Annotated in this window: 60 protein-coding genes (1 of these 60 running past the window's edge); 20 read left to right on the top strand and 40 right to left on the bottom strand. The window is 51.1% G+C overall.

The window, feature by feature from the left end:
- The 5 genes from P1U47_RS10910 to P1U47_RS10890 form a co-directional block, all read left to right on the top strand.
- Positions 1-700 carry the 3' portion of an iron-containing alcohol dehydrogenase gene (locus P1U47_RS10910; RefSeq protein ID WP_301028912.1) on the top strand. The gene continues 452 nt to the left of window position 1, outside the view, so the window shows 700 of its 1,152 coding nt (coding positions 453-1,152); the start codon falls outside the window, past its left edge; its stop codon occupies positions 698-700.
- Positions 697-1,146, top strand: a complete 450-nt coding sequence (locus P1U47_RS10905; RefSeq protein ID WP_301028910.1) for a thioesterase family protein — start codon at positions 697-699, stop codon at positions 1,144-1,146. The genes P1U47_RS10910 and P1U47_RS10905 overlap by 4 nt, the downstream gene beginning before the upstream one ends.
- A 66-nt stretch (positions 1,147-1,212) precedes the next feature.
- Positions 1,213-2,070: an acyl-CoA thioesterase II gene (locus P1U47_RS10900; RefSeq protein ID WP_301028909.1), complete on the top strand. Its 858-nt coding sequence runs from the start codon at positions 1,213-1,215 to the stop codon at positions 2,068-2,070.
- Positions 2,071-2,363: 293 nt separating this feature from the next.
- Positions 2,364-2,807, top strand: a complete 444-nt coding sequence (locus P1U47_RS10895; RefSeq protein ID WP_301028908.1) for a hypothetical protein — start codon at positions 2,364-2,366, stop codon at positions 2,805-2,807.
- Between the two features lie 142 nt (positions 2,808-2,949).
- Positions 2,950-4,104, top strand: coding sequence for a hypothetical protein (locus P1U47_RS10890; RefSeq protein ID WP_301028907.1), 1,155 nt, complete (start codon positions 2,950-2,952; stop codon positions 4,102-4,104).
- 22 nt (positions 4,105-4,126) lie between these two features.
- On the opposite strand, the gene P1U47_RS10885 is transcribed toward P1U47_RS10890, so the two are convergent.
- Positions 4,127-5,755: an acyl-CoA synthetase gene (locus tag P1U47_RS10885; RefSeq protein WP_301028905.1), complete on the bottom strand. Its 1,629-nt coding sequence runs from the start codon at positions 5,753-5,755 to the stop codon at positions 4,127-4,129.
- Between the two features lie 225 nt (positions 5,756-5,980).
- On the opposite strand from P1U47_RS10885, the gene P1U47_RS10880 reads away from it, so the two are divergent.
- Positions 5,981-6,391, top strand: coding sequence for a YbaN family protein (locus tag P1U47_RS10880; protein WP_301028904.1), 411 nt, complete (start codon positions 5,981-5,983; stop codon positions 6,389-6,391).
- A gap of 28 nt (positions 6,392-6,419) precedes the next feature.
- Here the strand turns inward: P1U47_RS10880 and P1U47_RS10875 are convergent, their stop codons facing one another.
- The 38 genes from P1U47_RS10875 to rpsB all read right to left on the bottom strand — a co-directional run bounded on the left by P1U47_RS10875 (position 6,420) and on the right by rpsB (position 43,749).
- Positions 6,420-6,806, bottom strand: coding sequence for a tautomerase family protein (locus P1U47_RS10875; RefSeq protein ID WP_301028903.1), 387 nt, complete (start codon positions 6,804-6,806; stop codon positions 6,420-6,422).
- Positions 6,807-6,901: 95 nt separating this feature from the next.
- Positions 6,902-7,318: a group III truncated hemoglobin gene (locus P1U47_RS10870; protein ID WP_301028902.1), complete on the bottom strand. Its 417-nt coding sequence runs from the start codon at positions 7,316-7,318 to the stop codon at positions 6,902-6,904.
- Between the two features lie 75 nt (positions 7,319-7,393).
- Positions 7,394-8,803 (bottom strand): ribosome biogenesis GTPase Der, encoded by a 1,410-nt coding sequence (der, locus tag P1U47_RS10865; RefSeq protein WP_301028901.1) that lies wholly within the window; start codon positions 8,801-8,803, stop codon positions 7,394-7,396.
- Positions 8,804-8,854: 51 nt separating this feature from the next.
- Positions 8,855-10,006, bottom strand: coding sequence for an outer membrane protein assembly factor BamB (gene bamB / locus P1U47_RS10860; RefSeq protein WP_301028900.1), 1,152 nt, complete (start codon positions 10,004-10,006; stop codon positions 8,855-8,857).
- Positions 10,006-10,683, bottom strand: coding sequence for a tetratricopeptide repeat protein (locus tag P1U47_RS10855; RefSeq protein ID WP_301028899.1), 678 nt, complete (start codon positions 10,681-10,683; stop codon positions 10,006-10,008). The genes bamB and P1U47_RS10855 overlap by 1 nt, the downstream gene beginning before the upstream one ends.
- Positions 10,684-10,764: 81 nt before the next feature.
- Entirely contained in the window at positions 10,765-12,042 is a 1,278-nt protein-coding gene (gene hisS / locus P1U47_RS10850; RefSeq protein ID WP_301028898.1) for a histidine--tRNA ligase, read from the bottom strand.
- A gap of 53 nt (positions 12,043-12,095) precedes the next feature.
- On the bottom strand, positions 12,096-13,208 hold the full coding sequence (gene ispG, locus P1U47_RS10845) for a flavodoxin-dependent (E)-4-hydroxy-3-methylbut-2-enyl-diphosphate synthase (RefSeq protein ID WP_301028897.1): 1,113 nt from the start codon (positions 13,206-13,208) through the stop codon (positions 12,096-12,098).
- Positions 13,205-13,996, bottom strand: a complete 792-nt coding sequence (locus P1U47_RS10840; RefSeq protein ID WP_301028895.1) for a RodZ domain-containing protein — start codon at positions 13,994-13,996, stop codon at positions 13,205-13,207. The genes ispG and P1U47_RS10840 overlap by 4 nt, the downstream gene beginning before the upstream one ends.
- Positions 13,997-14,005: 9 nt before the next feature.
- On the bottom strand, positions 14,006-14,806 hold the full coding sequence (gene pilW / locus P1U47_RS10835) for a type IV pilus biogenesis/stability protein PilW (RefSeq protein ID WP_301028894.1): 801 nt from the start codon (positions 14,804-14,806) through the stop codon (positions 14,006-14,008).
- Positions 14,807-14,828: 22 nt separating this feature from the next.
- Positions 14,829-15,995 (bottom strand): 23S rRNA (adenine(2503)-C(2))-methyltransferase RlmN, encoded by a 1,167-nt coding sequence (gene rlmN / locus P1U47_RS10830; protein ID WP_301028893.1) that lies wholly within the window; start codon positions 15,993-15,995, stop codon positions 14,829-14,831.
- Positions 15,996-16,025: 30 nt separating this feature from the next.
- Positions 16,026-16,454, bottom strand: coding sequence for a nucleoside-diphosphate kinase (gene ndk / locus P1U47_RS10825; protein ID WP_301028891.1), 429 nt, complete (start codon positions 16,452-16,454; stop codon positions 16,026-16,028).
- A gap of 187 nt (positions 16,455-16,641) precedes the next feature.
- Complete coding sequence (gene iscX / locus P1U47_RS10820; protein ID WP_008248906.1) at positions 16,642-16,842, bottom strand: Fe-S cluster assembly protein IscX; 201 nt, start codon at positions 16,840-16,842, stop codon at positions 16,642-16,644.
- A 36-nt stretch (positions 16,843-16,878) separates the two neighbouring features.
- On the bottom strand, positions 16,879-17,217 hold the full coding sequence (fdx, locus tag P1U47_RS10815; RefSeq protein ID WP_301028889.1) for an ISC system 2Fe-2S type ferredoxin: 339 nt from the start codon (positions 17,215-17,217) through the stop codon (positions 16,879-16,881).
- Positions 17,218-17,227: 10 nt separating this feature from the next.
- On the bottom strand, positions 17,228-19,087 hold the full coding sequence (gene hscA, locus P1U47_RS10810) for a Fe-S protein assembly chaperone HscA (RefSeq protein ID WP_301028887.1): 1,860 nt from the start codon (positions 19,085-19,087) through the stop codon (positions 17,228-17,230).
- Between the two features lie 39 nt (positions 19,088-19,126).
- Complete coding sequence (gene hscB, locus P1U47_RS10805; RefSeq protein WP_301028885.1) at positions 19,127-19,666, bottom strand: Fe-S protein assembly co-chaperone HscB; 540 nt, start codon at positions 19,664-19,666, stop codon at positions 19,127-19,129.
- 25 nt (positions 19,667-19,691) lie between these two features.
- A complete protein-coding gene (gene iscA / locus P1U47_RS10800; protein WP_008248901.1) occupies positions 19,692-20,015 on the bottom strand; it encodes an iron-sulfur cluster assembly protein IscA in 324 nt (107 codons plus the stop codon).
- 35 nt (positions 20,016-20,050) lie between these two features.
- On the bottom strand, positions 20,051-20,437 hold the full coding sequence (gene iscU / locus P1U47_RS10795; protein ID WP_008248899.1) for a Fe-S cluster assembly scaffold IscU: 387 nt from the start codon (positions 20,435-20,437) through the stop codon (positions 20,051-20,053).
- A 26-nt stretch (positions 20,438-20,463) separates the two neighbouring features.
- Positions 20,464-21,678, bottom strand: coding sequence for an IscS subfamily cysteine desulfurase (locus P1U47_RS10790; RefSeq protein ID WP_301028883.1), 1,215 nt, complete (start codon positions 21,676-21,678; stop codon positions 20,464-20,466).
- 49 nt (positions 21,679-21,727) lie between these two features.
- Positions 21,728-22,204: a Fe-S cluster assembly transcription factor gene (locus P1U47_RS10785; RefSeq protein ID WP_301028882.1), complete on the bottom strand. Its 477-nt coding sequence runs from the start codon at positions 22,202-22,204 to the stop codon at positions 21,728-21,730.
- A 111-nt stretch (positions 22,205-22,315) separates the two neighbouring features.
- Positions 22,316-23,158, bottom strand: a complete 843-nt coding sequence (gene trmJ, locus P1U47_RS10780) for a tRNA (cytosine(32)/uridine(32)-2'-O)-methyltransferase TrmJ (RefSeq protein WP_301028881.1) — start codon at positions 23,156-23,158, stop codon at positions 22,316-22,318.
- 47 nt (positions 23,159-23,205) lie between these two features.
- The gene (gene tilS / locus P1U47_RS10775; RefSeq protein WP_301028880.1) at positions 23,206-24,543 is read right to left on the bottom strand and encodes a tRNA lysidine(34) synthetase TilS; all 1,338 of its coding nucleotides are present in this window, start codon (positions 24,541-24,543) and stop codon (positions 23,206-23,208) included.
- Between the two features lie 37 nt (positions 24,544-24,580).
- On the bottom strand, positions 24,581-25,531 hold the full coding sequence (locus tag P1U47_RS10770) for an acetyl-CoA carboxylase carboxyltransferase subunit alpha (RefSeq protein ID WP_301028879.1): 951 nt from the start codon (positions 25,529-25,531) through the stop codon (positions 24,581-24,583).
- 82 nt (positions 25,532-25,613) lie between these two features.
- Positions 25,614-29,093 carry a DNA polymerase III subunit alpha gene (gene dnaE, locus P1U47_RS10765; protein WP_301029026.1) on the bottom strand — a complete coding sequence of 1,160 codons (3,480 nt, stop codon included), beginning with the start codon at positions 29,091-29,093 and terminating at the stop codon, positions 25,614-25,616.
- On the bottom strand, positions 29,093-29,704 hold the full coding sequence (rnhB, locus tag P1U47_RS10760; RefSeq protein ID WP_301028878.1) for a ribonuclease HII: 612 nt from the start codon (positions 29,702-29,704) through the stop codon (positions 29,093-29,095). The genes dnaE and rnhB overlap by 1 nt, the downstream gene beginning before the upstream one ends.
- Positions 29,697-30,848 (bottom strand): lipid-A-disaccharide synthase, encoded by a 1,152-nt coding sequence (gene lpxB, locus P1U47_RS10755; RefSeq protein ID WP_301028876.1) that lies wholly within the window; start codon positions 30,846-30,848, stop codon positions 29,697-29,699. The genes rnhB and lpxB overlap by 8 nt, the downstream gene beginning before the upstream one ends.
- A gap of 34 nt (positions 30,849-30,882) precedes the next feature.
- Positions 30,883-31,680: an acyl-ACP--UDP-N-acetylglucosamine O-acyltransferase gene (lpxA, locus tag P1U47_RS10750; RefSeq protein ID WP_301028875.1), complete on the bottom strand. Its 798-nt coding sequence runs from the start codon at positions 31,678-31,680 to the stop codon at positions 30,883-30,885.
- A gap of 2 nt (positions 31,681-31,682) precedes the next feature.
- The gene (fabZ, locus tag P1U47_RS10745) at positions 31,683-32,126 is read right to left on the bottom strand and encodes a 3-hydroxyacyl-ACP dehydratase FabZ (RefSeq protein WP_301028874.1); all 444 of its coding nucleotides are present in this window, start codon (positions 32,124-32,126) and stop codon (positions 31,683-31,685) included.
- 3 nt (positions 32,127-32,129) lie between these two features.
- A complete protein-coding gene (gene lpxD / locus P1U47_RS10740; protein ID WP_301028873.1) occupies positions 32,130-33,173 on the bottom strand; it encodes a UDP-3-O-(3-hydroxymyristoyl)glucosamine N-acyltransferase in 1,044 nt (347 codons plus the stop codon).
- Positions 33,173-33,682, bottom strand: coding sequence for an OmpH family outer membrane protein (locus P1U47_RS10735; protein WP_301028872.1), 510 nt, complete (start codon positions 33,680-33,682; stop codon positions 33,173-33,175). Before P1U47_RS10735 ends, lpxD begins: the two co-directional genes overlap by 1 nt.
- 31 nt (positions 33,683-33,713) lie before the next feature.
- Positions 33,714-36,302, bottom strand: a complete 2,589-nt coding sequence (bamA, locus tag P1U47_RS10730; protein ID WP_301028870.1) for an outer membrane protein assembly factor BamA — start codon at positions 36,300-36,302, stop codon at positions 33,714-33,716.
- Between the two features lie 90 nt (positions 36,303-36,392).
- The gene (gene rseP / locus P1U47_RS10725; protein WP_301028869.1) at positions 36,393-37,751 is read right to left on the bottom strand and encodes an RIP metalloprotease RseP; all 1,359 of its coding nucleotides are present in this window, start codon (positions 37,749-37,751) and stop codon (positions 36,393-36,395) included.
- Positions 37,752-37,821: 70 nt separating this feature from the next.
- A complete protein-coding gene (gene ispC, locus P1U47_RS10720) occupies positions 37,822-39,000 on the bottom strand; it encodes a 1-deoxy-D-xylulose-5-phosphate reductoisomerase (protein ID WP_301028868.1) in 1,179 nt (392 codons plus the stop codon).
- On the bottom strand, positions 39,000-39,836 hold the full coding sequence (locus P1U47_RS10715; RefSeq protein WP_301028867.1) for a phosphatidate cytidylyltransferase: 837 nt from the start codon (positions 39,834-39,836) through the stop codon (positions 39,000-39,002). The genes ispC and P1U47_RS10715 overlap by 1 nt, the downstream gene beginning before the upstream one ends.
- Before the next feature lie 12 nt (positions 39,837-39,848).
- The gene (uppS, locus tag P1U47_RS10710) at positions 39,849-40,607 is read right to left on the bottom strand and encodes a polyprenyl diphosphate synthase (RefSeq protein ID WP_301028866.1); all 759 of its coding nucleotides are present in this window, start codon (positions 40,605-40,607) and stop codon (positions 39,849-39,851) included.
- 18 nt (positions 40,608-40,625) lie between these two features.
- A complete protein-coding gene (gene frr, locus P1U47_RS10705) occupies positions 40,626-41,183 on the bottom strand; it encodes a ribosome recycling factor (RefSeq protein WP_301028864.1) in 558 nt (185 codons plus the stop codon).
- Entirely contained in the window at positions 41,180-41,932 is a 753-nt protein-coding gene (gene pyrH / locus P1U47_RS10700) for a UMP kinase (RefSeq protein ID WP_301028862.1), read from the bottom strand. Before pyrH ends, frr begins: the two co-directional genes overlap by 4 nt.
- A 90-nt stretch (positions 41,933-42,022) precedes the next feature.
- Positions 42,023-42,886 (bottom strand): translation elongation factor Ts, encoded by an 864-nt coding sequence (tsf, locus tag P1U47_RS10695; RefSeq protein WP_301028861.1) that lies wholly within the window; start codon positions 42,884-42,886, stop codon positions 42,023-42,025.
- A gap of 113 nt (positions 42,887-42,999) precedes the next feature.
- On the bottom strand, positions 43,000-43,749 hold the full coding sequence (gene rpsB / locus P1U47_RS10690) for a 30S ribosomal protein S2 (RefSeq protein WP_301028860.1): 750 nt from the start codon (positions 43,747-43,749) through the stop codon (positions 43,000-43,002).
- Positions 43,750-44,033: 284 nt separating this feature from the next.
- On the opposite strand from rpsB, the gene map reads away from it, so the two are divergent.
- The 13 genes from map (at position 44,034) to P1U47_RS10625 (ending at position 55,530) form a co-directional block, all read left to right on the top strand.
- Positions 44,034-44,831 carry a type I methionyl aminopeptidase gene (map, locus tag P1U47_RS10685; RefSeq protein WP_301028859.1) on the top strand — a complete coding sequence of 266 codons (798 nt, stop codon included), beginning with the start codon at positions 44,034-44,036 and terminating at the stop codon, positions 44,829-44,831.
- Positions 44,828-47,497, top strand: coding sequence for a [protein-PII] uridylyltransferase (locus P1U47_RS10680; RefSeq protein WP_301028858.1), 2,670 nt, complete (start codon positions 44,828-44,830; stop codon positions 47,495-47,497). Before map ends, P1U47_RS10680 begins: the two co-directional genes overlap by 4 nt.
- On the top strand, positions 47,494-48,699 hold the full coding sequence (gene dapC, locus P1U47_RS10675) for a succinyldiaminopimelate transaminase (RefSeq protein ID WP_301028857.1): 1,206 nt from the start codon (positions 47,494-47,496) through the stop codon (positions 48,697-48,699). The genes P1U47_RS10680 and dapC overlap by 4 nt, the downstream gene beginning before the upstream one ends.
- Complete coding sequence (nth, locus tag P1U47_RS10670) at positions 48,693-49,346, top strand: endonuclease III (protein WP_301028855.1); 654 nt, start codon at positions 48,693-48,695, stop codon at positions 49,344-49,346. The genes dapC and nth overlap by 7 nt, the downstream gene beginning before the upstream one ends.
- Before the next feature lie 85 nt (positions 49,347-49,431).
- Positions 49,432-49,791, top strand: a complete 360-nt coding sequence (locus P1U47_RS10665; protein WP_301028854.1) for an ArsC family reductase — start codon at positions 49,432-49,434, stop codon at positions 49,789-49,791.
- A 21-nt stretch (positions 49,792-49,812) separates the two neighbouring features.
- Positions 49,813-50,850 carry a 2,3,4,5-tetrahydropyridine-2,6-dicarboxylate N-succinyltransferase gene (gene dapD, locus P1U47_RS10660; protein ID WP_301028853.1) on the top strand — a complete coding sequence of 346 codons (1,038 nt, stop codon included), beginning with the start codon at positions 49,813-49,815 and terminating at the stop codon, positions 50,848-50,850.
- Positions 50,851-51,020: 170 nt separating this feature from the next.
- Positions 51,021-51,206: a PLD nuclease N-terminal domain-containing protein gene (locus tag P1U47_RS10655; protein WP_301028851.1), complete on the top strand. Its 186-nt coding sequence runs from the start codon at positions 51,021-51,023 to the stop codon at positions 51,204-51,206.
- Between the two features lie 38 nt (positions 51,207-51,244).
- Positions 51,245-52,309: an AI-2E family transporter gene (locus P1U47_RS10650; RefSeq protein WP_301028849.1), complete on the top strand. Its 1,065-nt coding sequence runs from the start codon at positions 51,245-51,247 to the stop codon at positions 52,307-52,309.
- Positions 52,302-53,318, top strand: coding sequence for an amidoligase family protein (locus P1U47_RS10645; RefSeq protein WP_301028848.1), 1,017 nt, complete (start codon positions 52,302-52,304; stop codon positions 53,316-53,318). The genes P1U47_RS10650 and P1U47_RS10645 overlap by 8 nt, the downstream gene beginning before the upstream one ends.
- Complete coding sequence (locus P1U47_RS10640; protein WP_301028847.1) at positions 53,315-53,980, top strand: gamma-glutamyl-gamma-aminobutyrate hydrolase family protein; 666 nt, start codon at positions 53,315-53,317, stop codon at positions 53,978-53,980. The genes P1U47_RS10645 and P1U47_RS10640 overlap by 4 nt, the downstream gene beginning before the upstream one ends.
- Entirely contained in the window at positions 53,977-54,402 is a 426-nt protein-coding gene (locus P1U47_RS10635) for a YqaA family protein (RefSeq protein ID WP_301028845.1), read from the top strand. Before P1U47_RS10640 ends, P1U47_RS10635 begins: the two co-directional genes overlap by 4 nt.
- Before the next feature lie 49 nt (positions 54,403-54,451).
- Complete coding sequence (locus P1U47_RS10630) at positions 54,452-54,988, top strand: YaeQ family protein (RefSeq protein WP_301028844.1); 537 nt, start codon at positions 54,452-54,454, stop codon at positions 54,986-54,988.
- A gap of 113 nt (positions 54,989-55,101) precedes the next feature.
- Positions 55,102-55,530, top strand: coding sequence for a DUF1499 domain-containing protein (locus tag P1U47_RS10625; protein ID WP_301028843.1), 429 nt, complete (start codon positions 55,102-55,104; stop codon positions 55,528-55,530).
- Here P1U47_RS10625 and P1U47_RS10620 read toward each other — a convergent pair.
- Positions 55,527-56,537, bottom strand: a complete 1,011-nt coding sequence (locus tag P1U47_RS10620; RefSeq protein WP_301028841.1) for an AraC family transcriptional regulator — start codon at positions 56,535-56,537, stop codon at positions 55,527-55,529. The genes P1U47_RS10625 and P1U47_RS10620 overlap by 4 nt on opposite strands.
- A 171-nt stretch (positions 56,538-56,708) precedes the next feature.
- Here P1U47_RS10620 and P1U47_RS10615 point away from each other — a divergent pair, with 171 nt between their 5' ends.
- Entirely contained in the window at positions 56,709-57,251 is a 543-nt protein-coding gene (locus P1U47_RS10615) for a sterol desaturase family protein (protein ID WP_301028839.1), read from the top strand.
- The last annotated feature ends 39 nt before the right edge of the window (positions 57,252-57,290 follow it).

Genomic DNA, 57,290 nt, shown 5'->3' with positions numbered 1-57,290 from the left:
TGTTACTACCGGTGAAAATGAAAAAAAAGGCGTGGTGTCGCCAATTCTCCTTCCCGATATCGCGCTGCTCGATGCCCGCTTAACGCTTGGGCTGCCGGTAGCCGTTACCGCTGCCACTGGCATTGACGCAATGGTGCACGCCATTGAGTCCTATACCAGCAAACGCCTAAAAAACCCAATATCTGACGCCCTTGCCAAAGATGCCCTACGCTTGCTGTCGGCCAATATTCACACCGCCTGCGAACACCCCAATAATATTCAGGCAAGGGAAAATATGTTGCTGGGGGCCTGCTTGGCAGGTATGGCATTTGCCAATGCCCCCGTTGGCGGCGTCCACGCCTTGGCGTATCCCGTGGGCGCACGCTTTCATGTTCCCCACGGCTTATCAAATTCATTAATGCTAGGACCGGTGTTGCGCTTTAATATGAGTGAAGCCGAAGCCCTCTATGCCGAACTTGCTCAAGTTGTGTATCCGGCAGCCAGCGGCACCAGTTTTCGCTGCGCCACCATGCTCATTGAGTTTTTGCAAAATCTGCCCGCAGAGCTGGGTATTGCCACCCGTCTTAGGGACGTTGGTATTAGTAAGCGCAACATTCCAGCTTTGGCGGAAGACGCCATGAAACAAAGCCGTTTACTAATTAACAACCCCCGCGAAATTCAATTAAACGACGCAATAGCGCTGTATAAGGAGGCCTTGTGAGTGATAAACCCGCACTTCCCAGTCGAGAGGACTACCCACATTTTTGCGAAATCCAAACCCGCTGGCACGACAACGATGTGTATCAGCACGTAAACAATGTTATTTATTATTCCTTTTTTGACACCGCGGTAAATCAGCACTTGATTGCCAGCGGCGCACTCGATATTGCGACTAGTCCCGCTATTGGCTTAGTCATTGAAACCCAGTGCCAATATTTCTCCTCGGTGAGTTTTCCCGACAAAGTAAGTGTGGGCCTAAAAGTCGTTCACTTAGGCAATAGCAGTGTGCGCTATGAAACCGCTTTGTTTCGTAACGACGACATAAATGCCGCCGCCAAAGGCCACTTTGTACATGTGTATGTTGACCGCCAAAGTAATCGCCCAGTACCAATCCCAGAGCTGATCCGCAACGTACTAAAAGCACTTATGCCAAGCACTTCAACCTGAGCGAAAACTACTTTATGAAAGCGCATTCACTGGTATGCTGGCAGGGTAATTTACGGAGCTATTTTTATGTCTGATCCTTTACAGCAACTAATCGCCCTGCTCACCTTAGAGAAGATTGACGAGAATCTATATCGGGGCCAGTCCGAAGCCACCGACTGGGGCAGAGTCTACGGCGGCCAAGTCATTGCCCAAGCGTTGTCGGCCGCCGCCCAGCAGGTTGACCCCGACCGCCACATTCATTCATTTCACTCTTACTTTCTGCGACCAGGAAACCCCGACTACCCCATTATTTTTGAGGTGGAGAGCAATCTAGACGCCGGCACTATCTCTAACCGCCGAGTAAAAGCAGTGCAGCGCGGCCAGCCCATATTTTATATGACCTGCTCCTTCCAGTTGAATATCGACGGCTTTGATCACCAATGCGCTATGCCGGAAGTGCCGCCACCAGACAATTTACCCAAGGAGTTAGAATTATCCGCAGAGGCAATCCGCCTGGCGCCCGAAGAGTGGCTGCCAAAATTTAATGCGGTGCGCGCCATCGATTTTCGTGCCGCAAACCATAAAGACCCAGACCAAGTTAGCACCAACAAACGCATGTGGATGCGGCCCAATGGGCCACTGCCCGCCAATCCCTGCATCCATAATTACTTGCTAGCCTACGCCTCGGACTTTTTCTTTTTATCTACCGCAAGCCAACCGCACAACATTCTATTTATGACCGAAGACATGCGTATGGCCACCATTGACCACAGCATGTGGTTTCATCGACCCTTCAACTTTAACGATTGGCTGCTCTACGATATGGAAAGCCCCAGCGCCTCTAACGGACGGGGATTTGTACTCGGAAAAATTTATGATCGCGCTGGCCGCTTAGTCGCCAGCAGCACTCAAGAAGGCATTATGCGGAAAAAACGCGGCGCTTAAGCCGCTCCCTCCCCGCCTATTTCCCTCAAGCCAAAACCTAAAAAGCCGCTGTCCACCGACAACCTCTACGGTGCTTGCAGGGTTTACAACGCGAGACCGACAGATCACATCAGCGCAGCAGGCGGCACTAACGCTAAGGTATAGCAGCTGCGCTTATCCCAGCTTTTTTACGCATAGCTAATTTTACCGACCAGTTAACCGCGAAGGCAGTAAATATCATAAATTTCTTAAGCAATACTTAATAATAGCGGTGTAGCCTGCAGGTATTGCGGTAATAACAAAAAGGGCTAGCTATGCTTCTGCCTCGCCAAACTCCGGCACTCATTCTACTAACTGCTTTTGGTTTAAGTGTAAGCACGCTCACTATTGCCCAAACTAGCAATAATTTCACAACAGAAATCGACTGTTTAACCGACAAAGATAATCAAAATAACGCCCACAGTAAGTCGCAAAATTCAGCCGCACCACCCACCGAAAATCAACAAATAGATTCTATAAACATTGTGGTTAAACCTATATTTGACGAAAACAACCCAAAAGAAAGCAATTGGCTGTTTCGTCTGGCTAACCGACTGCATATTCCGACAAGAAAAAAAGTTATTCGCGACGATTTACTTTTCAAGGTCGGCAGCCCCATAGATCAAAACCTGCTAAACAGCAGCGAGCGTTCACTTAATACCCGCCGCTATCTCAATCAAGCCAAAGTAGAACAAGCAAGCAAGCATACCCTGTTCTAACAAAGCGGCAGTCAATGTCGAGGTCCGCGATGTTTGGACTTTAAAACCCAAAATCAGCTTCTCTCGCTCTGGCGGTAATAGCAATTCTAGCTACGGTTTTGAAGACAGTAATTTCCTCGGCACCGGCAAAGCGGTGTCGATTATGCATTTTAGCAATGAGCAGCGCTCCGGCAGTGTTATTGATTACCACGACCCCAATACCGGCGCCTACAATAGTCAACTGCGGCTGCGCTATTCAGACAATGACGACGGCATCGAAAAGCGTATCACCCTTAACAGGCCCTTTTTAGATTTAAGCACCAAGTGGACTGGTGAGATTAATCACGACGATACCACCCTGTCTGAATCGAGTTATGTGGGCGGTGAAAAGATTGCCAGCTATGGCCACCGTAAAATTGTTAACGCGGTAAATTATGGTCGCCGGCTTGACGATTTCTCGGTAGACGGCGAATACGCGCGCCGCTTAATTTTTGGGGTTAGCAAGGAGGAAGACCAATTCACAGCAAGTGTGGATACGCTAACAACAAGTACCTTACCAGAAGACCGATCAGACGATAGCGTGTGGATTGAATACCAAAAAATTCACGACGGTTATATAAAAACCAGCAATGTGCGGCAAATAAATCGCGCAGAATATTTTAATCTCGGCAATCAATTTCGAGCGCGCTTTGGCTATGTAAAATCAAGTATTAACGACGACGGATATATAATTCAGGCCGAAAACAACGTCGGCACGATAATTAATGACCACCACATGATTTTACACAATATTGCGTTTAATGGCCGCTACACCGATACCGGCCTGGTTAATAGCGTCTTAGAGAGCGAGGTGTCTTGGTATTGGAAAAACCTGAGCAACGGTCAATTTCTAACCCAATTATCGGGCATGAAAGGTTACAAGCTCTATCAAGACAGCAATATTGTACTCGATGGCGACACCGGCCTGCGCGGCTACCCCAGCCACTACCAAACCGGTGACCGCAAAATTCTGTTCACCATGGAGCAACACTTTTTTGGGCAGCGAGAATGGTTCTCGCTATTTCACGCTGGCGCTGCGGTGTTTTTTGATGCTGGGCGCGCGTGGGGTGATACCAACGACCCAGCCATAGCAACGACAGCAGGAAATAGCGGTTGGCTTAAAGACGTGGGCATTGGCTTACGCTTCTCGCCCACCAGAACCGGCAATAAAGAGGAAGGCGCCCACGGCGTGCTGCACATGGACTTAGTTAAACCGCTAGATCGCAGCGACGATATATCTAATTATCAATGGCGGCTTACTACCGAAAAACGCTTTTAGTCGCATTAAAGGCCGCGCCAAATCAGCCCACCGCACCCTTACCGCTTTCGGCATAAGCTCTCGCCAAATTGTAGTCTGGCTTGCCGCTCGGTGCGCGGGGCAGCTCCTGTATAAGGTGTATTTCGCGGGGAATTTTATAGCCGGCAATATGCTTTCGGCAATGTTCCTGAATAGTGCTTAAGTCGAGGTTTATACCATGTCGCGGCTGAATTACAGCGCTAACTCGGCTACCAAAGCGTTCGTCGCCAAGGCCAACGACGAGGGCGTCATAAACACCCGCATGGGCTTTTAATGCACCTTCTACTTCCTCGGGAAAAATCTTTTCACCGCCGCTATTAATGCAATTGCTGCCTCGGCCCAAAACGGTAATTGAGCCGTCTGCTTCAAGTTTTGCAGCATCGCCAGTGAGCAAGTAGCGCTTGCCATCAAGTTCAACAAAGGTCTCGGCGGTTTTCACTGGGTCCTTGTAATAGCCTGCCGAGGTATACCCAATGCGGGCAAAGATGCCAGTTTCGCCTAGTTCGGCGCGACGCGGCGCACTTTCCTCAACAATAATAACGTCCATATAATCGCTGCGACTAACATTACCCAAACCCGCTGCGGTTTTCTTACTGCCATTATCCATACCCATTTGACCGCTTTCGGAGGAGCCAAAACTATTGGTAAGAAATACATTGGGAAAATACGCTTTGAACGCCGCTTGTTTAACATCCGAGAAAATTGCACCACCGGAACCGATGCTAAACACGGCGGACAAATCCCAGCGATCTGGATTCTCGGCTAAGGCTTCTAATAGCGGAATAGCCATGGCATCGCCGACGATCTGTAGGGCATTCACCTTCTCGTCGGCCACTATTTGCCACACCGCAGCGCCGTCGAAGGAGCGATTAGGATTCAGAATTAAAGCATTGCCCGCCAACAACTGAATACACGCATACCACCATGACGCGCCATGTATCAATGGCGCTAGCGCGATCCCCCGCATTGGCCACTCGGTAATTCTACTCGCAATATCCTCTGGCTTTTCACATGGCCCCAGGGGCGAGAAGTGACCGCCACCACCCATCGCAGCAAAAAAAATACCTTCATGCGGCCACATAACGCCCTTAGGCATACCGGTGGTGCCACCCGTGTAAATAACAAAATAGTCATCGCCGGAGCGCTCACTAAAATTGCGGTCGCTACGTTGACCAGCTTTAGCCGCTTTATAATTCACTGACCCAGTCATCGCTAATGCAGCGCCGCTGTGGTCGTCTACAGACACTAGGGTTTTAAGCGTTTTGGCGTCCTCGCGCACATCAGCAATTGCGGGGATAAATTCTCGATGATGAATGCAAGCCACCATGTCGGCATTATCAAAAATATAGAGTAGCTCTGCTTTTACATAGCGGTAATTAACATTGATTGGCACCGCCCGAATTTTAAAGCAGGCTAGCATGGCTTCTAGGTATTCATTACCGTTGTACATATAGAGGCCAACGTGATCACCCGCCTTCACCCCTTGCCCAGCCAAATAGTGTGCCAGTTGATTGGCACCGGCATCGAGTTCGGCAAAACTGAGGCGACTATCGCCGCACACTAGCGCTTCCCTCGCAGGCACCGTATCGACAACTGTTTCGAACAAATCAGCTAGGTTAAAATGCGTAGCCATTAGCTATTTCCATATTATTTACCAGACAAAAAGTAGCGTACATTGGCAATTTTGCGCAACAAGTATTGCCGCCTGACGCTGTAAAGTTAACACAAATGAATGCGTCAATCGTTGATATGACTAAATCTCAACATTTGGCTTTGCCTAAGCCCTAGGCTTTACTCTAGAGTAAGAGCAAACCACGGATCAATACGCCGCTACCAGCGCGAGGGCTTGACTCACCGCATGAAAACACCCTACCTACACCCCAATCCAATCATTCGCTATGCCTTATTCGGCCTTGGCTGGATTTCCTTTGTGCTTGGCATGATCGGTTTATTACTTCCAGTGGTACCCACCTCCCCATTTTTATTGCTCAGCGCAGCTTGTTTTCTACGCAGCTCTCCGCGCTTTTACACTTGGTTAACCGAGCACCGCTGGTGGGGCAGGTATATTCGCTACTTCCTTAACGGCGAGGGTATTCCCCGACGTATCAAAGTGCTTATTCTCAGCCTTTTGTGGATTATGATTTTAAGCAGCGCTTTACTCATTGTGAAAATTGTCTGGCTATCGGCAACAATGATTATTATTGCCGGATTGGTCTCGGTCTATATTATTCGCCAACCAGAGCCAACCAAGACCTCAACATCAGAGTGAGCGTTAAAATAACGCCCACCTAGCACACTCAAATATTCACTGAATAGCTCAAGTCAGTAACTTCGTCGCCAGTCATTCCACGGAAACCCCAACAATGGGCCGGCTGCTCTTTTATGGTGATTTCAATGTCGACAGGGGAAATAAATAGCTCTGCTTTAATTCGTTCAAACAGGTGCTTGATTAAGGCTTTTTTAGTCGCTGTTGTGCGGCCAGCCATCATATTAATTTCAATGACGGTATAGGCCTCTGAACGATCTGACGGATAATAAAAATTATCGAGCTCTAAAGGAATAAAACGATGCGCTCGCTTGCCGTCGGGCATACCCAGAACCGCGACCAAACACTCGTGGATTACATCAGACAGTTTAGCCTTTATCGGATTAAGTTGTTCCTTAATGCCGTAGATTACAATCATAATTATTCCTTCAATTAGCCTGTTACAGCACCACCGCATCCTTGCGATGTCGAATGAAATACTAACCCAGCGCGGCACAAGAAACTAGCAGCGCCTTAATCCTTAGCAGATGACTCCCCAGTTACATTATGGACCAATGCCTTGGCCATATTTGCAGCAATACGGGCTGCCACAACTTTAGCGCGCTCTGTCTTCTCACCGCAAAAATACTCGTCGGCGGTTGCAGTAAAGTACGTCAGCCAAAGCTCAAAATCACTGGCAAGCAGGTTTTGCTTATTATGTAATTGCCGATGAATATTCATGGTGTGACGGTGGTAAGCGTCGTCGCCTAATAGCAATTTTTGCCAATAAGCTTGAATTCGAGGGAAATGCTCGCGAATATCGATATTGGCAATATCGACAAAAATAGGCGCCAAGCGCTTATCTGCAAGCAGACGCGCATAAAAGGCCTCAACAAACGTCGCAATATGCGCGGGGCTGTCAAGGTCGGGCTTATTTGGTGAATTAGTCATAATAGAATTGGATGTAAACAAGGGTTTGAGGCCCGCGCCTCAAACCCGCTTTTAACAGGAAAATCGCTAGGCGACTTATTTTTTCTTCTTGCTGGATTTTTTCGCGGTAAACTTCTTCAAGCGTTGTTTGTGTTCAACCTGGCGCTTGGTCAGCACATTTTTTTTGCCTTCGAAGGGGTTTTCCGAGGTTTTATACTCAATTTTGATCGGCGTACCCATCATTTTTAACTCATGACGGAATACTTTCTCTAAATAGCGGGTGTAGCTGCCAGGGACTTTGTCAGTCTGATTACCGTGAATAACGATAATGGGCGGGTTCTGGCCGCCTGGATGGGCATAGCGCAATTTAATACGGCGACCATTGATCATTGGCGGTGAGTGGCCGTGCACCGCACCTTCCAATATCGTGGTAAGCATACGCGTCTGTAATTGCCGAGTTGCCGACTCATAGGCCTTCTCTACTGACTCGTAAAGATGCCCAACACCGGTGCCGTGCAGCGCGGAGATAAAGTGAATCTCGGCAAAATCAATAAACTGCAAACGCCGATCCAGCTCACTTTTTATATGATTTTTCTGGTCTGCGGTGAGGCCGTCCCACTTATTGATGGCAACCACCACTGCGCGACCAGAATCGACCACCTGGCCAAGCAAATGCAAATCCTGATCGACGATACTCTCACGACCATCCATCACTAGGATGACAACATTGGCGTCTTCAATCGCCTTTAGGGTTTTAACAATAGAGAATTTTTCTACCGCTTCCGAGATATGTTTGCGCTTGCGAATACCGGCGGTATCAATCAGGGTGTAATCTTCACCTTCGCGCTGGTAGTTAATATATACACTGTCGCGGGTGGTGCCAGGCTGATCATAAACCACCACCCGATCTTCACCGAGCATGCGGTTAACCAAGGTTGATTTACCCACATTCGGCCGGCCAACCACGGCAATTTTTTTACCGGTTGCCAGCGCCGCCTGCTTGTCTTCCGCCTCTTGGGGAAACTTGGCCAGCACGTCGTCCATCAAGGCGCGCACGCCTTTGCCTTGGGTCGCTGTTAGAGGGTAGATATGCTCCGCGCCGGTTTTGTAAAACTCTGCTTTGGCCACTTCGGCATCAACGCCGTCGACTTTATTGGCCACAAAGAACACAGGCTTGGAGCAGCTGCGCAGATGCTTTATTAAGCCTTCATCGGCGGGCATTAAACCAGCGCGAGAATCCAGCATGAGCAATACCGCATCGGCCTCATCAATAGCCTGCATCGACTGCTGCGCCATTGGCCCATTGATGCCCTCTTCATCGCCATTGATACCGCCGGTATCAATAACAATATAGCGGCGGCTGCCGTGGCTCGCCTCACCGTATTTACGGTCACGAGTGAGACCGGGAAAATTAGCCACCAATGCATCGCGGCTTTTTGTGAGCCGGTTAAACAGAGTTGATTTGCCAACATTGGGTCGGCCTACCAAGGCGATTACTGGAACCATAATATTTTACAACTCTGCTCGGCACACAGCCGGTATAAAACGTATCAAAAATTAACGGTCTTGCAGTTTATAAGCGACGAGTTCGCCGCTATTTCCGTAGACATACAATAATTTACCATCGGCAATCATAGGTGCGCGCAGGCCGTCACTATCAACGCGGGTACGCGCCAATAAATGACCATCAACCTGGGCTAACATATGTAAATAGCCTTCAAAATCACCTACCCCAATCGCGCCGTCAAAGGCGACTGGTTCGGTCAATTCACGACGGGCCAAAACCGTCTGTGTCCAGCGTGCACCTTGGCCGTTGCCATCGAGTGCATTAACGCTGCCATCGGCATCGACTACATAGATATTGCCCAACGCACTTGCCGCGCCTACATAGCTCGAGGTTTCTTTAACCCACAACGGACGACCACTGCCAATATCAATGCCCATAACCTGACCTTGATAGCCGGTGGCCACCACGGTTTGACCATCTTCTAATACCAATAGTCGGCCATCAACATCAACCAAGCGTTCTATCTCAGTACTACCTTGGGGCACGGAAATTCGCTGTTCCCAGCGCACAGCACCATTTTCAATATCAAAAGCGACAACACGGCCATTGGCAAAGCCAACCATGACTACGCCGCGAACGATTAGGGGGGTACTCGTACCGCGCAATGTTAAGCGCGGCACCTGCGCTGCGTAGCTCCACAACAATTTACCGTCGGCCACACTAAAACCGTGTACTTCGCCGCTATAGGTTTGAGCAACAACGACCTCACCATCACTCTGTGGTGCGCTTAGCACTTCGCTGTTAACGGGAGTTGTCCAAATAATTTTACCGGTCAGACGGTCTAGGGCGACTACTTCGCCATCTGAAGTGCCAAGGAACAACATGGTACCCGACACGCCAACGCCACCGGAAATACGCAAATCGTGGGATTTTTTCCAGATTTTCTTACCGGTGTTTTTATTTAGCGCCGCCACTTTACCGTTAGATGAAGCGATAAAAATTTCATCGCCGTCTATCACTGGCGCTATGCGGTGAAACGCTTCCGCCTGGCCGTCACCCAAGGAATAGGACCAGGATTCTTTCAGCTTTTTTTCCGCTTGAAAATCGGTGAGTTCGGCAGGATCGCGACTCGTTGGATCAGAGGCACAGGCGACAACCATTAGCGTAGCCAGTACGAGACTGAGCTTGCGTAGTAAAGCCATTATTTAGCCCCTTCTGCAGTATTAGTGGCAATATTTAAATCGTTGATTTTTAACTCGAGCAAGGCGTTATTGCTGGGTATTTCTTGCGCTTGGCTCAGGCGTTTAGCGTCTTGATACGCGCTCAAAGCACCGGCTTTATCGTCTTGAGCAAATAAAATATCGCCCCGCAATTCCGCCGCTTGCGCCGCGTAGCCGCTATCAGCTAGCTCACCTAACAATACCAGTGCAGCAGCGTTGTCTTGCAATGCAAAATGCACCTGCGCCAAGCGCACTTGAGCTTGTGCTTTTAGCGCAGCATCTGGGCGTTGAGCCAGAACCCACTCTAGCTCGCTAGCCGCAGCCTCGTAATTACCTTCTTGTACTGCGTATTTCGCTTTATACAAGCCAGCGAATTGGCCGTAGCTCGAACTGCTGTATTGATCTTTCAGGGTGTCAGCCAAATGCTGCGCGGTGCCACGGCTGGTGCCGTCGCGTTGCACAGCGGCGTCTGCCAGCATTAAATTATCAAAGATACTCGACGCTTGAGCGGCTTGGTCTTTAACATGCCCCTGCCAACCCTTCCAGCCAAAAACAATCGCCAATGCTAGGGCAATACCAAAAGCCGTCGACTTGCCGTTTTCCTGCCACCATCTTTTAATGGCTTCGACTTGTTCTTCTTCTGTGCGAAACGTTTCCACTTAACTTCCTCTCCGACGTAGGCAGTGCCTTAAAAATAGATTCTTAAAAAATAATATGTAAAAAATTATCTTAAAAAGGTATTAAAAAAAATGTTTGCCAATGTAGTCAGGCAAATCGGCCAAGGCCACTAACTGTTGTTCACTCTGCGCGCCGCGCAGTGATTTAACTGCTGCTTGGCCCTTAGTCAATTCATCTTCGCCAAGTACAATCGCGACTGCAGCGCCGCTTTTGTCGGCCTTTTTAAACTGACTTTTAAAGCTGCCGCCGCCACAATTTATCAGCACCCTTGCACTGGGCAAGGCGGTACGTAATTGTTCAGCAATCGTCAGCGCTGCAATTTCAGCGCCCTCGCCCACAGATACAATAAATACATCGGCCAAAGCCGGCATTTCGGGCACAACAGCTAAGGTTTCTAGCAATAAGCACAACCGCTCGATACCCATGGCAAAGCCCACTGCGGGGGTTGCCTTGCCACCAAGTTGTTCAACCAAACCGTCGTAGCGACCACCGGCACACACGGTACCTTGAGCGCCGAGTTTATCGGTAGTCCATTCAAACACTGTAAGACCGTAATAATCCAGCCCGCGCACTAACTGCGGGTTGAGCTTATAGGGAATACCGGCGGCGTCAAGACGCGCGCACAAACCCTGAAAATGATTGCGCGATACATCGTCGAGGTAATCTGCCAGCACCGGCGCAGCCAGTAATATTTCTCTGGTTTTGGGGTCTTTGGTGTCGAGAATACGCAGCGGATTCGTACCCAGCCGACGTAGGCTGTCGTCGTCTAATTCGTCTTTAAAGCCGGCCAAATAGTCGACTAAGGCCTGGCGATAATTGGCGCGGGACTCGGCGTTACCAATACTGTTTAGCTCTAAGGTCAGGGCCTCAGTAATACCAAGCTCTCGCCACAAGCGCGCACTGAGCAATATCAATTCAGCGTCGATATCTGGCCCAGTCATACCAAAGGTTTCTACACCAACTTGGTGAAATTGACGCAGACGACCTTTTTGGGGGCGCTCGTGCCGAAACATGGGGCCGGTATACCACAGGCGTTGAATCTGATTATGCAACAAACCATTCTGGTCGCAGGCCCGCACACAGCTGGCCGTACCCTCTGGACGCAGGGTTAGACTGTCGCCATTACGATCTTCGAAGGTGTACATTTCCTTTTCAACAATATCGGTTACTTCGCCAATAGAGCGTTTGAATAACTCGGTGTGCTCAACAATGGGGAAACGAATTTCACTATAGGCATAGCGACTGAGCACATCGCGAATGCGGCCTTCCAGATACTGCCACAACGGCGTTTCTGTGGGCAGAATATCGTTCATGCCCCTAATTGATTGTATACGTGCCAAAACTGATTCCTGTTTGCCGCTGCCGCAGCACTGCTAAATAAATGCGAAAAGCCTTAGCTGCGTGCTATTAGGTCTTTTTCCTGTTCTGCTTTAACGGCAATCTTTTCGCGAATTAATTTCTCGAGATGATCTACCAAGCCTTCGTTCTTTACTTTGTGATCGGGCTTGCCCGCCACATACACCAAATTATTGGGCGTGCCACCGGTCAGGCCGATTTCGGCCTCTTTAGCCTCGCCGGGACCATTGACGATACAGCCAATCACCGCCACATCGAGGGGAATGGTCACGTCGTCAAGACGTGCTTCCAGCTCATTCATGGTGCTAATAACATCAAAATTCTGGCGCGAGCAGCTTGGGCAGGCAATAAAGTTGATGCCCTTGGTGCGCAGCTTGAGGCTCTTTAGAATCTCATAGCCAACTTTCACTTCTTCTACTGGGTCGGCGGCTAATGACACGCGAATAGTGTCGCCAATGCCGTCCATTAGCAGCAGACCTAAGCCCACCGCCGATTTAACCGTGCCACCACGCAGGCCGCCCGCCTCGGTAATTCCCAAGTGCAGAGGCTGGTCAATTTGGGTGGCAATCTGGCGGTATGCGGCAACGGCCATAAACACGTCAGAGGCTTTTACGCTGAGCTTAAAATTTTGGAAATCCAATTTATCGAGAATATCGATATGGCGCATGGCGGATTCTACCAAGGCCTCAGGGGTTGGCTCGCCGTATTTGCGCTGTAGTTCTTTTTCTAAAGAACCGGCATTCACCCCGATACGAATCGGAATATTGTGGTATTTGGCGGCGTCGATAACCGCGCGCACGCGATCTTCGCGGCCGATATTACCTGGATTAATACGCAGGCAATCTACGCCGTACTCCGCAACCTTAATCGCGATTTTATGGTCAAAATGAATATCGGCGACCAGTGGCACCGACACTTGCTTGCGTATTTCGCGAAACGCTTCCGCCGCTTCCATACTGGGCACAGAAACCCGCACAATATCAGCACACGCCGCTTCTAAGCGTTTAATTTGAGCTACAGTGGCAGCAACATCACAGGTTTCGGTATTGGTCATGCTCTGCACAGAAATTGGCGCATCACCACCCACAGCAACTTTACCGATATATATCTGCCGAGAAACCCGACGCTTTATCGGCGAGGCCATTTTCATAATTCACCTACCTGTATACGCACTGCGTTGCTATTTACCAAAGCACTCAACTCTACTTTCCTACCATTGTAACGGCTGACGACTGCCGGCCAATACGCCATACTAATCGTTACTGGGCCCGGTACCTCAAAGTCCAGTTTTACACCTTTTTCTTGCACGCCGCTTATTACCATTTGGTCTTGAGCGTCGCGTAATTCCAACCATACCGACTCGTTAAATTCAAACTCCAACGCCGCTAATGCGCCACCGCCATCGATTGCCTTAGTCGGCGCGTCTACTTTGTGTACACCACTCTCTCCGCCCAGTAATACTTCACCCAAAGTGGGTTCGCTACGAATTAAACTCAGCGGTACCATGCGCTCGGCCAACACCGTAACCGATAATTCTGGTTCTGGGGTCCCGCCATAAATCCACACGGTGAGACACCAAATAAATAAGGACAGCAATAAGGCCGAAATCAATCCAGCATGTCCCGGCGCTTTCGCTTGCCCTTGAAGTCGAGCGGGCTTCTGTTCTTTGCTGTCTTCTTCGCGCCGACAAATTCGATCGCAATCTTTCAACAGTGGTACTTCGTCCAAGCCCATGTAGCGGGCATAGCTTTTAATATAACCACGCGCAAAGAGTGGCGAGTTAAACCGTGAGTAGTCATTATTCTCAAGCGCTTCAACATAGCTATTGAGTAAATTCAGCGCCTCAGCGGTTTCAAGCACGGTTTTACCCGCACTAATACGCGCATCGTACAGAACTGAACCCGGCGGTCCCGGGTAGTATTGCTCATTTCCCGGCATGATTAATCCTTAACGACCTTGCTCTATGTAGGCTTTATACAGTAAATACTCTTCGGATTTAGGGTATAAATTCTTAAGCGCCAACGCAAAGCTTGCGTGGGTATTCTTGTCATCAAATTTATCGGCTAAGCGAATTCCTAGCCACAAAGCACTTGCAGATTGATTGGGATTTTTACTGCGAAAGGCGTCGTAATAACGCTGGGCCTCAGCAAAACGATCCATACGAAAGTACACTTCAGCCAGTGACATTAACACATTGGCATCATCGCCTTGCATTAGAAATGCGCGCTTAAAGGCCTCTTCTGCTTTAGGCAGCTCATTTAATTGCATATAGCAGCGACCAAGATTTACAAAGGCCTCTACTCGCTTCTCGTACAGCAACTCCTGCACCACCACTTCAAGCTGACTCGCCGCCTCGGCGTAGCGACCACGCGCGTAAAGAAACGCCGCGTAATTATTTCTGACCCGCGACACCTTTGGCGCCGTCGCAATTGAACGCTGATAATATTTCTCAGCCATTTCCAGTTCACCGGTATTTTGAAATACCAGCGCCAATGCTTCTAAGGTTTCGGGGTTGTTCTTGTCTTTTTCTTCTACGTACTGCAAATGGCGCTTGGCCTGAGTCCAGTTACCTTGAGAAATATAGTTGCGCGCCAATTGCAGTGAAGTGTCAAAGGCCTTTTTCTCATCTTTTTTCGATGCAAAGCCGTCACTGGTCGTGGTAACGCAAGCTTGTAATGCGGTCACCGTCAACACGGCAAGCAAAACCTGAGCGCTTAGGGTGATGCCTTTTATTCTTAACAACGACATGCAATACGCTCCCTTATAAAATTTAAACTAGGCGAATAGGCTGCGCTAGTTCGAGTTCGGCCTTTTGGCGATGACGCTCACTGCGTTTGGTACGATCCTGAACCTGACCCGCCAATTGCCCACATGCGGCATCAATATCATCACCGCGCGGGGTGCGCACGGTCGTCACGTAGCCCGCCTCGGTCATTACCAACCAAAAGCGATTTACTGCATTATTGCTTGGCCGCTTATAGTTAGACAGCGAAAATGGATTAAAGGGAATTAAATTGACTTTGCAGGGCAAGTCCCGCAACACCTCAGCCAGTTCTTTGGCGTGCTCTACGCTGTCGTTAACCCCAGAGATCAAAGTGTATTCGATAGTGACAACACGGTGGGTGTCTTCTTGCTTGTCTATATAGCGCTTGCTGGCCGCGAGTAATTCCGCAATTGGGTATTTTTTGTTGATGGGTACTAACTGGCTGCGCAATTCATCGTTTGGCGCATGCAGTGAAATCGCCAGAGATACCGTGGATACATCGCCCAACTTGTCGAGCATGGGCACAACCCCAGAGGTACTCAGGGTAACGCGGCGTTTCGACAAGCCGTAGCCAAAATCATCTAGCATTAGGCTCATGGCCTCCACCACATTGTCGAAATTCAACAGTGGCTCGCCCATGCCCATCATGACCACATTGGTCACAATACGTTTATTGCCGTTATTAAAACCGTCGTAGGACTTAATCGCCAACCATACCTGACCAATAATTTCCGAGGCGGTAAGGTCGCGCATAAAGCCCTGTTTGCCCGTTGCGCAAAAACTGCAATCGAGGCTGCAACCCACCTGCGAAGACACGCATAGCGTGCCGCGCTGACCGTCGGGGATTAATACTGTCTCAACGAGGTTATTGCCACCCACCTCAACCGCCCATTTGCGGGTGCCGTCGATGGAGTCAAGCTGTTTTACTACGGTCGGAGGACGAATCTCGGCAAGCTCCTGGAGCTTGGCCCGCAAGGGTTTGCCGAGATTGGTCATGTCATCAAAATTGTCGATCCCCGAGTGGTGTATCCACTTGAGGATCTGCTGGGCACGAAATGGCTTTTCACCAATAGAGCTGAGGTAAGCCTCCATATTCTTGCGCGACATACCGAGCAAATTCACTCGGGGCTGCGCTACAAGTTCGGTGGTTTCGGTTTGAATTTCTGTTGCCATGATCGTGCCCTGCAATGAGTGTGGACGTGCTTAAACGCGGTCGCACAGCTCACTGGTAGCGAAAAAGAATGCAATTTCACGGGCGGCAGATTCTTCTGAATCTGAACCGTGTACCGCGTTGGCATCGATTGATTCAGCGAAATCAGCGCGAATAGTGCCGGCTGCGGCTTCTTTGGGGTTGGTTGCGCCCATTAGATCGCGGTTTTTAAGTACCGCGCCTTCGCCTTCTAAAACCTGCACAGTCACAGGACCAGAGGTCATGAAGTCAATCAGTGCGGGAAAGAAAGGACGCCCTTTGTGCTCAGCGTAAAAACCTTCAGCTTGCTCGCGGCTCAAACGCAGCATTTTAGCAGCAACAATGCTTAAACCGGCTTTTTCAAAACGGCTGTAAATTTCACCAATAACGTTTTTGCTAACAGCATCTGGCTTGGCAATGGAAAGGGTGCGTTGAACGCCCATCGGTCTTTCTCCAAAAAAGTAGAACAATAACAACGGGTAAAATTTACCCAGCGCGAAAAATCGTCGAATTATACGCGTATTAGCATCAAATAGGTACGCGAGTGAGGCTCAGACAGCAGGATATAGCATGGGTTTCGGCGCAGAATGGTTTTTCTGCCGGAATTAGCCTGTACTGCTCGCCGGCGTTTTAGTCTTGCTCGTCAAGCCACGCGGTTTGAATCGCCTCAAGCACCTTCTCACCGCTGCGTTTTGGGTCGTCGTCGAAATCGTCCAATTCAATCACCCACTGCCGCAAATCAACGAAATTAACGTACGTTGGATCCACATCGGGGAATTTCTCTGCCAATTCAATCCCAATATCCAGCACATCTGTCCACTTCAGCCCCATACCCAGCCTCTCTTTAAGCCTATGCCCTGCGGGCCATTAATGTTGTTCAGACACCATATTAATAGTGTAGCGGGGAATTTCGACCACCAAGTCGCGATCGCTAACCACCGCCTGACAGCTAAGGCGCGAATCAGGCTCTAAGCCCCAAGCCTTATCGAGCATATCTTCTTCAAGCTCGTCGGCCTCATTCAGCGAATCTATGCCTTCGCGAACAATCACGTGACAGGTGGTGCAAGCACAGGATTTTTCGCAGGCGTGTTCAATATTAATACCATTGGCGAGCATAATGTCGCAGATGGTTTCACCGCTGGCGGCCTCAATCACGTCGCCCTCTGGGCACAGTGCTTCGTTTGGCAATATTATGATGCGTGGCATCGTGGCTTCCTTACAATTCGTCTACTTGCCGGCCGGCGAGTGCTTGGTTAATACTGGCATCCATGCGCCGCTCGGCAAACAGCTCACTGGCCTTGCCGACAATTTCAATATGCTTGGCAATACTGGCCACACTGCCCTGCTCACGCTCGTGATGCAGCACTTCCATTTTCGCCAATAAATCTTGCTGCTCGGTCTCGCTAAGCATGGCCTCGCCATCTTGCAACAAGGCCGACGATAGCGCCTGCAATAAGGCTTCAGCCTCTATTTGCTGCTCGCGCAGGGCACGGGCGTCTTTGTCGGTCGCGGCGGCCTCCCAAGAAGATTTGAGCATGTCAGCAATATCGGTGTCATTCAAACCGTAGGCCGGTTTAACCGCAATATGACTCTCGACCCCCGTGCTCTCTTCGGTGGCAAATACCTGCAACAAACCGTCGGCATCAACCTGAAACTTTACTTTAATACGCGCTGCGCCCGCGACCATCGGCGGAATACCCTGCAATTCAAAGCGCGCCAGTGAACGGCAATCTTCAACCAACTCGCGCTCGCCTTGCACCACATGAATGGCCATGGCGGTTTGACCATCTTTAAAGGTGGTAAATTCCTGCGCCATCGCCACGGGAATGGTGGTATTGCGGTGAATCACCTTCTCGGTCAGGCCGCCCATGGTCTCGATACCCAAAGACAGCGGGATCACATCGAGCAGCAGCATTTCGTCGCCGCTACGATTACCCACTAACTGATCGGCTTGCAGGGCCGCGCCCAAGGCAACAACCCGATCCGGATCGAGATCGACTAAGGGCTCGCGACCAAACCACTGCGCCACTCGCTCACGCACACGGGGCACCCGCGTGGAGCCGCCAACCATCACCACATTAGCGATGTCTTCGCTGCGCAACTTAGCATCGCGCAAGGCGCGTTTGCAGGCACGAATCGCGGTGTCGATCAAAGGATCAACCAAGGCGTTAAACTGCTCGCGACTCAGGCTTTGGCTCAAATCGCCTAACACCAATTCAACCGCATCAGTGTCGCTTAAGGCTTCTTTAGCCTTGCGCGCCGCTGTCAGTAAGCTGCGCTGCTGGAACATATCGAGGTCTTGCAAACCCGTCGCCGCCACAAACCAATCGGCAATGGCGTGATCGAAATCATCGCCGCCCAAGGCCGAGTCACCGCCGGTAGATAGCACCGCGAACACCCCTTTGGTGAGCTGCAATACCGAAATGTCAAAAGTGCCACCGCCCAAATCAAAAACCGCAATGGCCATTTCATCTTGCTGATCTAGGCCGTAGGCCACCGCCGCCGCTGTTGGCTCATTAAGTAAGCGCAGCACATGAATACCGGCAATTTTGGCCGCATCTTTGGTGGCTTGGCGCTGGGCGTCATCAAAATAAGCCGGCACGGTAATAACCGCGCCCGTTAATTCACCACCCAAGCTTGCTTCCGCGCGCAGCGCAAGGTTTTTCAAAATTTCAGCCGACACCTGCACCGGCGATATATCGCCAGCGCGGGTGCGGATTTTGACCATATCTTGGCCTTGATCCAATAGTTCGTAAGGCAGCATTTTTGCCCCTGCCGCCGCAGCACAATCCGCGAAAGAGCGGCCCATAAAGCGCTTTACCGACAACAAGGTATTGCGGGGATCAGTACTAGCTCCAGCTAAAGCTGAGGCGCCAACCACCGTTACACCAGTCTCGGGGTAATACACCGCCGATGGCAGCAAATGTTCGCCATCAAGGTCTGCCAAGGTGCCAGCGTTGCCATTGCGCACACTAGCAACCAGCGAGTTGGTGGTGCCCAGATCAATACCCACCGCCAGCTTGCGCTGATGCGGCTCGGGGGTTTGTCCAGGTTCTGAAATTTGCATCAAGGCCATAAGGGGTTTCTGAACTCCCGGCGATTTTCACGCCTTTAATCAGTAGTCGAGCAATTCGCTCTCTTTAAGCTCGGCTTCACTGCGCAGTTTTTCTAAAAACTGGAGCTTGGCGTAGGCCGCCAAAGCCAAATCGAATTGCTGTTGATTATACGATTGCGAAAACGCGCTTTTTTGGCTATTTGCCGCCCCATCAAGATCACGATAAAACACATCAAGAGCCTGCTCAGGGTCCTTGGCATCCTGCAATTCCGACAACTCTTCACGCAACTGCATTTGCTGCATCAAAAATTCGGGATCTTGAAAGGTGGTCGAGGACATATCGCTATTCACCCCCGCCAATTTCAGTAAATAGGCAGCTCGCCGCGTTGGCGACACCAAGGTTTCGTAAGCTTCATTGATAAACGAGGACTGCTGAACCGCCAAACGCAGTTCGCGCTCAGAGCCATTGGCAAAACGATCGGGATGCGCCTCGCGCTGCAGCGCGCGATAGCTGCTCGTCAGGGCAGAAACCTCAATTTCATAAGCCTGAGGCACGCCCAACAGCGCAAAGTAATTTTCTTGGGGGTTAAATACAGACATAAGTTTTGGCCAGCCGGCAGTGCCGCTAGACGGTGAAACTCTCACCGCAGCCACACTCAGCCGACACATTGGGGTTGTTAAATTTCAGGCCTTCATTGAGACCTTCCTTAACAAAGTCCAACTCGGTGCCGTCTAAATAAACCATGCTTTTAGGGTCGATATACACCGCAGCGCCATCTTTTTCAAAGACCTGATCTTCGGCTTGGGGTTCGTCGACAAACTCCAACACATAGGCCATACCGGAGCAGCCAGAAGTCCGCACACCAATGCGAATTCCCAAACCTCGGCCACGGCCAAGCATTTGCTTTTTAATGTGACTAGCTGCTGCGCTGCTTACTGAAACTGGCATGCACTCTCCCCTACTATCTAATGCGAGTTATCGACTCAGGATACGGTGCGTTTTTGACGGTAGTCAGCAACCGCGGCCTTGATCGCATCTTCGGCCAACACTGAACAGTGAATTTTCACTGGTGGCAGTGCCAATTCTTGAGCGATTTCGGTGTTTTTAATCTGCGCAGCTTCGTCAAGGGTCTTACCCTTAACCCACTCGGTTAACAAAGAGCTAGACGCAATCGCTGATCCGCAACCATAGGTTTTAAACTTGGCATCTTCAATAATACCCTGCTCATTCACCTTGATCTGCAGACGCATTACGTCACCGCAGGCCGGCGCACCGACCATGCCGGTGCCAATTTCGTCAGCGCTATCGTCAAATTTACCGACATTGCGCGGATTCTCGTAGTGATCGAGTACTTTTTCGCTATATGCCATAATATCGTCCTCTCAATCGGAGCAGCTTAGTGAGCTGCCCATACAATACTGTCTAAATCGACGCCGTCTTGATACATATCCCACAAGGGCGACAATTCCCGTAATTTTTCAACTGCTGCGCGTACCTGTTTAATCGCGTAGTCAACTTCTTCTGCCGTAGTAAAGCGGCCAAAAGAAAAACGCAGTGAGCTGTGCGCCAACTCGTCATTTAAGCCCAACGCCCGCAGTACATAAGACGGCTCTAAGCTCGCCGAGGTACAGGCTGAGCCCGATGACACCGCCAAATCTTTCAGCGACATAATCAGCGACTCGCCTTCAACAAAGGCCAAGCTCACATTCAAATTACCTGGCAAACGCTGCTCAAAGTCACCGTTTACAAAAACCTGTTCCATGTCTTTGAGGCCGTCCCAAAACTGGTTGCGCAGCGCCAAAGCATGCTCGGCGTCTTGGGCCATTTCTAAACGGCCAAGTTCACAGGCCGCGCCCATGCCCACAATTTGGTGGGTTGGCAGCGTACCCGAACGCATACCGCGCTCGTGACCACCACCGTGCATTTGGGCCTCTAAACGAATACGGGGTTTGCGGCTTACATACAGCGCGCCAATGCCTTTGGGGCCGTACATTTTATGAGCTGACATTGAGAGCAGATCGATCTTCATAGTCGCCATATCGATGACTATTTTGCCAGCGGTTTGCGCCGCATCAACATGAAACACCACGCCTTTTGCACGACATACTTCGCCAATCGCGGCAACATCGTTAATGGTGCCAATTTCATTATTGGCGTGCATTATGCTGACCAAAACTGTGTCGTCGCGCAGCGCAGCCGAAATCGCATCAGCGGTAATTAAACCTTTTTCAGTTGGGTCTAAATAGGTAACTTCAAAACCTTCGCGCTCTAATTGGCGACAGGTATCAAGCACCGCTTTATGCTCGATTTTAGAGGTAATAATGTGCTTACCTTTTTTGCTGTAGAAATGCGCAGCGCCCTTAATAGCCAGGTTATTTGACTCGGTCGCGCCGGAGGTCCAAACAATCTCGCGGGGGTCGGCATTAAGCAGGTCTGCCACTTGGCGACGGGCATTCTCGACCGCTTCTTCCGCTTTCCAGCCAAACATATGTGAGCGTGACGCCGGATTACCAAAGGTACCCGTCGTGGTTAAACAAGCCATCATCTTTTCGGCCACACGGGGGTCGACCGGCGTAGTGGCAGAATAATCTAAGTAAATTGGCAATTGCATACACTTCTCCAAAACCTTGATGCGGCTACCAGCGGCACCAAGCGAATGACTAATCTACCGCAGTCAGAATGATTGACTGCGCACTGCGCGCCTTTTGTATTTGACGCGCCGAAACTGATTGCACATCGCGCCGCTCAACTAAGCTGGCGAGACTAATGTCACTTAAAAAATGGTGGATCTGATCACTTAAATCAGTCCACAAATTATGGGTTAAGCAGGTGTGACCATCCTGGCAGTCACTACTGCCAGCGCAGCCAGTGGCATCTACCCGCTCGTCTACCGCATCAATAATATCGGCGACAAATATTTCTTCACTGGGGCGACTCAGGCGATAACCTCCACCCGGCCCACGACTACTGGAAACCAGTTCTTTGCGGCGCAACTTGGCAAATAACTGCTCCAGATAAGACAGCGAAATATCCTGCCGACTAGACACATCTGCCAAGCTGATGGGGCCGCGGTCGCCGTACAGCGCCAAATCCAGCATTGCTGTTACGGCATAACGTCCTTTTGTCGTCAATCGCATAGCCATACCCGTTTAATCTACGATGCAATTATGCAATAACCAAGCAAATTGGTCAACTATATAACCAAGGGATTTAGTAGGACTTAACTCGGCGGGAAGCGGTGATTATAATCACTCTGCCCCGTCAGCACCACTATTTGGCCCAGCAGCACTATTTACATTGGCCTCGGTATCTACTTTGGCTTTGCGCACCCAATATTGGGTCGAGGTGAGAATACCCCGCAAAATATTCACCTCCATCTCGTCCAGCCGAGTCCGTTGATAGAGACGACGCAGGCGGGTCATTAATTTTTTGGGCGCCTCTGGACGCAAAAAATTAATATCGCGCAGGGTTTCCTCAAGATGAACCAAATAGCGCTCTAAATCCTGAGCACCGGCAACCGGCACATCCCAGTCGGCCATATCATTATTATTAAGCTCGCCGCTAAGGTGCTGCATACGAACTTCGTAGGCCAAAACCTGCACCGCCATGGCGATATTCAAGGAGCTGTATTCTGGGTTAGCGGGAATATGAACGTGTAAATTACAGCGCTGCAGCTCTTCGTTGGTTAAACCGCGATCTTCACGACCAAACACCAGCGCAATTTTGTGGCCAGCGGCCGCCTCGGCATAGCCCCGCGTCATGCAATGCCGCGGATCCAGCAGCGGCCAAGGCACAGTGCGCTCCCGGGCACTGGTGCCAATCACTAACTGACAATCGGCAATGGCTTCGTCTAAAGTCGCGCATACCACCGCCGAATTCAGCACGTCGTCGGCACTGGCGGCTCGCCAAGTCGCCTCATCGTGGGGGTATTTTTTCGGCTCAACTAAATAAAGCTGACTCAGGCACATATTCTTCATAGCGCGAGCAACCGCGCCGATATTACCTGGGTGAGAGGTATTTACGAGAACAATGCGGATATTGTCTAAGGGACTGCCTAGAGAGTTTGCTGGAGATTGTTCGACTGTAGTCATGGCTGGCACTCTTTTTACGAGCTGCACATTCTAGCAGACCTAAGCTTTTAGGTCAGCGCCTCCGGCGCCCAGTGTATAGCCCAGCCCACTTCACCCGCCGCCGCGCTAAATCCCTCGCATATAGCGAGATCGGCAACCGCCGCCAATTCGTCGCCGCAATAGATTAGCGGCAGCACCTCGCGTTGCCACGGCGGCAGCCGCCACTCTTGCAGAAGTTTTTTAAGCGGTCGGTGATGGGCGTGACCGGCCAAACGACAGCGCTCACCGCCGCGGCGAAACCTGATCGACACCGACCCCGTCGGTACAAAACTACCACCTTGGATTGCAAACAATCGCCCCACACCAGGAATAAGCAGCTCTTCCGCAAGATCCCACGTTAACTCACTTGGCAACAGGACTGGGGCCTCGGTCACGGCTAACTCGCAAAACAAGCGCTGATCATAAGCCCGCAACAAAACACCTGCAGCAAGCCGAAATTGGGGCTGACGATCGTCACCAGCATGAAGAAATTGCCATGCAATAGTCTCAAGCTGCGCCGACGACAGCGCCAAATTACTGCGGTTTATAATGAATTGGCGCAGTACCGCACGCTGGCGAATTTCCGACAGTAGCGCCAATGCCCGCAAATTGAGCGAACCATCCTCGGCGCACATACTCACTAGATCCTGGCTAATATAGCTGTGTAATAATTGCGCTGCTTCGGTTTGTAAAGCAGCGGCGCGACCAAAGCTCTGGCGGTAATCCGGCCAGTGTTGTGCAAACAGCGGCAGCACTCGCTGGCGCAAAAAATTGCGACGGTAGTGCGTATCGAGGTTACTGGGATCGTCAAGCCACGTTAACTGCTGCGCCGCAGCATAGGCCTCCAGCTCAGTACGCGGTGTCGTTAACAATGGGCGATATAACTCGCCCGCGCCCAACCTGCGACTTACCGGCATTGCCGCCAGCCCCGTTACGCCAGCACCGCGCAGCAAGCGCAGCAACAGCGTCTCGGCCTGATCATCGAGATGATGAGCCAAAAGCAGTAAATCGTCACCGCTTAAAACAGCCTCGAATTCTCGGTAGCGGGCGTCCCGCGCCAAATCTTCCACGCCGCGACGACGGCCTTCAATATTCACAACTTTCAAGGTAAACGGAATATGGTAAACGGCGCACTGCTGCTCACATTGCGCTGCCCACGCCGCCGAAGCCGCCTGCAATTGGTGATTAATGTGAATAGCGCGAATTTCTGGAAAGGGGGTATTGCTGGAGCGCGCACGCTCGCGCAAACGCCAAACTAAATGCAGTAAAACTTGAGAATCTAGGCCACCGCTAAAGGCCAGCCACCAAACCCGCCGACTCAAATACGGCGCCAGTGATTTTGCGATGAGAGGTAGCAGCTCCGCCATTGCCGACTCCGCCCCCCTCACCATAAAAGTACCTTAATCAGCTGGTGCCGTAAGACATCAGGCGATCATAGCGGATTTCTAACAGCTCTTTTTCAGGCAGGGCTTGTAAGCGCTTGATCTGCGCCACGAGATGCTCGCGCACGCGCTCGGCACTGCTGTCGATATCGCGGTGGGCGCCACCTTGGGGCTCGGGGATCGTGGCATCAACAATACCCAGCTCTTCAAGAATGGTTGAGGTTAAACCCATTGCCTCGGCGGCATCGGGCGCAAACTCGGTGCTTTTCCAAATAATATTGGCGCAGCCTTCTGGCGAAATAACGAAGTAGGTTGAGTATTGCAGCATGGCAATGTGATCGCCAACACCAATACCCAAGGCCCCGCCAGAGCTACCTTCGCCAATTACGATACACACAATTGGGGTTTTCAGACGTGACATTACTGCCAAGTTCTGGGCGATAGCCTCACTGATGCCGCGCTCTTCACTGTCTATTCCAGGGTAGGCCCCAGGGGTGTCAATCAAGGTCACAATTGGCAGCTTATAACGCTCGGCCAATTCCATTAGGCGCAGAGCCTTGCGATAGCCCTCTGGCTTGGGCATACCAAAATTACGTTTTACCTTCTCGGTAACGCCGCGGCCTTTTTCTTGGCCAATGACCATTACCGGCATACCGTTGATTTTACCGATACCGCCAACAATCGCTGGATCGTCGCCAAAATGACGGTCGCCGTGCAGCTCGTCAAAATCGGTAAAAATCCGGCGAATATAATCCAGCGCATAGGGGCGCATTGGGTGTCGGGCAATTTTCACGACATTCCACGGCGTCAAATTAGAAAAAATCTTCTCAGTCAGTTTGCTGCTTTTTTCCCGAAGTTTAGTGATTTCTTCACTAATATTCAGGTCATTATCGCTGCCGACCAGCTGTAGCTCTTCAATCTTGGCTTCCAGCTCTGCAATAGGTTGTTCAAAATCAAGGTAGTTGGGATTCATTGTTCTCTTTATTCACTTGTCGTTGTTAGTGAGGCCTACATCACTAGCAGATGAATAGACCTATTCATGGAGCGATTATACGTTAATCATAATTGATGACCACGTTATTTGCGCCACACTCTTCGCTTAATCGCAGTAATAATTCATCATTTGGCAGAATCCGCCAATTGTCACCAAGACGAATCTGACCCCGCCCTTCCGCGCGCTGATAATTAATCACCACCGGACAACGGCCGCCCTTAGCGATAGATATGGCGCCTTTCAAGCGCGCTATCGCCTCATCGTCAACGTGCTCCGCCGACACCGATACCTGCAATTCCCGCGCGTGCTGGTCCCGCGCTTCAGCAATACTGCGCACGGCTTTGACCCGCATTTTTTTGCCGCCGCTATACTCGTCATTGCTGCACACCCCTTCTACCACAATCACGGTGTCTTTTATCAGCTTTTCACGGCATGAATCGTAGGCATCACTAAATAACGCCACTTCAATCCGCGCACTGCGGTCATCAAGCAAAACAAAAGCCATGGTGTCGCCGCGTTTGTTTTTCATAGTGCGCATACTCATCACCAAACCGGCAATGGTCTGGGGATGTTTCTCGGGATTGAGATCGACAATTTTCTTGGGCACAAAGCGACGTAATTCGACTTCGTAATCGTCTATGGGGTGACCGGTAACATAGAGGCCTAGGGTTTCTTTCTCGCCAAGTAAACGCTCTTTGGTGGTCCAGCGCCTTACGTCCTTGAAGTTCGCATAGACATCCTCATCTTCAACGGCGAGGCTGCCGCCAAACAAATCCATCATGCCGCTTTCGGCATTTTTTGCCGACTGCTCCGCAGCCTGCACGGCATCTGGCATGGCCGCCATCAGCACCGCACGGTCTTCGCCAAGATCATCAAAGGCGCCAGAGCGGATAAGCGCCTCAATAGCCCTTTTATTCACTTTACGCGGATCGGTGCGATCGCAAAATTCAAAGAGGTTTTTAAAGGGGCCACCGCTGTTGCGCGCGGCAATAATATTTTCTACGGGGCCTTCACCCAAACCCTTAATGGCGCCCAAGCCATACACAATCTGGCCACGATCATTAACGGTGAACATATACTCGCCTTCGTTTACCGAAGGCAACTTGTAGTCCAGTTTCATTTCCCGACATTCTTCAATGAAGATAACGATCTTGTCGGTATTGTCCAATTCCGAGCTCATTACCGCCGCCATAAACGGCGCGGGGTAATGCATTTTTAGCCAAGCGGTTTGGTAGGAAACCAAGGCGTAAGCGGCGGAGTGGGATTTGTTAAAACCGTAGCCAGCGAATTTTTCCATCAAATCGAAAATATTCGAGGCCAGCTCTTCAGAGAAGCCTTTTTCTACCGCACCGTTCTGAAACAAGCTCCGCTGCTTATCCATTTCTGCGGCGTTTTTCTTACCCATTGCCCGCCGCAATAGATCGGCGCCACCCAAGCTAACACCACCCATCACCTGGGCGATCTGCATTACCTGCTCCTGATACAGAATAATGCCGTAAGTTGGCTCAAGAACCGGTTTTAAACATTCGTGCTGATACTGGGGATGCGGATAAGCCAGCTCAGCGCGGCCGTGCTTTCGGTTGATAAAGTCATCAACCATCCCAGACTGCAGTGGACCAGGCCGGAACAAGGCCACCAGTGCGATAATATCTTCGAAGCAGTCGGGCAACAGGCGTTTGATCAAATCCTTCATACCGCGAGATTCCAACTGGAATACCGCGGTGGTTTCGGCGCGCTTTAGCATCTCAAAGGTTGGCCGATCCTGGAGCGGAATCGACATAATATCGAGGGCTTCTTCACCGAGTTTGGCGCGCTGCGCATTTACAATTTTCAATGCCCAGTGAATGATGGTGAGGGTACGCAGACCCAAGAAGTCAAACTTAACCAAGCCCGCTTCTTCAACATCACTTTTATCAAACTGCGTAACCAGTCCGCCGCCGGCGTCGTCGCAGTACAGCGGCGCAAAATCGGTCAGTTTAGAGGGGGCGATAACCACACCCCCTGCGTGTTTGCCCACGCCGCGCACCACGCCCTCTAACTGGGTGGCCATATCCCAAATTTCTTGGGCTTGCTCATCTGCCGCTAAAAACTCGCGCAGTACTTCTTCCTGCTCATAGGCTTTCGCAAGGGTGATACCCACTTCAAAGGGAATCATTTTCGACAGCTTATCGGCCAGACCATAGGCCTTGCCCTGCACTCGCGCCACGTCGCGCACTACCGCCTTGGCCGCCATGGTGCCAAAAGTAATAATCTGGCTTACCGCGTCGCGACCATAATTGTCGGCCACGTAATTAATAACCCGATCTCGACCTTCCATACAAAAGTCGACGTCAAAGTCGGGCATGGATACCCGCTCGGGATTCAAGAATCGCTCGAACAGCAAATCGTACTGTATGGGATCAAGGTCGGTAATTTTAAGCGCATAGGCAACCAGCGAACCGGCACCTGAGCCTCGACCGGGGCCAACAGGAATATCGTGATCCTTGGCCCACTGAATAAAGTCCATTACGATCAAGAAGTAACCAGGAAAACCCATCTGCAAAATAACATTGAGTTCAAATTCTAGGCGCTCACGATATTCGGTTTGATACGCTTCAAAATCTGGCGAGTTGCGGTCGAATAAAAAGTCTAAGCGCGCATCTAGGCCTTCATGACAGAGCTGACGAAAAAATGTTTCTTGGGTCTGCCCTTCCGGAATCGGATACTCCGGCAAATAATAGGTCCCCAACTTAATAGTGAGGTTGCAGCGTTTGGCAATTTCCACACTGTTTTGCAGCGCCTCGGGAATGTCGGCAAACAGCTCTGCCATTTCCTCGGGGCTGCGCAAGAATTGCTGATCACTGTAATTACGCGGCCGGCGCGGGTCGTCTAGCACCCGACCATCACGGATACAAACCCGCGCATCGTGAGCTTCAAATTCATCGGCATCGAGGAAGCGCACATCATTGGTGGCAACCACTGGGCAGTCATTGCGCTCGGCCAATTCAATGGCGGCATGAAGATAATCGTCTTCGTTTTGACGACCCGTGCGCTGCAATTCCAGATAAAAACGATCTGGAAATACGGTTAACCAACGCGACAAACTACGCTGGGCATTTTCGGCCTTACCACTGAGTAGCGCCTGACCAACATCACCCTCGCGTCCACCCGACAAAGCAATTAAGCCTTCACTGGCCTGTTCGATCCAACTGCGATAGGCGTAAGCTTTACCTAAGTACTGGCCATCTTGGTAGGCACGGGATATCAGTTCGGTAAGATTGCGATAGCCTTTTTCATTTTGCACCAAAAGACAAATGACCGAAGTTTGATCTGGGTCATCGTCGTCACGCATCAGTAAATCACAGCCAAAAATAGGCTTTATTCCCGCGCCCATCGCTGACTTTTGAAATTTAATAAGCGCGTAAAAATTATTTAAATCAGTGAGCGCCACCGCGGGCATGCCCAGCTCAGCCACCCGTTTGGTAAGCCCCTTTACGCGAGTGAGACCATCAACCAGCGAATATTCGGAGTGCACCCGCAGGTGAACAAAACTGTCGTTCATCATTGTTCAGCCTCGAGCGCAGCCCGCACTGGAGCATAGCTGCGGCGGTGAATTGGCGTTACACCCAAGCGCTGCAGGGCTTCCATATGCGCCTTGGTGGGATACCCTTTGTGACCGGCAATACCATAACCTGGGTATTGGCTATCCAGCGCGACCATTTCTCGATCCCGTGTTACTTTAGCGAGGATTGACGCTGCGGCAATAGCTGGCACGCGGCTGTCGCCCTTAACCACTGCCTCGGCGCGATAAGGCCATTTCGGCACTTTATTGCCATCAACCAAAACATATTCTGGCTGAATCGATAAACCCGCTACCGCGCGATGCATAGCCAATAGGCTCGCCTGTAAAATATTGATCTCGTCTATTTCAGCTACCGAAGCTCTAGCAATGCAATAACTCAGCGCTTTTTCCTGAATTTCTACAAACAGCGCCTCGCGGCGCTTCTCGGTGAGTTTTTTGGAATCCTTTAAACCAGCAATGGGCTTAGCAGGATCGAGAATCACAGCGGCCGTTACCACGTCGCCGCACAATGGCCCGCGCCCGACTTCATCCACCCCAGCGGTGAGAACCGGCACATCAAATTCTGCAAATAAATCATCAATTTCAGACATTATTCACTCCCACGCAAGCAAGCACCACATCTGCGGCGCGCTCGCTTGCGCCCTGCGCTAACTGGCGATGAATGTTCTGAAATTCATTAATCAAGGTTTCGCGGTGATTGGCATTGTTAAGCTGTTCTAATAACAGAGGCCCCATCACCTCAGCGCACACTTCGTCCTGCAACACCTCAGGCACTAAGGCGCGCTGGGCCAGCAAATTTGGCAGCGAAAAGAACGGTGTTTTCACTAAGCGCGAAAGTAATTTAAAGGACCATTTACCAAATCGGTAGGCCACCACCATCGGCCGCTGCAGAAGCAGCGCTTCAAGGCTGGTGGTACCCGATGCCATCAACACCACATCAGCCGCCGCCATCACTGTGCGCGACTGACCGCTGACCACACGCACCGGCAGGTCGTTAGAGAACGCCGCAACAGCCTGCAAAATTTGCATTTTGCGCTCGGCATTGGCTGCAGGAATTAAAAATTCTATATTGGGCTGAGCGCGGCGCAGCCACTGGGCGGTATCGAGAAACGGCTTAATTAATTGCGCAACTTCCCCGCCGCGACTTCCCGGTAAGATAGCCAGCACCGGATGACCGTCTTCAACGTCGAGTTCGGCGCGGGCAGTAGCGCGCTGATCATCCATCGGTATTTGGTCGGCCAAAGGATGCCCAACACAGGTTACGGGCACCCCGTGCTCCTGATAAAAGCGTGCTTCAAACGGAAATAAGGTCAGCATATGGTCCACTGCCTTGGCGATGCCCTTCACCCTGCCCTGCCGCCAAGCCCACACCGAGGGACTTACATAATGCACGGTTTTAATGCCGCGCTCGCGCACATAGCGTTCAATGTTTAGGGTGAAATCCGGTGAGTCAACACCAATGACGATCGCGGGCTGCCAGCATAAAAAATGGGATTTAAGTAAGCGACGCAAGCGCAGTAATTCTGGCAGGCGCTTCAGGGGCTCTACAATACCCATAACCGACAGCCGATCCATGTCACAAAGACTGCGACAACCTTGCTCCATCATGAGTGGGCCGCCAACACCTTCGAACTCGGCATGGGGGTAACGCAATTTGATTGCGCGGATTAAATCAGCGCCTAAAATATCGCCGGAGGCTTCTCCGGCGATAATACCGATTCGTAATGCAGTCATAGAATTGCCATTTTACGCGGCCGAAAGGCGCGATTTAACGCACAATGCCGCGCTGAGATTGTGTCAGAGAATCTGCCAATAATTGTACGTCTGGAAACTCCGCTATCAACGGCGCCAGTGCCGTTAACGCTTCTTCCACCGTATTATTTTGACGATAAATAATTTTGTAGGCTCGGCGAATTGCCGCGATACTCTCGGCGCTAAATCCGCGGCGTTTAAGGCCTTCACTGTTAATCGTTTTCGCTTCAGCAGGCGTGCCACTCACGGTGACGTAAGCGGGTACATCTTTACTAATGCCACAGCCAAAACCAGCAAAGCTGTGGGCGCCTATAAAGCAAAATTGATGCACAAGGGTATAGCCGCTCAATATCGCCCAATCACCCACCACCACATGACCAGCCAGTGAGGCATTGTTAACCAGAATACAGTTATCGCCAATCACTGAATCATGACCAACGTGGACATAAGCCATCAGTAAATTTTTATTGCCGATAATCGTTTTGCCACGATCTTGAATAGTGCCGCGATGAATTGTTACACCCTCGCGAATCACATTGTCGTCACCGATAATTAATTCGGTTTTTTCACCTTTGTACTTAAGGTCTGGGGTGTCGTCGCCAACGGTTGAAAACTGGAAAATGCGATTATTTTTACCAATTGTGGTCGGCCCCATGAGCACTACATGGGAGCGAATCTCGCAGCCATCGCCAATTACAACATCGGCACCAACCATGGTCCACGGTCCAATAATCACCCCAGCGCCGATCACCGCACTGGGATCTATAATCGCACGCGGGTCAATAATCGCAGTTGAGTGAATATTTTCAGTCACAATTACTTACTCTTCCGATCGATACACAATATCGTTGCAGAAGCGGCTAATTTATCATCAACAAAGGCTTGGCACTCAAACTTCCACAGACCGCTTTTATCAGACACGTACTGAGCCTTGAGGATCAATTGATCGCCAGGTACCACCTGACGTTTAAAGCGCGCCTTATCTACACCGGCAAACATATAAATTGAACCCTCAGCAGGCTTTTTATTCAGAGTTTTAAAACCCAAAATACCTGCCGCCTGCGCCATCGCCTCGATAATTAATACCCCAGGCATAATAGGCAATTCAGGGAAATGCCCATTGAAGTGATTTTCATTACCTGTAACATTTTTCAAGGCAACAATTGACTCACCCAAATTTAACTCAAGCACCCGATCAACCAATAAAAATGGGTAGCGTTGCGGCAGATACTCTTTGATTTCATTAATGTCCATTACCATGGCTCAGCCTTCGTCCTTCTCTTGAATTTTTAACTGCTTTTCTAGGGAGATAACCCGACGATACAATTCGTCGAGTTTCGCAAAGCGCGCGGCGTTTTTCCGCCACAAGCCAGTTTCCATCATTCCGGTGCCGCTGGAATAAGAGCCTGGTTTTAAAATCGATTTGGTAATCATTGTTCTAGCGGTGATATGTACCCTATTGGCAATCGTAATATGGCCAACAACACCAACATTTCCTGCGAAGGTGCAAGCTTTCCCGATCACGGTACTACCTGCAATCTGGCAGGCCGCCGCCATTGCAGTGCCATCGCCTATCACCACATTATGCGCGATCATAGTGTAGTCATCGCAAATTACATCGTCGCCAATTATCGTGTCATCGAGGGCGCCACGGTCAATACAAGAATTGGCACCGATTTCAACCCGACTGCCAATACGAACCCCGCCAAGTTGGTGAACTTTTTGCCAACCACTTGCGCCAGGTGCAAAGCCAAAACCGTCGCCGCCAATCACTACACCTGAATGTATGATTACATCATCTGCAATGCTCACACCGTGGTATATCGACACATTGGCATGAATAAAACAGTTTTTACCTATTCGCGAGTTAGCACCAACCACAGTACCAGGACCAATCACTGTGCCAGCGCCAATCTGTGCACCCTGTTCAATAACGCAGCTAGCACCAATAGCAACGGAGTCATCGACGTCTTCTGCAACCACTACAGCACTGGGATGCACGCCGGCGCGAGGCTTTTCCATTGGATCAAATAAGGCACTGGCCTGCGCGTAACTGAGGTAGGGATTAACACTTGTTAAACAATTACCAGTATAGCTTGCGGCCAATTCAGGGTGGAGAATAACTGCGCTGGCAGAGCTGGTCTGCAGCGCAGTCTTAAACTTGATATTCGACAAAAAACTAAGATAACCAGCATTTGCGGTGGCGAGTGGCGCAATGCCAATCAATCGCGTCTCCCCATCGCCCTGAAACTCAAGTTCTAGGGCCTTCGCAAGCTCAGCTAAGCTGAATGTTTTTTGCCCAGACATTACTTGGCTTGATTCAACTTATCCGCCACTTTAGCAGTAATATCGTAGCTGCTATCGGCATGAAGTACCGATTTGCGCGGCAACAGCAAACCAATATTTTCGTCTTTTACTAGCTGAGGCAGAATCTGCTGCAATTTTGGCCCTAGTTCCTGAAGAATCGACTGCGCTTCTTGCTGGTTTGCACCTTCGATTTTACGTGCCAAATGCTCGCCATCAGCCCGCGCTGCGTCGATTTTGTTCTTTGTCGTTTGACGTTGTTCAGCACTAAGAATGTCAAAATCTTTTTGGAACTGTTCAACAATCTTATCGTAATTTTTCTTTAAGCTTTCTAGCTCAGCGACATTTTTTTTGTATTCAGCCTGATTGCGCATGGCTGTTAAACGCTTTTTAGCCATATCGGTATTGAGCACCGCAGCTTCAACATCAAATACCGCAATCCGTCCTTCGGCAACAGCACCGCAAGCCCAAAGAGCCATTACAGCAACGGCAACTACCTTATAAAACTTCATGAAAAACTCCTATTCGTTATTTTGCTATTAATTAGAAACTACGACCCAATGAGAACTGAAAGATTTCAGTATCGTCAATTTTTTCTGGATTCAGTGCTCGGCCTAAACTAAAGGTCAGGGGACCAAAACCGGTGATCCATGTTGCGCCAATCCCCGCTGAGTAACGCAAATCAGAAGCCCCAGGCGTAGTACAGTTAAGCTGACTAGAGCTACAGCTGGTACTGAACACATTGCCCGCATCAAAGAAGAAGCCACTGCGCACCGAACGCTGATCCTTCACAAAGGGCAGCGGGAACAACAATTCAATACTACCTTCTACCAATACGTTACCACCAAAGGGATCAGGGTCGCGATTATATGAAGTGGCACTATCAACCACAAGTAGTCCCGTTGCCGGATCTAAAACATAAGCACCCTGCGCCGATAAAGCCCGCGCATTGCCGTCAGCATCAATCGCGGTAGCCGCTTGACTAATGCGGTATACGTCTGCGGTTGAACTGCGCGGTCCCAAGGTGTTGCTCTTATAGCCGCGCACCGACCCAAAACCACCGGCATAGAAGTTCTCGTAGAACGGCAGGCTCTCTATATTGCCGTAGCCATCGCCATAACCCAGTTGGGTACGGAAGCGTAAAGTGAAGCTGCTACTTAATGGTACATAGAGCTGGCCTTCATAACCCAGCTTAAAGTATTCCAAATCTGAGCCCGGCACAGCAACCTCTACCGACAAGGATTGCGACGCGCCACGGGTTGCCAGCAAGCCACGGTTTAGGGTGGACTGCCGCCACGACATACCCGCAGTAAAGTTATCAAACTCATCGCCGTACTTATCCAAAAACCCCTCTTCCTCTACAGGCGTCAAAGCGCTGGGATCAAGCTGGCTGATGTTTTCCAACACTTCTGCAACAGTGTATTTACCGGTAGTGATATCCCTTGTACTAACAAAGTAATTATCAACGGCGTCAAATATGCGTGGACTGGTTTTAATTTCTTTTACCGCGCTCACACCCGCCGTTATCGACGTGCGGTTAACACCTAAATCAAAGCCCAAACGCTCGGTTTCAGAAATGGGGTAGCCAAAATTTACACTGCTGCCATAGGTGTCTGTGGTATAGCTGGCAACGTTTATTTCTTCGTAATCGGTGGTCCGGTAGTACACCGAAAAACCGCGACTCACGCCGTCTTCAGTAAAGTACGGATCCATATAGTTAAAGCTGGCGCTGGTAGCGAAATCACTGCGCGACACGCCAAAGCCAACCTGCTGACCGGTACCAAAAAAGTTATTTTGTTGAATATTGGCACTTAACATTAAGCCACTGTCTTGAGAGAAACCAACGCTGGCGCCAAGGCTACCGGAACTCTGCTCTTCAACTTGATAATGCAAATCGATTAAATCATCGGTACCGGGTACTTCGAGGGTGTCAACCTTCGCTTCTTTAAAATAACCCAAACGCTCCAGTCGCACCCGCGACAATTCTATTTTATCTGCCGATGCAGGTGCACCTTCAAACTGACGCATCTCGCGGCGCAGCACTTCATCAGAAGTCCGCGAATTGCCCTCAAAGCCGATACGGCGCACGTAGGTACGCTTACCTGGGTCAATAAAGAATTTTAGGGCAACGGTCTTCGCATCTTCGTCACGTTCGGGAATGCCTCGAACCTTGGCAAAGTTATAGCCTTCATTGCCTAAACGCTTGGTTAAAAACTCTTCAGTACTTGTTACCAATGCTTGGGAGAAAACCTGTCCTTCTTTAACTAAGACAAAACGCGACAAATCATCTTCTGGCAACACCAGATCACCGGACAATTCTGCGCCACTGACCGTGTATTTCTCGCCTTCTTCCACATTGACCGTAATGTAAACTGACTTGCGGTTGGGGCTAATAGCGACCTGAACCGAATCGGCATTGAATAATAAATAGCCGCGGTCGAGGTAATAAGAATTGAGCTTTTCGAGGTCACCTTTTAATTTTTCGCGGGAGTATTTATTGCTGCTACTAAAGAACGACAACCAACCACCGGTTTTCAATTCGAATAAATCGAGCAAGGTATCGTCGTCGTAAATAGTGTTGCCAACAATATTAATATGTTCGATGGTCGCATTGCTGCCTTCATCGATATTAATACTGATCGAAACTCGGTTGCGGGGTTCGGCCACCACATCGGTTTCGATGCTGGCGTCGTATCGGCCTTGGGATACGTATTGCCGTGTTAACTCCATACCCATGGTTTCAAGGGTAGAGCGTTTAAAGACCTGTCCCTCGGCAAGGCCGGCATTTTTTAAGCCGTCCATCAGCGCTTCAGTCGCAAGAGCCTTATTACCCTCGAGATTGATTGCGCTGATTGCTGGGCGTTCGACCACCCGCACCACCAACACGTCGCCATCAATACCGATTTGAATGTCGTCAAAATTACCGGTATTAAACAATGCTCGTGAGGCATTGGCCAAAGCGCGGGGATCTAGGCGATCGCCAACGCTAATGGGCAGTGCCGAAAACACAGTTTCCGACGATATGCGCTGTAAACCTTCTACGCGAATATCCGACACGGCGAGTGAATCTTGGGCCGAGGCGAAAAAGCTCGCCGACCACAGAAAAAGACTAAGTGCTAAAAAGCGTTTCATCAACAGCTAAAAACCAAGGCTCGGGGCGGCTGCCAAAACAAAACCAACAGCGCCAATATGTAAGACAAAAAGCATCGCGAAGGCAGTAAATTACAGCCGCAACACATCGTTATATAAAGCAAATATCATGACAAAAACTACCAACACCAAGCCCAGCTGGTTCGCCCAGACTTGCACTTGCTCTGCTACTGGCTTACCGGTTAACCACTCCACAATGGCATAAACAATATGCCCACCGTCTAACACAGGAATTGGCAGTAAGTTCAGTACGGCAAGACTAACACTCAATAGCGCCAAAAACGTCAGCCAAGAAAAGAAGCCGTACTGCACTGAGGAGCTCGCCACTTTAGCAATGGTTATCGGTCCACTCAAGTTTTTCGGTGATAACAAGCCGGTCAGCATCTTTTTAATAGATGTCAATGTAAAAACGCTCATCTGCCACGTTTTATCGACAGCAGCTGTTGCAGCGCCAAACACGCCATATTGGACGTTACGCAGCATCTCTTTCGGCCATTCTGGCATGGCCACGCTCACCCCTACGTAACCGTAGGCGTTATTGGCCTCGTCCAGTTTGCGTTCGGGAGTAATCTGTAATTCGCACTGCTGACCAGCGCGGTCCACAACAACGTTAACGGTTTGCTCAGGGATGCCGCGAACAAACTCAACCCATTCATTCCACGTACTGACCTCATTGCCATCAATACGCAACACCACATCACCGGTTTGCATGCCAGCGCGCTCCGCTGGGCTATCAGGGACGATTTGGTCGAGTTTAGCTAGCAGCGTAGGCATATATAAGGTGACACCCAATTCCCGTACGGGATTTGGCTCATCGACATCTTGCATCCAAGCGTTCAATGCTACGGAGCTTTGGTATACCAAATCGGAATCGGGGTATTTGAGAGAAAAATGAATATCGCCGTCTTCACCGATTCGTTCAAGCAGCTGCATCTGCAGCGCTTCCCAAGTTGGTGTGGCCTTGCCATCAACGGCAATAAACTCTTGGCCCGCCACAATCCCCGCGCGAGCAGCCAGCGAGCCGGCTTCAACCTCGGCAACGATCGGCGCAACGCCGCTAACCCCATTTAAAAATATCAGCCAGTATACGAACACAGCCAGAATGAGATTAGCCACCGGACCAGCTGCCGCAATAGCGATTCGTGATTTTGGCGAAGCGCGATTAAACGCTTGGCTTTGTAGTTCTTCTGGCACGGGCGCCTCGCGCTCGTCCAGCATCTTTACATAGCCGCCCAAGGGAATGCCGGCCACCACGTATTCTGTGCCGCTGCGGTCAGTCCATTTTAAGAGAGGTCGACCGAAGCCCACTGAGAAACGCAAAACTTTGACGCCGCAGCGCCGAGCCACCCAAAAGTGGCCAAATTCGTGAACAGCAACCAATATCGCCAAGGTCGCAATGGTCACAACAATAGTTTGCAAAATATCCAGCACGCCTGTCGTTCCTTGTAATTGAGCCCTAAAGCAAACCTAAAACTAGGTCACTTAACATTTTTATTCGAACTTAAACCAATGTTTTACCAGCAATAATCGCTTCGGCCAAGGCCCTCGCAGAAGCATCGGCATGTTGGACATCGGCCAGCGACTGCGGTTCAACAACTACGTGCTCGGCCATCACCTCAGCGATGAGCGTAGCAATACTAGCAAACGCGAGGTCGCCCTCCAAAAAGGCCGCAACTGCGACTTCATTCGCGGCATTTAGCACTGCCGGCGCGGTACCACCTCGAATCGCCGCCTCTCTTGCGAGACGCAAGCAGGGAAAACGCACGTCGTCTGGCGCTTCAAAATCTAAACGCGCCTGGCTAATAATGTCTAAGCTCGACACCCCAGACCGAATTCGCTCTGGCCACGCCAAAGCATGAGCAATTGGTGTGCGCATATCGGGATTACCCAGCTGCGCGAGCACCGAGCCATCAACGTATTCCACCATAGAGTGAATAACACTCTGCGGATGAATAATAATATCAATACTGGCGGGATCGGTATGAAACAACCAACAGGCCTCAATTAACTCAAGCCCCTTGTTCATCATGGTTGCTGAATCAACCGAAATTTTGCGCCCCATCGACCAATTGGGGTGGGCACAAGCCTGATCTGGAGTAACCGTGGCAAGCTCAGCAAGTGGCGTCGAACGGAATGGGCCGCCGGAACCGGTGAGCAAAATGCGCTGCACACCCTGCGCCTTTATACCCGCGTCACACGCAATGGGGAGACACTGAAATATCGCGTTATGCTCGCTGTCGATCGGTAATAAGGTGGCGCCACTCCGTGCCACCGCGTCCATAAATAAGCGCCCAGCCATGACCAGCGATTCTTTGTTGGCCAGCAACACCTTCTTACCGGCCTCTACCGCTGCCAGAGTTGGCAGCAAGCCCGCCGAGCCAACAATGGCCGCCATGGTAATATCCGCGGCGGCGGCAACCTCACACAAGCCCGTTTCGCCGCATTGCACCTCGGTTTTACTGCCCGCTGCACGAAGGCGTTGAGCAAATTCTTGGGCCAAGCTCTCGTCCCGCAAAACTGCATACCGCGGGGCAAACTCAATAACCTGAGCGTAGAGTTCATCCACACTCGTATTCGCGGTTAACGCGTAGACAGAATAAAGATCACGATGGCGGCCGAGCACGTCAAGCGTGCTTAGCCCAATAGACCCTGTAGACCCTAATACGGTGACCGACTGCATTACACCCACCCTATTACGATTAAACCAAGGGCAAATACCGGCGCGGCGGCAGTAATGCTGTCGATACGATCCATAATACCACCGTGACCCGGCAATAAATTACCGCTATCTTTAATGCCGCGATGGCGTTTAACCATGCTTTCCAGCAAATCCCCTAACACGGAAGCCAGCGCGGTGACGACCGCAAGGCACAGCATTGGCACTAATCCGACCGGCATGCCGCCCGGCCAAACCAACCACAGCCCAGCCATTAGCGATACACTGCTAAACAAACCGCCCCAAAATCCCGCCCACGATTTTCCAGGGCTCACTGCAGGCGCTAGCTTAGCCTTACCAAATGCGCGGCCGCTAAAATACGCGCCAACATCTGCGGCCACAACCAAACCAATAACCACCAAAATAAGATAAACACCACCGCTTAAGCTGCGCAAATAGCTCAGCGCCAGCCAAGCGGGCACCAGCACCAGCAAACCCAGCACGCTGCGCATTGCTTGCGAGCCCCACAAACCAGCACTTAGGGGGTAGGCTTTAACCCACAACAGGGCAATTGCCCACCACACACAGGCGGCCACAAGTATTTCGCGCAGCACAACAAAATTCAGCTCGGTAAAAATGGCCGTCTGCTGCCCCGCCAGTGCGATGACTAGTGCGCAGCAAGCAACATACACACTGCGACCGACACGACTGGCAAAACCACTGAGATTGGCCCACTCCCACGCCGCCATTAGCACAACTAGCGCAAATACCGCAGACAAGGCCGGCATCGACAAGTAGGCCAATGCCGTAAATAGCACTAAAACAATCACCACCGCAGTGATGACCCGCTGCTTCAGCATAAATTGACTCTCCTACTCCGTGCCTGCCGCGTCATTCTCGTTATCGCGAGCGCCGAAACGGCGGTCGCGGTGGGCATAGGCATGTAGTGCACGATCCAGCTCGGCAGCGTCGAAGTCCGGCCAGAAACAATCGGTAAAATACAGCTCGCTATAAGCCAGCTGCCACAATAAAAAATTACTGATGCGCTGCTCACCGGCCGTGCGTATACACAAATCCGGTTTGGGAACATCAGCAAGCGACATTTGCTTATCAAACAGCTCAACACTAAAGTCTGCTGGCGTTAATTCTCCTGCCTGCACTTGCTCCGCCAGCGATTTTGCGGCATTCACAATATCCCACTGGCCGCCGTAATCTACCGCAATGACTAACTGGGTATCGCGGTTAAAGCGGGTTAATTGCTCGCTGTAGTCCATCTGCTTGCGCAGAGCAGCCGAGAATTGACTGCGTTCGCCAATAAAGCGCATACGCACTCCGTCGGCGTGAAGTTGCTTAGTTTCGGAGTCCAGATAGCTGGAAAACAAGCGCATCAAGGCCTGAACTTCGAGTGTAGGGCGCCGCCAGTTTTCACTGGAGAAAGCGAACAAGGTCACTATCTCAACGCCCCGCTCGCGAGTCAGTTTGAGCAGTGGCCGAATCACTTCAACACCGGCGCGATGACCCGCCGAAGATTTCAAACCTTGACGCTTGGCCCAGCGATTGTTGCCATCCATAATGATGGCAACATGGCGCGGAACACTTGGGGATGCGGCGGACCGCGTACTTACTACCATGACAAGGAATTTCGCCGCTTAGATAACCATCAAATCAGTTTCTTTGGCCGCAAGTGCCTTATCAACTTCTGCGATAAACTGATCGGTGATTTTCTGCACTTCGTCCTGCGCGCGACGCTCATCGTCTTCGCTAATTTCTTTTTCTTTTAGCAGGTCTTTAATATCAGAAAGCACATCGCGACGGGCGCTGCGAATCGACACCCGCGCGCTCTCGGCTTCAGCACGTGCGGTTTTGATGTAACCTTTACGGGTTTCTTCGGTAAGCATTGCCATTGGAATGCGAATCACGCTGCCAGCGGTACTGGGGTTCAAACCCAGATCTGACTTCATCAAGGCTTTTTCAACATCGGGAACAATGTTCTTTTCCCAAGGTGTAACGGTAAGCGTGCGCGCGTCTTCGATGCCAATATTGGCCACCTGCGACAGCGGCGTATCGGTGCCGTAATACGATACCCGCACACCATCTAATAAGCTCGGGTGCGCGCGGCCGGTACGGATTTTATTAAAATTACTACCTAGGGCTTCAATCGCCTTTGCCATACGTACTTTGGCATCTTCTTTCAGTTCATTTATCACGATTTCTTCTCCTCGCGCTTTGTGGCGGCCACTAGCGTTCCCTCTTCGCCACCCACAACAATATTCAAAAGAGCGCCCTGCTGCTCCATGGCAAATACTCGCAAGGGCATATTGTGATCACGGCACAAGCAGATTGCCGTAAGATCCATCACCTCGAGTTTTTTATCCAGCACCTCATCATAGCTGAGGTAATCGTATTTTACTGCGTCTGGATCACGCATTGGGTCGGCACTATACACCCCATCAACCTTAGTTGCTTTGAGCACTAGGTCGGCGTCAACTTCTATGCCCCGCAGCACTGCAGCAGAATCCGTGGTAAAAAACGGATTGCCAGTGCCAGCGGCAAAAATAACTACCTCGCCACGGGTTAAAGCCCGAATCGCTTTGCGGCGATCATAGTGATCTACCACGCCACTCATGGGAATAGCCGACATAACTGAGGATTTTATATTACTGCGCTCTAATGCATCACGTAGCGCCAGTGCGTTCATGACCGTTGCCAGCATACCCATGTGGTCGCCAGTGACTCGGTCGAGTCCGGCCGTCTGCAATGCTGCGCCACGGAATAAATTACCGCCACCCACCACCAGACCAACCTGCACGCCAATACCAACTAACTGCCCTACTTCCAGCGCCATGCGGTCCAAGACCTTGGGATCAATACCAAACCCCAGACTCCCCATTAGAGCCTCGCCACTTAATTTTAGAAGTATGCGCTTGTATTTCTTATCCCGACTTTGGCTAGACATCGTTTACCTCACCACATTGCACGATATGTTAAAAATTTGTATATCGCCTATAGTAAATCGGGGCCCGCAGGCCCCGATTTACTAAGTGGCTTAGCCTTTCAGCTGAGCAGCCACCTCGGCGGCAAAATCCACTTCTTCTTTCTCAATGCCTTCACCCACTTCAAAGCGGACGAATTCTTGAATATCAGCACCGCCGCTTTTCAGCAGTTTGCCAACAGTCACCTCAGGGTCTTTAACAAAGGCCTGATCAACTAGCGAGCTTTCTGACAGGAACTTACGGATCCGGCCGTCAATCATTTTCTCAATGATTTCAGCAGGCTTGCCGCTCTCTGCCGCTTGGGCAGTGAAGATTTCGCGCTCTTTTTCGATTTCTTCAGCAGGCATATCTTCTGCCTTAGCAACACGCGGGTTAACCGCAGCAACGTGCATAGCCACATCGCGAGCCAGCTCAGCGTCGCCGCCTTTCAATGCAACCAATACCGCAATACGGTTGTTAGAGTGAACATAGCTATCAACCACGCCATCTTCGGCCGTTACTACCAGCGCACGACGTACACTAATGTTCTCGCCAATTTTTTGAACCAACGATTCACGAGCTGCTTCCAATTCACCGGCCATCAATACCGCAATGTCGGTTTCTTTAGTGGCAAACGCTTTATCAGTAACCAGTGCGGCAAAAGCCTGAAAACCTGGCTCACGAGCAGCGAAATCGGTTTCGCTATTCACTTCTACCACTACGCCGTAGCTACCATCTTCCGCAACTTTAGTAGTAACAACGCCATCAGCCGCAGTACGACCGGCTTTTTTAGCTGCTTTCATGCCGCTTGATTTACGTAGCTCTTCAATTGCCAGTTCGATATCGCCATTAGACTCATTGAGTGCTTTTTTACACTCCATCATGCCCAAGCCAGTGCGATCGCGTAATTCTTTAACCATTGATGCTGATACAGCCATCCTAAAATCCTCGTATTTTGACCTTAAGCACGACCGTCAAAACCGGCCCTGCTCAATAGATATCCAAAAAAAGGGGGCCGCGCCCCCTTTCGTAGACTGCTTAGCGGCGAGATTTACTCGGCAGCGCTTTCGCCTTCTGGGCTAGCAGCAACTTCAACAAACTCATCTGCTACAACGGCGTCATTGGCAGCGGCTTTAATAGCAACGTCTGCAACGGCAGTAACATACAGCTTGATGGCGCGAATCGCGTCGTCGTTACCAGGAATAACAAAATCAACACCATCTGGGTTGCTGTTGGTATCAACAATACCAAATACTGGAATACCCAGTTTGTTGGCTTCTTGAATAGCAATCCGCTCGTGATCAACATCAATGACGAACAATGCATCTGGCAGACCAGCCATATCCTTGATACCACCAATGGAGCGCTCAAGCTTCTCCATATCACGGCGACGCATCAGGGCTTCTTTCTTGGTCAGTTTGTCAAACGTACCGTCCAATTGCTGAGCTTCAAGCTCGCGCAAACGACGCACTGACTGACGAATGGTTTTATAGTTAGTCAGCATGCCGCCCAACCAGCGGTGGCTCACAAAAGGCATACCGGCGCGGGTAGCTTGCTCGCCAATGATCTTGCTTGCAGCACGCTTGGTGCCAACAAACAGGATTTTGTTCTTATTTGCAGCCATCTTGGCAATTGCGTCCAACGCGTTATTCATCGCAGGAACAGTGTGCTCAAGATTGATTATGTGGATCTTATTGCGGGCACCAAAAATATAGGGACCCATTTTTGGGTTCCAGTAGCGAGTCTGGTGACCAAAGTGAACGCCGGCTTGCAGCATTTCACGCATGCTTATATGTGACATGATTTTTCCTTAATTAACATCGGGTTACTAACTTGCAAAAACCCCGCAACCCAACCCCAGCTAAGCTAGAGCACCCGGGATTACGTGTCGGTTTTTGCGCGTCGATTAACCAATTACAGCCTGAGCCATTATTGGGGCGCGTATTTATACCACAGAGGCCCTGCCACATAAAGCCAAAACCGCTTTCAAGCGTAAAAATCCCCACTACCTTCGCCACTCCCAAAGCGATGGTTTACAATAGCGGGCTTTAGTCGCCCAATTATTCCGCGCACGGTACTCTTGTTATGAATGTAAGCATTAAAACCCCCGAGCAAATCGCCGCCATGCGTATTGCTGGCCGCTTGGCCGCCGACGTGCTTGAAATGATCACACCCCATGTCCAACCAGGCATTAGCACCGGCGAGTTAGACCGCATCTGCCACGACTATATAGTGAATGTGCAAAATGCCATTCCGGCGCCGCTGAACTACAACGGCTTCCCCAAGTCGGTGTGCACCTCCCTAAACGATGTTATTTGCCATGGCATACCGTCGGACGCCAAAGTTTTAAAAGATGGCGACATCCTGAATATTGACGTCACTGTTATAAAAGATGGCTGGCACGGCGACACCAATCGCATGTTTTATGTGGGCAATGTGCCCGAACACGCCAAGCGTCTCTGCGTGGTAGCACAGGAATGCATGTATCAAGCTATTGAAATCGTCAGGCCCGGCTGCAAGCTAAGCGACATTGGCACTATTATCGCGAAACACGCACGCGGCAAACATTACAGCGTAGTAGAAGAATACTGCGGCCACGGTATTGGCCAAGTGTTTCACGAAGACCCCCAAGTGCTCCATTACGGCGAAGGCTACAACCGCCGCAATGATTTGGTATTAAAAGAAGGCATGACGTTCACCATTGAACCAATGATCAATGCCGGTAAAAAACAAACCAAGCTCAATATGAAAGACGGCTGGACCGTGACCACCAAAGATCGCCGCCTCTCTGCCCAATGGGAACACACCATGGCGGTAACGGCGAACGGCGTTGAAGTACTGACCGCCCGCCCCGACGAACCTTTTTTTCAGGAGCCGAAATGAGTATTGCGGCCCTACCGGATCCACAGCTCCTCAGCCAGCAAGACCCAAGTATTAGCAAACCGATCAAGGTGTACAAAACCTACCTCAAAGAACTAGCCAAAGATCTAAAAGCCCGCTTTGAAGCCAAGGAAAATATTCGCGATTTAGTTGCCCTGCGCTCTAACCGTATAGACGCACTATTGCAAAACATCTGGGCTAGCTATCAGTGGCGCGACGACATCAGTCTGATCGCTGTTGGTGGCTATGGCCGCGGCGAGCTGCACCCCTATTCCGATATCGATTTATTAATACTGACCAGCGATGACGCCAGCGACTACCGCGACAATATCGAAAGCCTGATCACCCTGTTATGGGATATCAATCTCGAAATTGGTCACAGCGTCAGAACGGTTAGCCAGTGCCAGCAAACCGCCGCCGATGACATTACCGTTGCCACCAACCTCATGGAGTCTCGCCCACTTGCAGGCAACACTGCACTCTACGACGAATTAATGAGCAGAGTCGGCCCCGATCAAATTTGGCCGAGCAGTGAGTTTTTTAGAGCAAAGTGGGATGAGCAAATTCATCGCCACCGCAAATTTGCCAACTCTGAATACAATTTAGAACCCAACATCAAAAGTTCGCCGGGCGGCCTACGCGATATTCAAATGATAGGCTGGGTAGTCAAACGGCATTTTGGCGCCCAATCCATCGACGAATTGCTAGAACGTCAATTCCTCACCCAAGACGAGCTAGACACCTTAAAAGAAGGTCAGGATTTCTTGTGGCGGGTTCGCTTTGCCCTGCACCTTCTGGCCGGTCGCGAAGAAGATCGCCTGCTCTTCGACCACCAACGCACCTTGGCAGAGTCCTTCGGTTTTACCGACGGCAATGGCAGGCTCGCCGTTGAACAATTTATGCAACAGTACTATCGCTGGGCCATGCACCTTGGCGAGCTTAACGACGTGCTTATGCAGCACTTTGACGAAACCATACTGCGCGCCTGCGAAGCCGAAACCGTATTAGAGATTAACCCCCGTTTTCGCATTCGCAACGGCCATATTGAAGCGGCCAACGACAAAGTCTTTACTAAGACACCCTCAGCGCTAATGGAAATATTTGTGCTGATGGCCAATCACGAGGGCATCGACGGCGTTAGAGCGAGCACCATTCGCCTAATCCGTAAGTCGCGGCATTTAATTGACGACCGCTTCCGCGCTGACCCTAAAAACAAGCGCTATTTCTTAGAACTATTGCGCTCGCCCAACCGGGTTGCGCTGAGCCTGCGACGCATGAAGCGCTTTCGTATTCTCGGCAAATTTATACCCGCCTTTGCCCATATTGTCGGGCAAATGCAGCACGACCTCTTCCACATATACTCAGTTGATGCGCACACCCTTGAGCTGATTAAAAATATCAGCCGCTTCCGCTACCCCAGCATGGTCGCCCAATACCCCATGGCCTGCCGAATAATGCAGCGTCTGCCCAAGCACGAACTGCTTTATCTAGCGGGCTTATTCCACGACATAGCCAAGGGCCGTGGCGGCGACCACTCCAGTCTTGGCGCCGTGGATGCGCGGGAGTTTTGTGAATACATCGGCCTAAATAAACGCGATGGCAATTTGGTGGCGTGGCTGGTTGAAAAACACCTCGAAATATCCTCGGTTTCCCAGCGCAAAGACATTCAAGACCCCGAGGTAATTCGCGATTTCGCGTTAACGATGGGCGATATCCAGCACCTCGATTATTTATTCTGCTTAACCGTGGCCGACATTAACGCCACCAACCCCAATTTATGGACATCGTGGCGGGCGTCACTAATGCGTCAGCTCTATGCCGAAACGCGGCGCGCACTGCGCCGCGGCCTCGAGACGCCCATCGACAAACAAGAGTGGATCGACGAGACCCAAGCTGGCGCCATCGAAAAACTCGAAGACTACGGCTTTACCGAAACCGAAATTCGCACCCTGTGGGCCGACACCGGCGAAGATTATTTTATTCGCGAACAAATTGACGACATCGTTTGGCACACCCGCGCTATCGCCCAGCGCACTAGCGCCAATACCAGCGTAATCCTTGTCAAAGAAGGCGGCTTACTCGACCACGAGGGCGCAACCCAGATCTTTGTGCACACCAAGGCCAAAGCTGGTTTATTTGCCATGCTCGCCGAGGCGCTGGAGCAACTCGACCTGAGTATTCAAGACGCCCGCATTTACAATAGCGGCACCGGTTATACCTTGGATACCTTTTATGTTTTGGGTGCCGAGGGTGAAACCATAGGCGACAACCCCAGCCGAATCGCCCACATCATAGAATTTATGCAGGAACATCTGGAGCACCCCGAGCGCTTCCCCGCCACCATCAACCGCCGCACCCCCAGACAAATGCGACTATTTTCAATTCCAACCCGCACCAGTATGGCTACCGACCTAAATAAAGGTCACACCGTACTCGAAGTGATCACCCCCGACCGTCCGGGCTTATTGGCACGCTTGGCGCGAATTTTTAATCAATACGATATTCGCTTACAAAATGCCAAAATCGCCACCCTCGGCGAACGAGTTGAAGACGTCTTTTTTATCACCGACGAAAACCAGCGGCCCATAGACGACCCTGTGCTCTGCGAAGAAATACAACAGGCCATTTGCCGAGAACTAGACGAGAAAGCGAGTAGCAAGCCCCTATGAACCCTCATTTATTGGCACTGCAAGCCTATCCCTTTGAAAAATTGCGCGACTTATTTGCCGGACTTCAAACCCCGGCACTCGCCCATATCGCGCTCTCCATTGGCGAGCCCAAGCACGCCTCGCCAGATTTTGTCGCCAAAACCATTACCGGCAATATCGACAAACTCAGCAACTACCCCACCACCAAGGGGATTCCCGAGTTAAGAAACGCGATCGCAAGCTGGGCATGCCAGCGCTTTAGCCTGAGCAAGCTCGACCCCGAAACCGAAATACTGCCGGTTAACGGCACCCGCGAGGCGCTATTTGCCTTTGCCCAAACAGTGGTCAGCCCCGGCCCCAACGCCCTAGTGTGCAGCCCCAATCCTTTTTACCAAATATACGAAGGTGCTGCGCTACTGGCTGGCGCCACGCCAGAATTTCTGGCCTGTCGTGTGGAAAATGGCTTTATTCCCGATTTTGCGGCAGTGAGTGCCGACGTTTGGCAGCGCTGCCAGTTGCTGTATATCTGCACCCCAGGCAACCCCAGCGGCGCGGTAATGAGCAGTTCGCAACTCAAAGAGCTCGTCGCCCTAGCCGATCAATACGACTTTGTAATCGCCAGCGACGAATGCTATTCCGAGCTGTATTTTGACGAAGCCAGCCCGCCGCCAGGCTTACTCCAAGCCTGCGCGGAACTCGGCCGCAATGATTACCGGCGCTGCGTGGTTTTTCACAGTCTATCTAAACGCTCTAACCTGCCAGGCTTGCGCTCTGGCTTTGTGGCCGGCGACGCCGCTATTCTCAAAGACTTTTTGCTCTACCGCACCTACCACGGTTGCGCGATGCCAGTTCAACACCAACTGGCCAGCGTAGCGGCATGGAGCGATGAAGCACACGTTAAGGCTAATCGTGAGCTCTACCGTCAGAAATTTGCCGAGGTGCTTGCTATTCTCGATGGCTGCCTCGACGTTAGCCGCCCAGACGCCTCCTTTTATCTGTGGGCCAAAACTCCGATTAGCGACACCGAGTTTGCAAAAGGCCTATTCGAGCAACAGCACGTCACCGTACTGCCCGGCAGCTATTTGTCCCGTGAGATAGATGGTTTCAACCCTGGTGCCAATTATGTGCGTATGGCCTTAGTTGCTGAAGCAGAGCAGTGTGCCGATGCCGCGCATCGTATAAAAGCCTACGTGCAAAGCCTAGTTGAGCGTGGCGCATGCTAAAGAAGGAACGGGCTGCGTTTATTGAAAAGCGCCTGCAAGAACTGTATCCCGAGCAACCAATACCGCTGGACCACAAAGACCCCTACACCCTCTTAGTTGCGGTATTACTGTCGGCCCAGTGCACCGATGCCCGAGTCAACCAAATTACCCCAGCGCTATTTGAGTTAGCCGACAATCCCTTTGATATGGCCGAGCAAAATGTGGAAATTATCCGCCAGATCATTCGCCCCTGCGGCCTGTCACCACAAAAATCCAGCGCTATTAAACGCCTGTCAGAAATTCTCGTTGAAAAATACAACGGCGTCGTTCCTGCAAATATGGCCGCGCTAGAAACGCTGCCAGGTGTCGGCCACAAAACCGCCAGTGTGGTGATGTCCCAAGCCTTTGGCGTACCCGCTTTTGCCGTCGACACCCATATTCACCGCCTAGCTCAGCGCTGGGGGCTAACCAATGGCAAGAATGTGGTGCAAACTGAAAAAGACCTTAAATCACTCTTCCCCAAGGAAAAGTGGAACCCGCTGCACCTGCAAATTATTTTTTATGGCCGCGAATACTGCAGCGCCAGAGGCTGCGACGGCACCGTGTGCGAAATATGCACCACTTTATATCCGAAACGTAAAAAGCCGCCGACGGTTTACAAGCCGTAGCAATACCTCGTCGTGATCCGCGCGCAGTAATTTGCTATCCTTAGCGGCCCGTAAATTCCGCCCTCATTGACCACAAGAGCTAACCATGAGCACCACACTCTACGGCATTAAAAACTGCGACACCGTGCGCACCGCCAGACGCTGGTTAGAAACGCACAATGTCGACTTTACTTTTCACGATGTGCGCGAAACCCCACTGACCGCGCCACAATTACAAGCTTGGCTGCAAGACCTAGGCGTAGAAGCCTTAGTCAATAAGCGCAGCACCACGTGGAAGCAACTTAGCCCCGCCCAACGCGAAGGGCTATGTATAGACACTGCTATTCCCCTACTTTTAGAACACCCGACCTTGATGAAGCGGCCCCTGTTAGACACCGGCAGCGCGTTACACCTCGGCTTTAAAGCCGATCATTACCAGTCGCTGTTCACCCACCACACCCTTTAAACACCTTAAGAGACATTGCAAATGACCCAGACATATTTCGCACTCGGCCTCGGCCTCGGCACCCAAAATCGTAAAGGCGAGTGGCTAGATACCTTCTACCCTCAACCCCTACTAGCACCTGCGGCCAAAATGGTAGACGCCATCCTCAGTGTTCTCGAACCAGTACAAGGCAATACTGCCAGCGCAGTCACCAAAGACCAAATGGCACAAATTGCCGAGGCCCTTAAAGCTGCCGGCAATAAAGACCAAGCCGAACTCGCAGTGCAACTAGCCAGCGGTAGCCAGCCCCTGGTCGTCACCTTGCTCACTACCGACGACGCACCAAGCTCCGTACCCGAAGGGTATTTAAAGCTGCATTTGCTGTCTCACCGCCTCGTTAAACCACAAACAATCAACCTTACCGGCCTATTCGGCGCCCTGCCCAATGTCGCGTGGACCAATAAAGGCGCGGTAGACCTAAGCGAACTCAAAGCTCGCCAGCTCGATGCGCGCCTTAAAGGCGAAATGCTAGAAGTGATGTCAGTAGACAAATTCCCTAAAATGACCAACTACGTAGTGCCTACTGGCGTGCGTATTGCCCACACCGCGCGGGTTCGCCTCGGCGCCTACCTCGGTGAAGGCACCACCATCATGCACGAGGGTTTTGTTAACTTTAACGCTGGCACCGAAGGCCCCGGCATGATTGAAGGCCGTATTTCAGCGGGTGTTATGGTTGGCGCGGGCTCCGACCTTGGCGGCGGCTGCTCAACCATGGGCACCTTGTCTGGCGGCAATAATATTATTATCTCGGTGGGCAAAGAGTGCCTGATTGGCGCCAATGCTGGCGTCGGTATTCCACTAGGTGATCGCTGCACCATCGAAGCTGGCCTGTACATTACTGCGGGTTCGGTAATCACTATGATCGACGCCGATGGCGCGGTTGCCGGCACCACCAAGGCTCGCGATCTATCTGGTCAGTCAGACTTGCTATTCCGCCGCAATTCCAAAAATGGCGCCGTTGAGGTGCTAACCAATAAATCGGCCATCGCCCTTAACGAAATGCTCCACGCCCATAACTAAGCACCGTTAATTTCAGCAAGCCCCCTCGCCCCGCGTTCGCGGGGCAATTTCACCGGTTGGTGAACTCCCGTCTATCCAGCTACTCTATATTACGGCTACGCTAAATAAGCACAGTCATATTTGCCTAGTTTGCGAACTATTGAATTTTTATTATCTCAACGGGGAAACATATGGAGCTTCAGATTAGCGGTGTACTGGGATTTCTTATTTTTATTGCCGATATCTGGGCCATTCTCAACATCGTGCAAAGCAAAGAAAGCTCTACCACCAAGCTATTATGGATCGTACTAATTCTATTTTTGCCCGTATTTGGCCTCGCAATATGGTGGTTTACCGGCCCGCGTGAACCCCATTAACTCAGTAAATACACCCAAATAAATCGCCCGTGGAAACCATGCCCAATAAACCGGCCGACTGGCCGCTGAAAATCATTGCCATACTCGCGATTCTGTACACTTTACAGGTCGCCAGAGATGTCATGCTGCCGATCACCTTAGCGCTTATTTTCTCACTATTACTAAGCCCCGCTGTGAGTCGCTTACAGGCCTTGCGCCTACCTCGCAGCCTCGCCGCATTAACCGTAATGAGCATTTGCCTAAGCATCGCCGGCAGTGGCATTTACGCCCTTGCCAAACCCGCCAGCCAGTGGTTGCAGCGGGTACCCGAGGCGGTCGAGATCGTTCGCGAGCAACTCAGCAGCGTTAATACCGACAGCCCCGACGTTGACGCCGCCACTCGTAGCATCGATTCACTGGCCCAAGAGCTTAGCGCCAGCCCCAGCAACCCTGAGGTGACACGGGTCGTTATTAGTGAAGCGGGCTGGCGTTCAGAATTGGGGGAAACCGCGAAAAATTTTGGGGTTTACGGCACCTTGAGTATTATTCTTTTATTCTTCCTGCTAACGTCGGGGGAAGCATTAATGCGGCGCTTTATTCACAGCCTGCCAACCCAGAGAGACAAAGCCGTGGTCACGCGGATAGCGCAGCGCGCCCAGACCCAAATGTCCCGCTACCTAATGACGATAACGGCTGTCAACGTCGCGATTGGCTGCATTACTACGGTAGCGTTGTATTTGTTTGATTTCCCCGATCCCGCGCTGTGGGGCGCCGTGGCTGCGCTGCTGCGTTATATCCCCTATCTCGGGGTCAGCATGACGCTAATATTACTCAGTATTGTCAGCGCGGTGAGCTACCCCACCCCCGCAGCGATGGTCGCAGTGCCACTAGGCTACGGACTATTTACTGCCGCGGTGGGCCAATTTATAGACCCGCTGGTGCACGGCTTTCGTTTTAGTCTCAATCCCATTGTGGTGTTTTTGTGGATTTTTTTCTGGGGCTGGTTGTGGGGCGCCCCCGGCGTATTGCTGGCGGTGCCACTACTCACGCTATTTCAGGTGGTTTGCCAGCACACCGAGCGCCTGCTTCCCCTTGCCCATATCATAGGAAATACCAATGACTAAGCCCTTAGATGCCTACCGAAAGCAACTCTGGCCGTTACCCCTGCAATTGCATACCAAAGCTGGCGCCGTACGCCGTCTTGGCGTGGAAATTGAATTTACCGGCATGGAAATTGACGGCATTGTCGACACCATCATTCAGCAATACGGCGGTAACGCCGAGCCGCTCTCTGACTATGAGGTGAATGTTGTCGACACCTCGCTGGGCCAATTTGGCGTTGAACTGGACTTTTCCTACATCAAACGGATCAGCCGCGAGCGTCATGAGTCTGCCGACACTAATGACTTAGAAGAACTGGCCGAGGCCATTGTTGGCGCCATCGCCAAGCAATTAGTGCCGTTCGAAGTCGTTGCACCACCCATTGCCATGAGCGACTTATGGCAGCTAGAAGACCTGTTTGTAAACCTGCGCAATCTCGATGCCCAAGGCACCCACGCCTCGGCCAAAAACGCCTTTGGCTTGCAGCTTAACCCAGAAATGCCAGACTGCGAGGCGGCTACTATTCTCGACTATCTGCGCGCTTTCTTATGTTTATACGAATGGTTAAAAATGCGCTGCGATGTCGACTTTAGTCGCCGCCTAACTTCCTATGTCGACCCCTTTGGCAAAGACTATGTGCGCAAGATTCTCAAGCCAAGTTACCAACCTAATATCGACCAGCTAATTGACGATTACTTAGAGTTCAATCCCACCCGCAACCGCGCCTTGGATATGCTGCCGCTGTTCGCCCATATCGACGAGCCACGGCTGCGTGCCAAAGTCGACGACGACCGCGTTAAAGCGCGGCCCACGCTGCACTACCGCCTGCCCAATAGCTTAATTGACGATCCGCAGTGGGGTTTAATTCACCCCTACCGCGACTGGCTGCAAGTAGATAATTTGGCCATGGACAAAAGCCGCCTAGAAACAGTGTGTCAGGCTTATCGCAATTATTTGGATAACCCCACCGCCAATCTATTCACCAACTGGTCGCACAGTGTTAGCCAATGGTTAATACCGGAGCTGCTGTGAGCCGACCACTTATTGGGGTAACCGGCGACGACACTCGCCTGCCACTGGCGTGGTGGTTTATTCGCTTCGCGCTGCAGCGCTGTGGCGCCGAGGCTTATCGACTCACCCCCAGCCGCAGCGCCCTCCCCGAAAACTTAGACGGCATTATTATTAGTGGTGGCGACGATATCGATCAGCGCCTTTATATGCCAGATGCGCCAGAAATAGCGCCCATCAACCGCGAGCGCGACCGTTTCGAAATGATCGCCTTAGAACTCAGCCTCAGCCGCGGTTTACCGATACTGGGTATTTGTCGCGGTGCGCAATTACTGAATGTGGTGCTCGGCGGCACCCTGCACAGCGACCTAACAATGATGCGTCGTTTAACCTCAAATAAGCGCATGCTGCTGCCACGTAAAACCCTGCATTTAGAAACCTATAGCAAACTCTTTCAAATCTTTGGCAAAGAGCAGTGCAAAATAAATAGCCTTCACCACCAAGCGATTAAAGACCTTGGCCAAGGTTTACGGGTTGCAGGTCGCGACGCCGATTATATTATTCAGGCCGTGGAAGATCCCGAGCACCGCTGCCGCATTGGTGTGCAATGGCACCCCGAATACCTGCCTTTTCAATTGCGCCAATTACATTTATTCCGGCACTTAGTAGCGAGTGCGCGCCGGTGATCTCTGCTTATCTTCTACTCTTTGCAGTTGCCTTTGGCGCCGCCACCTTACTGCCCTTTTACTCTGAGATACTCTTGGTCGCGCAATTGCGCGAAGGTTTGCATCCTGGCTGGCTATGGCTGGCCGCAACCACCGGCAATACCTTGGGCGCCGGCGTGAATTGGTGGATGGGGTCTAAATTTGTGCAATACGCCGACCGCCGCTGGTTTCCAGCGCGCAAGGTCGATTTGCAGCGCGCCCAAAATTGGTTTCTCCGCTACGGAAAATGGACGTTACTCATGTCGTGGATGCCAATTGGTGGCGATGCCTTAACCGTGGTCGGCGGCATGATGAAGGTGCCCGCCCCCGCCTTTTTTATCTTAGTTGGCATTGGCAAAGGCCTGCGCTATGCACTGGTAATTATTGGCCTAGCCGCCTTTTAAAGGCAAAACAGCGTAGAATAAGGCCTCCTGAAATACCGCGAGCTAGACCATGGCCCTAAATGCCACGCTGTTTAAAACCACCCTCGATATCAGTGATATTCGCCGTCACTATTATCAAACCCATCAATTTACCGTTGCCCGTCATCCTTCGGAAACCGATGAGCGCATGATGCTGCGCATACTCGCCTTTGCCCTCTATGCCGAAGAGCATTTGGAATTTACCAGAGGTCTAAGCACCGACGACGAACCCGATTTATGGCTCAAGTCCCTCACCGGTGAAATCGACTTATGGATCGAGCTCGGCCTGCCCAGCGAAAAACGCATGCGCAAAGCCCGCGGCATTGCTAAGCAAGTTGTGCTGCTAATTTACGGCGGTCGCACCGCGCAAATGTGGTGGGATGAGCACAGCAGTAAAATCAGCCGCTACGGCAATGTGCGGGTTATTGAAGTAAATACCGAAGACTCCGCCGTACTTACCGCCATGGCACAGCGCACCATGAAATTGCAGTGCACCATCGACGAAGGTTCAGTGTGGTTTTCTGACGCCACCAGTAATGTTGATGTGCAATTGATCACCCGCTGCTAATTTGTAAACGCGGCTATCAATTCAAAAGCTCTAAAATGAATACGTTAACGTAAAACTCGGGGTCCAGCCCCATTTACGCGACGCGTATGTAAGGCGAGTTCAGGAGAGAGCAAATGTATAAATTAATCATCCTACTCGCCGCCAGCGCACTTAGCGCCTGTAGCACAGCACCAATGCAAAATGCTGCCAACACCCAATTCGGCCCCTGCCCCAGCGCCCCACGCTGTGTGTCGAGCTTGGAGGTGGGCAGCAAGCACATCGCAGCGCTTACCGTTAACTCCGTCGAGCAGTGGCAGCTATTGCAGGAAACGCTGCTCAATATGCCGCGCACTAACGTGGTCGAGCGCCAAGCCAATTACCTGCACGCCGTCACTCACAGCGCAATTATGCGCTATCGCGACGATATCGAATTGCGCTATCAGCCAAATACTAATCGGGCTGAGGTGCGCAGCGCTTCCTACCTTGGCTACTACGATTTTGAGGTCAATCGCGAGCGGGTCGAAACCTTGCGCAAGCTATTTAATGCCGCAAAAAATAACTAAGTGCCGTCGGCTTGCTGCTGGTAGCGACGCGGTGACAAGCCCGTCTCGCGTTTAAAGGCACGATTAAACGCGCTTTGTTCCGAATAGCCCAATAGCAGAGCAATTTCACTTAAGGTCAGCCGCTTGTCGCGCAGATACTCCTGAGCCAACTGGGTACGGGTTTGCGCCAAAATCACTTTAAAGCTCAGGCCCTGCTCATTAAGCCGTCGAAATAAAGTTCGCTCTGACATATTCAGGCTGGTGGCAACCTGCGCCGAATTGGCGCGGCCACTCTGCATAGCCCGCAACAGCGCTCTGCGCAAGCCTTGCATAAAACCCTCGCTGTGCGGCAGCACCGCCAACGCGGCTTGGGCCTGACGCTCTAGCAATAATTTCAGACCTGGATCGCTATTGCTTACCGGCAAATCCAAATACGCGACCGGAAACTCCAATGCGGTACAAGCCTGTCCAAACCGGACTGGCGCGCCAAACACCTCAATATAAGCTTGAGTATCTACTGGCGCGACAAAGGTGAAATCCACGGCGAGGGGACGCAAATCGTCGCGACCGGTCATCAACTGCACAAAGCGCAGGAGACCGCCAACCAATACCTCATCCGATAAATTCGTCGATGGTCCGTAATTAGCGCTCCAGCTCAAGACCATACGCTTTTCAAGCAGCTCAATACTGGCCCGATCACCGTCGTGAAGTAAGCCTTGATAACGCTGAAACTCCAACAAAGCCTCCGCCACGGTGTCGCTGGCAAGGGTTAAATAGCCGAGCATACCCAGGTGCGCGGGGCGAACTCGCTGGCCCAGCTCTAAGCCGATGTGACGCTTTGGAAAGCGTTGCTGCAGACGGTCTAATAAAGCCCACCACTGGCCAAAACTAATTCGACTACTGGCGCTAAAGGCCTGTAATTGGGTGTACAGCTCGCAGTGTATATCGCCCTCAGATTCCATGAAATCGCGGAGTAAACCCGCTAAATCCCCGCTTACCTGCAATTGCGCTAGCTGTAATGTCGTCACGTTTGCGACTCCTAACACCAATCATTAGAGACAAGCATCATCGGCATATTGGCGCTAAATGTCAAAAAGCTGTCTGGCTTAGTCAATCTCTATTTAATAATTCCACTTATCCTCTACACTTCAAAGAGTAAGGTATTAGTAACTCAATAATTACGACAACGAGGATTTACCGTGCAAGACGTTCTCCACGCCCTGTTTTTTGTCACTGCCTTTGGCGCATTATTCCTCGCGGTTATCGGCGCCGAATACCTTTATGTGCGTAAAACTGGCCAAACTGGGGTTTACCACCCCCGCGAAACACTGGCCAATTTGGCGGCGGGATTCTCCTACAAAGTGGTCGATGGCATCGCCATTGCGTTATTCATACAGGCTTTCTATTTAAGTGTTTACGAGTGGGGTTTACAGTGGCAGCCCGAGGCCTCAGTACTCAGTATTTTGGCGCTGATCGTATTTATAGATTTCTGCTTTTTTGTAAACCACGTCATGATGCATAAAGTGCGCTGGTTCTGGAGTGGCCATATAACCCATCACTCCTCAGCGCACATGAACTTTTCAACCGCTCTGCGTCAAAATTTCACCTTCGCCCTGTCGGGTAGCTGGGTATTGTGGTGGTTACCCGCCGCCTTAATTGGCTTTGATAAAGACTGGGTGTTATTCGCAATTGAAGGCAATTTACTCTACCAATTCTTTTTGCACACTGTTCTGGTTGAATGAACCGGACGCCTTAATAAGAGACAATACCCGTCAATTATT

Origin of the sequence: Zhongshania sp. (assembly GCF_029212375.1) — a bacterium.
GTDB lineage: Bacteria > Pseudomonadota > Gammaproteobacteria > Pseudomonadales > Spongiibacteraceae > Spongiibacter.
The sequence above is the reverse complement of the archived record's forward strand: the minus strand, read 5'-3'. Positions and strand labels throughout refer to the sequence as shown.

Excerpts from the sequence above, each read along its gene's own strand:
- P1U47_RS10900 (WP_301028909.1), top strand. The coding sequence starts at position 1,213 with ATGTCTGATCCTTTACAGCAACTAATCGCCCTGCTCACCTTAGAGAAG.
- P1U47_RS10895 (WP_301028908.1), top strand. The coding sequence starts at position 2,364 with ATGCTTCTGCCTCGCCAAACTCCGGCACTCATTCTACTAACTGCTTTT.
- P1U47_RS10890 (WP_301028907.1), top strand. The coding sequence starts at position 2,950 with ATGCATTTTAGCAATGAGCAGCGCTCCGGCAGTGTTATTGATTACCAC.
- P1U47_RS10885 (WP_301028905.1), bottom strand. The coding sequence starts at position 5,755 with ATGGCTACGCATTTTAACCTAGCTGATTTGTTCGAAACAGTTGTCGAT.
- P1U47_RS10880 (WP_301028904.1), top strand. The coding sequence starts at position 5,981 with ATGAAAACACCCTACCTACACCCCAATCCAATCATTCGCTATGCCTTA.
- P1U47_RS10875 (WP_301028903.1), bottom strand. The coding sequence starts at position 6,806 with ATGATTGTAATCTACGGCATTAAGGAACAACTTAATCCGATAAAGGCT.
- P1U47_RS10870 (WP_301028902.1), bottom strand. The coding sequence starts at position 7,318 with ATGACTAATTCACCAAATAAGCCCGACCTTGACAGCCCCGCGCATATT.
- der (WP_301028901.1), bottom strand. The coding sequence starts at position 8,803 with ATGGTTCCAGTAATCGCCTTGGTAGGCCGACCCAATGTTGGCAAATCA.
- bamB (WP_301028900.1), bottom strand. The coding sequence starts at position 10,006 with ATGGCTTTACTACGCAAGCTCAGTCTCGTACTGGCTACGCTAATGGTT.
- ispG (WP_301028897.1), bottom strand. The coding sequence starts at position 13,208 with ATGAAAATGGCCTCGCCGATAAAGCGTCGGGTTTCTCGGCAGATATAT.
- P1U47_RS10840 (WP_301028895.1), bottom strand. The coding sequence starts at position 13,996 with ATGCCGGGAAATGAGCAATACTACCCGGGACCGCCGGGTTCAGTTCTG.
- pilW (WP_301028894.1), bottom strand. The coding sequence starts at position 14,806 with ATGTCGTTGTTAAGAATAAAAGGCATCACCCTAAGCGCTCAGGTTTTG.
- rlmN (WP_301028893.1), bottom strand. The coding sequence starts at position 15,995 with ATGGCAACAGAAATTCAAACCGAAACCACCGAACTTGTAGCGCAGCCC.
- ndk (WP_301028891.1), bottom strand. The coding sequence starts at position 16,454 with ATGGGCGTTCAACGCACCCTTTCCATTGCCAAGCCAGATGCTGTTAGC.
- iscX (WP_008248906.1), bottom strand. The coding sequence starts at position 16,842 with ATGGGGCTGAAGTGGACAGATGTGCTGGATATTGGGATTGAATTGGCA.
- fdx (WP_301028889.1), bottom strand. The coding sequence starts at position 17,217 with ATGCCACGCATCATAATATTGCCAAACGAAGCACTGTGCCCAGAGGGC.
- hscA (WP_301028887.1), bottom strand. The coding sequence starts at position 19,087 with ATGGCCTTGATGCAAATTTCAGAACCTGGACAAACCCCCGAGCCGCAT.
- hscB (WP_301028885.1), bottom strand. The coding sequence starts at position 19,666 with ATGTCTGTATTTAACCCCCAAGAAAATTACTTTGCGCTGTTGGGCGTG.
- iscA (WP_008248901.1), bottom strand. The coding sequence starts at position 20,015 with ATGCCAGTTTCAGTAAGCAGCGCAGCAGCTAGTCACATTAAAAAGCAA.
- iscU (WP_008248899.1), bottom strand. The coding sequence starts at position 20,437 with ATGGCATATAGCGAAAAAGTACTCGATCACTACGAGAATCCGCGCAAT.
- P1U47_RS10790 (WP_301028883.1), bottom strand. The coding sequence starts at position 21,678 with ATGCAATTGCCAATTTACTTAGATTATTCTGCCACTACGCCGGTCGAC.
- P1U47_RS10785 (WP_301028882.1), bottom strand. The coding sequence starts at position 22,204 with ATGCGATTGACGACAAAAGGACGTTATGCCGTAACAGCAATGCTGGAT.
- trmJ (WP_301028881.1), bottom strand. The coding sequence starts at position 23,158 with ATGACTACAGTCGAACAATCTCCAGCAAACTCTCTAGGCAGTCCCTTA.
- tilS (WP_301028880.1), bottom strand. The coding sequence starts at position 24,543 with ATGGCGGAGCTGCTACCTCTCATCGCAAAATCACTGGCGCCGTATTTG.
- P1U47_RS10770 (WP_301028879.1), bottom strand. The coding sequence starts at position 25,531 with ATGAATCCCAACTACCTTGATTTTGAACAACCTATTGCAGAGCTGGAA.
- dnaE (WP_301029026.1), bottom strand. The coding sequence starts at position 29,093 with ATGAACGACAGTTTTGTTCACCTGCGGGTGCACTCCGAATATTCGCTG.
- rnhB (WP_301028878.1), bottom strand. The coding sequence starts at position 29,704 with ATGTCTGAAATTGATGATTTATTTGCAGAATTTGATGTGCCGGTTCTC.
- lpxB (WP_301028876.1), bottom strand. The coding sequence starts at position 30,848 with ATGACTGCATTACGAATCGGTATTATCGCCGGAGAAGCCTCCGGCGAT.
- fabZ (WP_301028874.1), bottom strand. The coding sequence starts at position 32,126 with ATGGTAATGGACATTAATGAAATCAAAGAGTATCTGCCGCAACGCTAC.
- lpxD (WP_301028873.1), bottom strand. The coding sequence starts at position 33,173 with ATGTCTGGGCAAAAAACATTCAGCTTAGCTGAGCTTGCGAAGGCCCTA.
- P1U47_RS10735 (WP_301028872.1), bottom strand. The coding sequence starts at position 33,682 with ATGAAGTTTTATAAGGTAGTTGCCGTTGCTGTAATGGCTCTTTGGGCT.
- bamA (WP_301028870.1), bottom strand. The coding sequence starts at position 36,302 with ATGAAACGCTTTTTAGCACTTAGTCTTTTTCTGTGGTCGGCGAGCTTT.
- ispC (WP_301028868.1), bottom strand. The coding sequence starts at position 39,000 with ATGCAGTCGGTCACCGTATTAGGGTCTACAGGGTCTATTGGGCTAAGC.
- P1U47_RS10715 (WP_301028867.1), bottom strand. The coding sequence starts at position 39,836 with ATGCTGAAGCAGCGGGTCATCACTGCGGTGGTGATTGTTTTAGTGCTA.
- uppS (WP_301028866.1), bottom strand. The coding sequence starts at position 40,607 with ATGGTAGTAAGTACGCGGTCCGCCGCATCCCCAAGTGTTCCGCGCCAT.
- pyrH (WP_301028862.1), bottom strand. The coding sequence starts at position 41,932 with ATGTCTAGCCAAAGTCGGGATAAGAAATACAAGCGCATACTTCTAAAA.
- tsf (WP_301028861.1), bottom strand. The coding sequence starts at position 42,886 with ATGGCTGTATCAGCATCAATGGTTAAAGAATTACGCGATCGCACTGGC.
- rpsB (WP_301028860.1), bottom strand. The coding sequence starts at position 43,749 with ATGTCACATATAAGCATGCGTGAAATGCTGCAAGCCGGCGTTCACTTT.
- map (WP_301028859.1), top strand. The coding sequence starts at position 44,034 with ATGAATGTAAGCATTAAAACCCCCGAGCAAATCGCCGCCATGCGTATT.
- P1U47_RS10680 (WP_301028858.1), top strand. The coding sequence starts at position 44,828 with ATGAGTATTGCGGCCCTACCGGATCCACAGCTCCTCAGCCAGCAAGAC.
- dapC (WP_301028857.1), top strand. The coding sequence starts at position 47,494 with ATGAACCCTCATTTATTGGCACTGCAAGCCTATCCCTTTGAAAAATTG.
- nth (WP_301028855.1), top strand. The coding sequence starts at position 48,693 with ATGCTAAAGAAGGAACGGGCTGCGTTTATTGAAAAGCGCCTGCAAGAA.
- P1U47_RS10665 (WP_301028854.1), top strand. The coding sequence starts at position 49,432 with ATGAGCACCACACTCTACGGCATTAAAAACTGCGACACCGTGCGCACC.
- dapD (WP_301028853.1), top strand. The coding sequence starts at position 49,813 with ATGACCCAGACATATTTCGCACTCGGCCTCGGCCTCGGCACCCAAAAT.
- P1U47_RS10655 (WP_301028851.1), top strand. The coding sequence starts at position 51,021 with ATGGAGCTTCAGATTAGCGGTGTACTGGGATTTCTTATTTTTATTGCC.
- P1U47_RS10650 (WP_301028849.1), top strand. The coding sequence starts at position 51,245 with ATGCCCAATAAACCGGCCGACTGGCCGCTGAAAATCATTGCCATACTC.
- P1U47_RS10645 (WP_301028848.1), top strand. The coding sequence starts at position 52,302 with ATGACTAAGCCCTTAGATGCCTACCGAAAGCAACTCTGGCCGTTACCC.
- P1U47_RS10630 (WP_301028844.1), top strand. The coding sequence starts at position 54,452 with ATGGCCCTAAATGCCACGCTGTTTAAAACCACCCTCGATATCAGTGAT.
- P1U47_RS10625 (WP_301028843.1), top strand. The coding sequence starts at position 55,102 with ATGTATAAATTAATCATCCTACTCGCCGCCAGCGCACTTAGCGCCTGT.